Source organism: Streptomyces sp. NPDC017936 (assembly GCF_044328485.1).
Taxonomy (GTDB): Bacteria; Actinomycetota; Actinomycetes; order Streptomycetales; family Streptomycetaceae; genus Streptomyces.
In genome coordinates this window covers 56,566-109,460 of sequence record NZ_JBIRHK010000009.1, presented here as the reverse complement: position 1 = coordinate 109,460, position 52,895 = coordinate 56,566, and the positions used below count along the sequence as shown (strand labels likewise).

The 52,895-nt window shown below is 74.0% G+C and carries 51 protein-coding genes (1 of these 51 running past the window's edge); 29 read left to right on the top strand and 22 right to left on the bottom strand.

Annotation, left to right across the window (positions count from 1 at the left end; all coding sequences use genetic code 11):
- Positions 1–284 precede the first annotated feature (284 nt).
- Positions 285–1,805 (bottom strand): SDR family oxidoreductase, encoded by a 1,521-nt coding sequence (locus tag ACH4F6_RS20355; RefSeq protein WP_397961638.1) that lies wholly within the window; start codon positions 1,803–1,805, stop codon positions 285–287.
- Between the two features lie 125 nt (positions 1,806–1,930).
- On the opposite strand from ACH4F6_RS20355, the gene ACH4F6_RS20350 reads away from it, so the two are divergent.
- From ACH4F6_RS20350 to ACH4F6_RS20340, 3 genes are all read left to right on the top strand, one after another.
- Positions 1,931–2,437: a MarR family winged helix-turn-helix transcriptional regulator gene (locus tag ACH4F6_RS20350; protein WP_397961637.1), complete on the top strand. Its 507-nt coding sequence runs from the start codon at positions 1,931–1,933 to the stop codon at positions 2,435–2,437.
- 223 nt (positions 2,438–2,660) lie between these two features.
- Entirely contained in the window at positions 2,661–4,769 is a 2,109-nt protein-coding gene (locus ACH4F6_RS20345) for an MMPL family transporter (protein WP_397961636.1), read from the top strand.
- A 2-nt stretch (positions 4,770–4,771) separates the two neighbouring features.
- Entirely contained in the window at positions 4,772–5,011 is a 240-nt protein-coding gene (locus ACH4F6_RS20340) for a hypothetical protein (protein WP_397961854.1), read from the top strand.
- Positions 5,012–5,056: 45 nt separating this feature from the next.
- Here ACH4F6_RS20340 and ACH4F6_RS20335 read toward each other — a convergent pair whose 3' ends face one another.
- Positions 5,057–5,968 carry a LysR family transcriptional regulator gene (locus ACH4F6_RS20335; RefSeq protein WP_397961635.1) on the bottom strand — a complete coding sequence of 304 codons (912 nt, stop codon included), beginning with the start codon at positions 5,966–5,968 and terminating at the stop codon, positions 5,057–5,059.
- 137 nt (positions 5,969–6,105) lie between these two features.
- Here ACH4F6_RS20335 and ACH4F6_RS20330 point away from each other — a divergent pair, with 137 nt between their 5' ends.
- From ACH4F6_RS20330 to ACH4F6_RS20310, 5 genes are all read left to right on the top strand, one after another.
- Positions 6,106–6,189, top strand: a complete 84-nt coding sequence (locus tag ACH4F6_RS20330) for a putative leader peptide (RefSeq protein ID WP_350760414.1) — start codon at positions 6,106–6,108, stop codon at positions 6,187–6,189.
- 113 nt (positions 6,190–6,302) lie between these two features.
- The gene (gene sfnG / locus ACH4F6_RS20325) at positions 6,303–7,421 is read left to right on the top strand and encodes a dimethylsulfone monooxygenase SfnG (RefSeq protein ID WP_397961634.1); all 1,119 of its coding nucleotides are present in this window, start codon (positions 6,303–6,305) and stop codon (positions 7,419–7,421) included.
- 84 nt (positions 7,422–7,505) lie between these two features.
- Positions 7,506–8,060: an NADPH-dependent FMN reductase gene (gene ssuE, locus ACH4F6_RS20320; protein WP_397961633.1), complete on the top strand. Its 555-nt coding sequence runs from the start codon at positions 7,506–7,508 to the stop codon at positions 8,058–8,060.
- 3 nt (positions 8,061–8,063) lie between these two features.
- Positions 8,064–9,248 (top strand): SfnB family sulfur acquisition oxidoreductase, encoded by a 1,185-nt coding sequence (locus ACH4F6_RS20315; protein ID WP_397961632.1) that lies wholly within the window; start codon positions 8,064–8,066, stop codon positions 9,246–9,248.
- Positions 9,249–9,274: 26 nt separating this feature from the next.
- Positions 9,275–10,417, top strand: a complete 1,143-nt coding sequence (locus tag ACH4F6_RS20310) for an LLM class flavin-dependent oxidoreductase (protein WP_397961631.1) — start codon at positions 9,275–9,277, stop codon at positions 10,415–10,417.
- 45 nt (positions 10,418–10,462) lie between these two features.
- Here the strand turns inward: ACH4F6_RS20310 and ACH4F6_RS20305 are convergent, their stop codons facing one another.
- Positions 10,463–11,494 carry an acyl-CoA dehydrogenase family protein gene (locus tag ACH4F6_RS20305; RefSeq protein WP_397961630.1) on the bottom strand — a complete coding sequence of 344 codons (1,032 nt, stop codon included), beginning with the start codon at positions 11,492–11,494 and terminating at the stop codon, positions 10,463–10,465.
- 99 nt (positions 11,495–11,593) lie between these two features.
- Between ACH4F6_RS20305 and ACH4F6_RS20300 the strand changes: the two genes are divergently transcribed.
- The 3 genes from ACH4F6_RS20300 (at position 11,594) to ACH4F6_RS20290 (ending at position 14,397) form a co-directional block, all read left to right on the top strand.
- Positions 11,594–11,944, top strand: coding sequence for a YciI family protein (locus ACH4F6_RS20300; protein ID WP_397961629.1), 351 nt, complete (start codon positions 11,594–11,596; stop codon positions 11,942–11,944).
- Between the two features lie 624 nt (positions 11,945–12,568).
- A complete protein-coding gene (locus ACH4F6_RS20295) occupies positions 12,569–13,459 on the top strand; it encodes a glycoside hydrolase family 19 protein (RefSeq protein WP_397961628.1) in 891 nt (296 codons plus the stop codon).
- Between the two features lie 32 nt (positions 13,460–13,491).
- The gene (locus tag ACH4F6_RS20290) at positions 13,492–14,397 is read left to right on the top strand and encodes an aldo/keto reductase (RefSeq protein ID WP_397961627.1); all 906 of its coding nucleotides are present in this window, start codon (positions 13,492–13,494) and stop codon (positions 14,395–14,397) included.
- Positions 14,398–14,418: 21 nt separating this feature from the next.
- On the opposite strand, the gene ACH4F6_RS20285 is transcribed toward ACH4F6_RS20290, so the two are convergent.
- Positions 14,419–14,877: a pyridoxamine 5'-phosphate oxidase family protein gene (locus ACH4F6_RS20285; protein ID WP_397961626.1), complete on the bottom strand. Its 459-nt coding sequence runs from the start codon at positions 14,875–14,877 to the stop codon at positions 14,419–14,421.
- Positions 14,878–15,250: 373 nt separating this feature from the next.
- On the opposite strand from ACH4F6_RS20285, the gene ACH4F6_RS20280 reads away from it, so the two are divergent.
- Entirely contained in the window at positions 15,251–15,643 is a 393-nt protein-coding gene (locus tag ACH4F6_RS20280; RefSeq protein WP_397961625.1) for a VOC family protein, read from the top strand.
- A gap of 46 nt (positions 15,644–15,689) precedes the next feature.
- Positions 15,690–16,766, top strand: a complete 1,077-nt coding sequence (locus ACH4F6_RS20275) for an adenosine deaminase (RefSeq protein WP_397961624.1) — start codon at positions 15,690–15,692, stop codon at positions 16,764–16,766.
- Here the strand turns inward: ACH4F6_RS20275 and ACH4F6_RS20270 are convergent.
- Both ACH4F6_RS20270 and ACH4F6_RS20265 read right to left on the bottom strand, forming a co-directional pair.
- A complete protein-coding gene (locus ACH4F6_RS20270; protein WP_397961623.1) occupies positions 16,751–17,263 on the bottom strand; it encodes a DUF664 domain-containing protein in 513 nt (170 codons plus the stop codon). The genes ACH4F6_RS20275 and ACH4F6_RS20270 overlap by 16 nt on opposite strands.
- A gap of 51 nt (positions 17,264–17,314) precedes the next feature.
- Entirely contained in the window at positions 17,315–18,199 is an 885-nt protein-coding gene (locus ACH4F6_RS20265; protein ID WP_397961622.1) for a LysR family transcriptional regulator, read from the bottom strand.
- A 125-nt stretch (positions 18,200–18,324) separates the two neighbouring features.
- On the opposite strand from ACH4F6_RS20265, the gene mgrA reads away from it, so the two are divergent.
- From mgrA to ACH4F6_RS20240, 5 genes are all read left to right on the top strand, one after another.
- The gene (mgrA, locus tag ACH4F6_RS20260; protein ID WP_397961621.1) at positions 18,325–19,317 is read left to right on the top strand and encodes an L-glyceraldehyde 3-phosphate reductase; all 993 of its coding nucleotides are present in this window, start codon (positions 18,325–18,327) and stop codon (positions 19,315–19,317) included.
- Between the two features lie 468 nt (positions 19,318–19,785).
- The gene (locus ACH4F6_RS20255; protein WP_397961620.1) at positions 19,786–20,196 is read left to right on the top strand and encodes a hypothetical protein; all 411 of its coding nucleotides are present in this window, start codon (positions 19,786–19,788) and stop codon (positions 20,194–20,196) included.
- Between the two features lie 97 nt (positions 20,197–20,293).
- Positions 20,294–22,633, top strand: coding sequence for an FHA domain-containing protein (locus ACH4F6_RS20250; RefSeq protein WP_397961619.1), 2,340 nt, complete (start codon positions 20,294–20,296; stop codon positions 22,631–22,633).
- 7 nt (positions 22,634–22,640) lie between these two features.
- Positions 22,641–23,189: a hypothetical protein gene (locus tag ACH4F6_RS20245; RefSeq protein ID WP_397961618.1), complete on the top strand. Its 549-nt coding sequence runs from the start codon at positions 22,641–22,643 to the stop codon at positions 23,187–23,189.
- The gene (locus ACH4F6_RS20240; protein WP_397961617.1) at positions 23,186–24,223 is read left to right on the top strand and encodes a serine/threonine-protein kinase; all 1,038 of its coding nucleotides are present in this window, start codon (positions 23,186–23,188) and stop codon (positions 24,221–24,223) included. The genes ACH4F6_RS20245 and ACH4F6_RS20240 overlap by 4 nt, the downstream gene beginning before the upstream one ends.
- A gap of 215 nt (positions 24,224–24,438) precedes the next feature.
- Here ACH4F6_RS20240 and ACH4F6_RS20235 read toward each other — a convergent pair whose 3' ends face one another.
- The gene (locus ACH4F6_RS20235; protein WP_397961616.1) at positions 24,439–25,746 is read right to left on the bottom strand and encodes a streptophobe family protein; all 1,308 of its coding nucleotides are present in this window, start codon (positions 25,744–25,746) and stop codon (positions 24,439–24,441) included.
- 159 nt (positions 25,747–25,905) lie between these two features.
- Here ACH4F6_RS20235 and ACH4F6_RS20230 point away from each other — a divergent pair, with 159 nt between their 5' ends.
- Together ACH4F6_RS20230 and ACH4F6_RS20225 are read left to right on the top strand one after the other, a co-directional pair.
- Entirely contained in the window at positions 25,906–27,150 is a 1,245-nt protein-coding gene (locus ACH4F6_RS20230) for a DUF6777 domain-containing protein (RefSeq protein ID WP_397961615.1), read from the top strand.
- Between the two features lie 108 nt (positions 27,151–27,258).
- Positions 27,259–27,714, top strand: a complete 456-nt coding sequence (locus tag ACH4F6_RS20225) for an ATP-binding protein (protein WP_397961614.1) — start codon at positions 27,259–27,261, stop codon at positions 27,712–27,714.
- 18 nt (positions 27,715–27,732) lie between these two features.
- On the opposite strand, the gene ACH4F6_RS20220 is transcribed toward ACH4F6_RS20225, so the two are convergent.
- The gene (locus ACH4F6_RS20220) at positions 27,733–28,620 is read right to left on the bottom strand and encodes an RNA polymerase sigma factor SigF (protein WP_397961613.1); all 888 of its coding nucleotides are present in this window, start codon (positions 28,618–28,620) and stop codon (positions 27,733–27,735) included.
- Positions 28,621–28,861: 241 nt separating this feature from the next.
- Between ACH4F6_RS20220 and ACH4F6_RS20215 the strand changes: the two genes are divergently transcribed.
- Positions 28,862–29,269: a helix-turn-helix domain-containing protein gene (locus ACH4F6_RS20215; protein ID WP_397961612.1), complete on the top strand. Its 408-nt coding sequence runs from the start codon at positions 28,862–28,864 to the stop codon at positions 29,267–29,269.
- Positions 29,270–29,757: 488 nt separating this feature from the next.
- Positions 29,758–30,240, top strand: coding sequence for a VOC family protein (locus ACH4F6_RS20210; protein WP_397961611.1), 483 nt, complete (start codon positions 29,758–29,760; stop codon positions 30,238–30,240).
- Positions 30,241–30,250: 10 nt separating this feature from the next.
- Here the strand turns inward: ACH4F6_RS20210 and ACH4F6_RS20205 are convergent, their stop codons facing one another.
- The 4 genes from ACH4F6_RS20205 to ACH4F6_RS20190 form a co-directional block, all read right to left on the bottom strand.
- Positions 30,251–31,144: an aminoglycoside phosphotransferase family protein gene (locus ACH4F6_RS20205; RefSeq protein ID WP_397961610.1), complete on the bottom strand. Its 894-nt coding sequence runs from the start codon at positions 31,142–31,144 to the stop codon at positions 30,251–30,253.
- Between the two features lie 83 nt (positions 31,145–31,227).
- The gene (locus ACH4F6_RS20200; RefSeq protein WP_397961609.1) at positions 31,228–32,103 is read right to left on the bottom strand and encodes a geranyl diphosphate 2-C-methyltransferase; all 876 of its coding nucleotides are present in this window, start codon (positions 32,101–32,103) and stop codon (positions 31,228–31,230) included.
- A 50-nt stretch (positions 32,104–32,153) separates the two neighbouring features.
- Positions 32,154–33,206, bottom strand: a complete 1,053-nt coding sequence (locus ACH4F6_RS20195) for a family 2 encapsulin nanocompartment cargo protein terpene cyclase (RefSeq protein ID WP_397961608.1) — start codon at positions 33,204–33,206, stop codon at positions 32,154–32,156.
- 16 nt (positions 33,207–33,222) lie between these two features.
- Positions 33,223–34,665, bottom strand: a complete 1,443-nt coding sequence (locus ACH4F6_RS20190; RefSeq protein ID WP_397961607.1) for a family 2B encapsulin nanocompartment shell protein — start codon at positions 34,663–34,665, stop codon at positions 33,223–33,225.
- A 348-nt stretch (positions 34,666–35,013) separates the two neighbouring features.
- On the opposite strand from ACH4F6_RS20190, the gene ACH4F6_RS20185 reads away from it, so the two are divergent.
- A complete protein-coding gene (locus tag ACH4F6_RS20185; RefSeq protein ID WP_397961606.1) occupies positions 35,014–35,721 on the top strand; it encodes a ribonuclease H in 708 nt (235 codons plus the stop codon).
- Between the two features lie 15 nt (positions 35,722–35,736).
- On the opposite strand, the gene ACH4F6_RS20180 is transcribed toward ACH4F6_RS20185, so the two are convergent.
- The 3 genes from ACH4F6_RS20180 to ACH4F6_RS20170 all read right to left on the bottom strand — a co-directional run bounded on the left by ACH4F6_RS20180 (position 35,737) and on the right by ACH4F6_RS20170 (position 37,529).
- Entirely contained in the window at positions 35,737–36,189 is a 453-nt protein-coding gene (locus ACH4F6_RS20180; protein ID WP_397961605.1) for an SRPBCC family protein, read from the bottom strand.
- Positions 36,190–36,263: 74 nt separating this feature from the next.
- Positions 36,264–37,088 carry a tyrosinase family protein gene (locus tag ACH4F6_RS20175; RefSeq protein ID WP_397961604.1) on the bottom strand — a complete coding sequence of 275 codons (825 nt, stop codon included), beginning with the start codon at positions 37,086–37,088 and terminating at the stop codon, positions 36,264–36,266.
- A 33-nt stretch (positions 37,089–37,121) separates the two neighbouring features.
- Entirely contained in the window at positions 37,122–37,529 is a 408-nt protein-coding gene (locus ACH4F6_RS20170) for a tyrosinase cofactor (RefSeq protein ID WP_397961603.1), read from the bottom strand.
- 345 nt (positions 37,530–37,874) lie between these two features.
- Here ACH4F6_RS20170 and ACH4F6_RS20165 point away from each other — a divergent pair, with 345 nt between their 5' ends.
- The 3 genes from ACH4F6_RS20165 to ACH4F6_RS20155 all read left to right on the top strand — a co-directional run bounded on the left by ACH4F6_RS20165 (position 37,875) and on the right by ACH4F6_RS20155 (position 41,293).
- Complete coding sequence (locus ACH4F6_RS20165) at positions 37,875–39,086, top strand: FAD-dependent monooxygenase (RefSeq protein WP_397961602.1); 1,212 nt, start codon at positions 37,875–37,877, stop codon at positions 39,084–39,086.
- Positions 39,087–39,185: 99 nt separating this feature from the next.
- Positions 39,186–40,682: an MFS transporter gene (locus tag ACH4F6_RS20160; protein WP_397961601.1), complete on the top strand. Its 1,497-nt coding sequence runs from the start codon at positions 39,186–39,188 to the stop codon at positions 40,680–40,682.
- A complete protein-coding gene (locus ACH4F6_RS20155) occupies positions 40,679–41,293 on the top strand; it encodes a TetR family transcriptional regulator (RefSeq protein ID WP_397961600.1) in 615 nt (204 codons plus the stop codon). Before ACH4F6_RS20160 ends, ACH4F6_RS20155 begins: the two co-directional genes overlap by 4 nt.
- Positions 41,294–41,433: 140 nt before the next feature.
- Here ACH4F6_RS20155 and ACH4F6_RS20150 read toward each other — a convergent pair whose 3' ends face one another.
- Positions 41,434–43,164 carry a cholesterol oxidase substrate-binding domain-containing protein gene (locus tag ACH4F6_RS20150; protein ID WP_397961599.1) on the bottom strand — a complete coding sequence of 577 codons (1,731 nt, stop codon included), beginning with the start codon at positions 43,162–43,164 and terminating at the stop codon, positions 41,434–41,436.
- A gap of 156 nt (positions 43,165–43,320) precedes the next feature.
- Between ACH4F6_RS20150 and ACH4F6_RS20145 the strand changes: the two genes are divergently transcribed.
- Both ACH4F6_RS20145 and ACH4F6_RS20140 read left to right on the top strand, forming a co-directional pair.
- Entirely contained in the window at positions 43,321–44,304 is a 984-nt protein-coding gene (locus ACH4F6_RS20145; RefSeq protein ID WP_397961598.1) for an aldo/keto reductase, read from the top strand.
- A 162-nt stretch (positions 44,305–44,466) separates the two neighbouring features.
- Positions 44,467–44,892 carry a DUF6328 family protein gene (locus ACH4F6_RS20140; RefSeq protein ID WP_397961842.1) on the top strand — a complete coding sequence of 142 codons (426 nt, stop codon included), beginning with the start codon at positions 44,467–44,469 and terminating at the stop codon, positions 44,890–44,892.
- A 230-nt stretch (positions 44,893–45,122) separates the two neighbouring features.
- On the opposite strand, the gene ACH4F6_RS20135 is transcribed toward ACH4F6_RS20140, so the two are convergent.
- A complete protein-coding gene (locus tag ACH4F6_RS20135; protein WP_397961597.1) occupies positions 45,123–46,094 on the bottom strand; it encodes an LLM class F420-dependent oxidoreductase in 972 nt (323 codons plus the stop codon).
- Between the two features lie 97 nt (positions 46,095–46,191).
- Here ACH4F6_RS20135 and ACH4F6_RS20130 point away from each other — a divergent pair, with 97 nt between their 5' ends.
- The gene (locus tag ACH4F6_RS20130) at positions 46,192–47,637 is read left to right on the top strand and encodes a serine hydrolase domain-containing protein (protein ID WP_397961596.1); all 1,446 of its coding nucleotides are present in this window, start codon (positions 46,192–46,194) and stop codon (positions 47,635–47,637) included.
- 29 nt (positions 47,638–47,666) lie between these two features.
- Here ACH4F6_RS20130 and ACH4F6_RS20125 read toward each other — a convergent pair whose 3' ends face one another.
- From ACH4F6_RS20125 to ACH4F6_RS20105, 5 genes are all read right to left on the bottom strand, one after another.
- Positions 47,667–49,307 (bottom strand): serine/threonine protein kinase, encoded by a 1,641-nt coding sequence (locus ACH4F6_RS20125; protein ID WP_397961595.1) that lies wholly within the window; start codon positions 49,305–49,307, stop codon positions 47,667–47,669.
- A 271-nt stretch (positions 49,308–49,578) separates the two neighbouring features.
- Positions 49,579–50,538: a threonine/serine dehydratase gene (locus tag ACH4F6_RS20120; RefSeq protein ID WP_397961593.1), complete on the bottom strand. Its 960-nt coding sequence runs from the start codon at positions 50,536–50,538 to the stop codon at positions 49,579–49,581.
- A 134-nt stretch (positions 50,539–50,672) separates the two neighbouring features.
- Positions 50,673–51,935: a serine hydrolase domain-containing protein gene (locus tag ACH4F6_RS20115; RefSeq protein ID WP_397961592.1), complete on the bottom strand. Its 1,263-nt coding sequence runs from the start codon at positions 51,933–51,935 to the stop codon at positions 50,673–50,675.
- A 386-nt stretch (positions 51,936–52,321) separates the two neighbouring features.
- Positions 52,322–52,675, bottom strand: a complete 354-nt coding sequence (locus ACH4F6_RS20110; RefSeq protein WP_397961591.1) for a UBP-type zinc finger domain-containing protein — start codon at positions 52,673–52,675, stop codon at positions 52,322–52,324.
- A protein-coding gene (locus ACH4F6_RS20105; RefSeq protein ID WP_397961590.1) for an ATP-binding protein crosses the window boundary here: on the bottom strand, positions 52,672–52,895 show its 3' portion. 1,270 nt of this gene lie beyond the right edge of the window; the window shows 224 of its 1,494 coding nt (coding positions 1,271–1,494); the start codon falls outside the window, past its right edge; the stop codon is at positions 52,672–52,674. The genes ACH4F6_RS20110 and ACH4F6_RS20105 overlap by 4 nt, the downstream gene beginning before the upstream one ends.

The following is a 52,895-nucleotide window of genomic DNA, read 5'->3' as shown; positions in this document are numbered from 1 at the left end:
GACAGCTTCCGACGGACGGGCGACAGGCACCCGCCGGATGGGCGCGCAGGCGTCCGGCGCGCAGGCGTCCGCCGGACGTGCGACACGCACCTGGCGGACGTGCCGAGGGCCCGGTGGACGGTGGACCCGCACCCGTCGGACGGCCTCCGCCGGAGGCGCCGCCGGACGCGCGACGGCCCCCGGTGGGGGAGGGACCCGCACCCGTCGGACCGCGTCCGCAGGATGCGCCGGCGACGCTCGCAAGGCCCCGCGGGCCGAGGGGCGCGCACCCGGCGGACGCGCGGTCAGCCGACGGCCGCCGGTACGGCGGGCTCCGCCGCCGCGGCCCGGGCGATGTTGCGGGCCATGCCGCCGAACACGACGGCGTGGAAGGGGGAGACGCCCCACCAGTAGGCCTGGCCGAGCAGCCCGTGCGGGTGGAACAGGGCGCGCTGGCGGTAGCGGGTGCGGCCGGCCGCGTCCGTCTCCGCGTACATCTCCAGCCAGGCCAGACCCGGCAGCCGCATCTCGGCCCGCAGCCGCAGCAGGTGCCCGGGCTCGATCTCCTCCACCCGCCAGAAGTCCAGCGACTCCCCGACCCGCAGCCGCGCCGCGTCCCGCCGCCCGCGGCGCAGTCCCACCCCGCCGACCATCCGGTCCAGCAGGCCGCGGGCCGCCCAGGCGAGCGGGAAGGAGTACCAGCCGTTCTCGCCGCCGATCCCCTCGATCACCCGCCACAGGGCCGCCCGCGAGGCGTTCACGGGCAGCTCGCGGCAGTCCGTGTACAGGCTTCCGCCGGCCCAGCCCGGGTCGGTCGGCAGCGGGTCGCTGGGGGCGCCGGGGACGGAGGCGGAGGACCAGCGGGTGGTGACCCGGGCGTCCCGCACGCGCCGCAGGGCCAGCCGTACCGCCTCGTCGAAGCCGAGCGGGTGACCCGGCGGATCCGGCACGTACCGGGCGATGTCGTGCTCGTGGCAGACCACCTCGTGCCGCAGCGACTCGGTGAGCGGCCGGGCGATCGAGGCGGGCACCGGCGTGACCAGGCCCACCCAGTGACTGGACAGTCCGGGGGTGAGCACGGGGACCGGCAGGATGAGCCGGCGCGGCAGGTCCGCCGCGGCGGCGTAGCGGATCATCATGTCGCGGTACGTCAGGACGTCCGGCCCGCCGACGTCGAAGGACCGGTTCACGGTCGCGGGCATCCCGGCGCTGCCGACGAGGGCGCGCAGCACGTCCCGCACCGCGACGGGCTGGATCCGGGTGTGCACCCAGCTCGGGGTGATCATGACGGGCAGACGCTCGGTGAGGTAGCGCAGCATCTCGAACGAGGCCGAGCCGGAGCCGATGACGACCGCGGCCCGCAGCACGGTGGTGGGCACGCCGCTGTCCAGCAGGATGCGGCCCACCTCGGCACGCGACCGCAGATGCGGCGACAGTTCGTGCTCCGGCACGCCCGCCGGGGTGAGACCGCCGAGGTACACGATCCGGCGCACCCCCGCGGCGCGGGCCCGCTCCCCGAAGATCCGCGCGGCCCGCCGGTCGGTCTCCTCGAAGTCCTCGCCCGTGCCCAGCGCGTGCACCAGGTAGTAGGCGACGTCGACCCCGCGCATCGCCTCCGCGACCGACGCGGCGTCCGTCACGTCACCCCGGACCACCTCCGCCCGCCCCGCCCAGGGGTGGTCGCGCAGCCGCTCCGGCGAGCGCGCCAGACAGCGCACCCGGTGCCCCGCGGCCAGCAGTTCCGGCACCAGCCGGCCGCCGATGTAGCCCGTGGCGCCGGTCACCAGGCAGAGCGGTCCCGCGGCGCCGCGGTCGTCTTCGGTCATGAGTCCTCGGTCCTTCACCTCGACGGCCCCCGGTCATGGATTCCCCACGGGGGCGGCCCGTGGATGCGGGCACCGGGGTCCGTGCGCACGATCGGATGATCGCGGGCAGCGACTACGCTGACCGCGTGGCCACAGCGAACGACCGTGAGCGGCACGCCGGGGGAGACCTCCCGCAGGCGGCCGCGGCACCGACCGACCTGCACGCCTTCGCCGTCCGGCTGCGGCGGATGAACGGCGAGATCAACCGGCTGGTGCACGGGTTCGCCGCCGGTCACGGGCTGCACGCCACGGACGTCCAGGCACTCGCCGCGATCCTCGACGCGGAGGAGCCGATGACGCCGAAGCGCCTGCGCGAGCACCTCGGCCTCACCTCGGGCGCCGTCACCGCCTGCGTGGACCGGCTGGAGCGCGCGGGGCACATCCGCCGGGTCCGGGAGAGCGCGGACCGCCGGGTCGTCCACCTGTACTACGCGGCCGACGCGCGGTCGGCCGCCCGCACCTACTTCCGGCCGCTCGCCGAGGCCACCGAGGCCGTCCGGTCGCGCTTCACCGAGGACGAGCTGTCGGTGGTGCTGCGCTTCCTCACCGCCATGGGCGAGGAGCTGTCCGGGACGGCGCGCCCCGCCCGCTGACGGCGCCCGGGCCGGCGCGCGCCCGCCCGCTGACCGCGTCCGGGACGACACGCCCCGCCCGCCGACCGCGTCCGGAACGGCGCCGCCCGCCGACCGCGTGGCGGGGCCGCATCCGGGGACCCACCGACGGCGGAAGAACAGATGCGTTTACGATCACCCGGACAAGTAACTCGATCATTGAGATTATTTGTCATCGAGATACCTGCCCTCCGCTGGGAGAACGATGTCCGTCACCCCCCGACGCGCCCGCTGGCTCGTCCCCCTTCTGCTCGTCGCCGTATGGCTCGGAGCGGGCGGCTTCCTCGGCCCCTACGCCGGGCGCCTCGGCGAGGTCGCCACGAACGACCAGGCGGCCTTCCTGCCGCGCAGCGCCGAGTCGACCGAGGTGATCACCGCGCAGCGGGCTTTCCGCCAGGACGAGACGCTGCCCGCGGTCGTCGTCTGGACCGGTGACCGCGACACCGCGCTCCAGGACCGGCGCGCGGCCGCCGACCGGGCGCTGGCCGCCCTCGCCGGCACCCCCGGCGTGACGGGCCGGGCGTCGCCGGCCCTGCTCTCCGAGGACGGGAAGGCCCTCGAGGGCGTCGTCCCCCTGCGCCCCGACCTCGGCGACGACCTCCCCGCGACCCTCGACCGCGTCCGCGCCGCCGCCGAACGCGTCCCGGGCACCACGGTCCACCTGGCCGGGCCGGCCGCGAGCCAGGCGGACCTGTCCGACGCCTTCGCCGGCATCGACGGCCTGCTCCTCGCCGTCGCGCTGGTGGCCGTGCTGGTCATCCTGCTGCTCGTCTACCGCAGCGTGCTGCTCCCCCTGGTGATCATCCTCGGCGCGGTCTTCGCCCTCGGCCTGGCCTGCGCCGTCGTGTACGTCCTCGCCGACCACGACCTGGTGCGCGTCGACGGACAGGTCCAGGGCATCCTCTCCATCCTGGTGATCGGCGCGGCCACCGACTACGCCCTGCTGCTCACCGCCCGCTTCCGCGAGGAACTCGCCCCGGGCGCCGACCGGTTCGCGGCCGCACGGGCCGCGCTGCGGCAGTCCTGGGGCGCCATCGTGGCCAGCGCCGCGACGGTCGCCCTGGGGCTGCTCGCCCTGCTGCTCAGCGACCTGACCAACAACCGGGCGCTGGGGCCGGTCGGAGCCGTGGGCATCGCCGCCGCCGTCGTCAGCGCGCTGACGTTCCTGCCCGCCGTCCTGGTCCTGCTCGGGCGTGCCGCGTACTGGCCCGCGAAACCCCGTCCGGCCGACGGGCGCGGCGCCGGGGCCGGCGTCTGGCGCCGGGTCGCGGACGTCGTCGACCGGGCGCCCCGCACGGTGTGGGCGGTGTCGCTGGCCGGACTCCTCGCCTGCGCCGCGTTCGCGCCCACCCTCGCCTCACGGGGCGTGCCGCTCGACGAGACCTTCGTCAACGACGCCCCGTCCGTGTCCGCGCAGCGCACGCTCGCCCGGCACTTCCCCGGCGGCTCCGGCAACCCCACGGTGGTCATCGCCGACGCCGGACGCGTCGAGCGGGTGGTGACCGCGGCCGAACGGACCGAGGGAGTCGCCTCGGCGGCGCCCGTCGGCGCGTCGGGGCGGCCCGGCGGCGAGCCGCTCGTCGTCGACGGACGGGTCCGCGTCGACGTCACCCTGAGCGCGGCGGCCGACAGCGAGGCGGCCCAGGACACCGTGGCGCGGCTGCGCACCGCCCTGCACGCGGTGCCCGGCGCGGACGCCCTGGTGGGCGGCTACACCGCGCAGCGCTACGACACCCTGCGCACGGCGGAACGGGACCGCACCCTGATCGTGCCGGTCGTCCTCGCGATCATCTTCCTCGTCCTGACGGTGCTGCTGCGCTCCCTGCTCATGCCCGCCCTGCTCGTCGCCACCGTCGCCCTGAACTTCCTCGCCACCCTGGGCGTCTCGAGCCTCGTCTTCCGGCACGTGTTCGGATTCACCGCCACCGATCCGTCGGTGCCGCTGTACGGGTTCGTCTTCCTGGTGGCGCTGGGCGTCGACTACAACATCTTCCTGATGTCCCGGGTCCGCGAGGAGTCGCTGCGGCACGGCGTGCGCGAGGGCGTCCTGCGCGGCCTGGTCACCACGGGCGGCGTCATCACCTCCGCCGGCGTGGTGCTCGCCGCCACCTTCGCCGCGCTCGGCGTGATCCCGCTGGCCTTCCTCGCGCAGATCGCCTTCATCGTCGCCTTCGGCGTGCTGCTCGACACGCTCGTGGTGCGCTCCCTGCTGGTGCCCGCGCTGGTCCGGGACATCGGCGCCCGCGCCTGGTGGCCCGGACGCCTCAGCCGCGACCGGTTCCCGGACGGCCGGCGTCCGGCCGCGGAAAGCTGAACATGCTCACGCCGATCCCGGGCACGCGCAACATACGGCAACTGTTCGTACCGAACCGGGAGGTGTCTGCCGCTATGGGCGCGAAGGTGTTGGAGCGTTTTCCTGCGGGGGCTCCGCGCGGATCGTGGCCGGCGGAGGAGTACGCGGCGCGACGGCGGGCCGAGGGCGAGCCCGCGACCGTGGTCATGGACCTCAAGTCGGACGCGTTCCTCGTCGTGGTGCCGGCGGGCGACGACGACTGACACGGCGCCGGGCACGGCCGGACGGCGAGGGCCGGGGTTCCGCCCTCACCGTCCGGCCGCGCCCAGCGCCCGCGCGGTCCGCACGAACACCTCGTGCAGGTCCTGCGCGGCCTGCGGCACGGCGTCCGCCCGGCGGCGGCGCAGCATCAGCAGCACCTGGGTCGTCTCCCCCTCGATCGGCCGGTGCGTGAGGGCGCCGCACCGCTCCAGGGGGTCCCCGACCACGCTGAAGTCGGGCAGGACCGTCGCCCCGAGCCCCTCGGCCACCATCAGCTTGCCCATCTCCGCCCCGTCGGTGGTGTACGCGAACGAGGGCCCGCCGCCGTCCAGGAGCCGATGGACGTAACGGTGCATCACGTACCCCGACCGCATGCCGATCAGGGGCACCCCGAGCAGGTCGTCCACCGACACCGACGCCCGGGCCGCGAGCGGGCTGTCGGGCCGTACGCACACCACCGGCCGCCCGCGCAGCAGTTCGGTCGACTCGAACTCGGCGGGCATGTCGTCGCCCTCCAGGTGGTTCACCAGTCCCAGGTCGAAGCCGCCCTCCAGCAGGACGCGGTGGATGTCCGTCTGCTGGGCGGCCACCACCTCGACCTGCGTGACCGGATGCGCGGCGCGGAACTCCCGCACCGCCGGGACCAGCAGCGGCGCGGTCGCCGCGTTCACCGTGCCGACGCGCACCATGCGGCTGATGCGGTGCTGTTCGCCCGCCGCGGCGCGCAGCCGGTCCACCGCGTCCAGGACACCGATGATGTGGGGCAGCAGCTCCCGGCCCGAGGCGCTCATGGTGGCGCCCGACCGCTTGCGCTCCAGCAGATCCACCCCCAGTTCGCGCTCCAGGTTGCGCACGGTCTCGCTCAACGCGGGCTGCGACAGGCGCAGTTCCTCGGCGGCCCGGCGCAGCGAACCGAGCCGGGTGACCGCCGCCATGTATTCCAGCTGTTCTGTCCGCACGCCGGAAGAATGCGGGCGCATTCCCCGCCGGTTCAAGGGTTTCCCTGTCACACCTTCGTGAAATTCAATGGTCCGCGATACGAGACCGGTCGGGTTTTCCTTGACTGCCGCGACCGGCGACTGCCACGATCGTCGGCATGAAGATGCGACTGGACCTCACGCGGCGACGCCATGTCGACCTCGCCCGCGTCTCCAGCGCCTCCTGTTGCGCCGCGGCCTGATCGCCCTCCCCTCTTTCCGGATCCGTCGCGATCACCCGCACCTCCCGCCTGAATTCACCGCGCTCCTTCGTGAATTCGGCGTGCCTGAAAACCTTTCGCAACAGGAGTACCGCATGTCCGCGCCCGTGAAATTCGCCTACTGGGTCCCCAACGTCAGCGGAGGACTCGTCACCAGCAGGATCGAGCAGCGCACCGACTGGGGCTACGACTACAACCGGGAACTCGCCGTCCTCGCCGAGAACAACGGCTTCGACTACGCGCTCAGCCAGGTCCGCTACATGGCCGGTTACGGCGCCGAGTACCAGCACGAGTCGACCAGCTTCAGCCTCGCCCTGCTGCTCGCCACCCAGCGCCTGAAGGTCATCGCCGCCGTCCACCCGGGCCTGTGGCACCCCGGCGTCCTCGCCAAGCTCGGCGCCACCGCCGACCACCTCTCGAACGGCCGCTTCGCCGTGAACGTCGTGTCGGGCTGGTTCAAGGGCGAGTTCACCGCCCTCGGCGAACCCTGGCTCGAGCACGACGAGCGGTACCGCCGCTCCGAGGAGTTCATCCGCGCCCTGCGCACGATCTGGACCGAGGACCACGCCGAACTCGCCGGCGACTTCTACCGGCTGCGTGACTTCTCCCTCAAGCCCAAGCCCCTGAACACGCCCGGGCGGCCGCACCCGGAGATCTTCCAGGGCGGCAACTCCACCGCCGCCCGCGGGATGGCCGGCCGGGTCGCCGACTGGTACTTCTCCAACGGCAAGGACTTCGACGGGGTGACCGAACAGCTCGCCGACATCCGCGCCTCCGCCGCCGAAGCCGGGCGCACACCGCCGAAGTTCGGACTCAACGGGTTCCTCATCGCCCGCGACACCGAGCGCGAGGCCCGCGAGACGCTCAGGGAGATCGTCGCCCGGGCCGACACCGAGGCCGTCGAGGGCTTCGGCGCCGCCGTGCGGCAGGCGGGACGGTCCACCACCGACGGCAGGGGCATGTGGCAGGACTCCTCGTTCGAGGACCTGGTCCAGTACAACGACGGCTTCCGCACCGGACTCATCGGCACCCCCGAGCAGATCGCCGAGCGCATCGTCGCCTACAAGAGGCTCGGCGTCGACCTCCTCCTCCTCGGATTCCTCCACTACCACGAGGAGGTCGAGTACTTCGGCAAGCGCGTGCTGCCCCTCGTGCGCGAACGGGAGGCCCGGCTCCCGGACGCGGAGCCCGAGTCCCTCCCCATCCACGCCTGACGGTCCCCCCCCACCCGGCACCCCGACCGCTCCCGCCGGGCGCCCGCCACGCACGGGCCCCCGCCTCCCAGAAAACGAGGACCCATGGCCACCGTCCTGTCCGTCTCCGGCAGCCCCTCCGCCTCCTCCCGCACCGGCCGCCTGCTGCGCCACCTCGACCAGCGGCTCGCCGCCCAGGGCCACGAGGTGATCCCCCTCGACGTCCGCACGATCCCGGCCGAGGCCCTGCTCGGCGCCGACTTCCGCCACCCGGCGATCGTCGAGGCCACCGACCTGTTCGCGCGGGCCGACGGCGTCGTCGTCGGCACCCCCGTCTACAAGGCGTCCTACTCCGGGGTGCTCAAGGCGCTCCTCGACCTGCTCCCGCAGTACGCGCTCACCGGCAAGGCCGTCCTGCCGCTGGCCACCGGCGGCTCCACCGCCCACGTCCTGGCCATCGACTACGCGCTGCGGCCCGTCCTGAACTCCATGGGCGCCGCCCACATCACGCAGGGCTGGTTCACCCTCGACAAGGACATCGCCGTCCACGAGGACGGCACGATCACGGTCGCCCCGGCCGCCACCGAGGCGCTCACCCAGGTCGTCGACCAGTTCTCGGCCGCCCTCGGGCGGACCCCGTACCTGGCCGCCGCGAGCTGACCCGTGACCGCCCACGTCATCGCCGACGACGCCGAGGCCCTCGCCGTCGCCTCAGCCCTGGCCGACGAGTTCCGCGCGGGCGCCGGCGCGCGGGACGCCGAACGCCGGCTGCCGCGCGCCGAGCTGGACCGGCTGTCCGCCTCCGGACTGCTCGCGGTCACCGTCCCCGCCGACCACGGCGGCGCGGACGTGACCGCACAGACCCTCGCGGAGATCTTCCGCCTCCTCGGCGGCGCCGACGGCAGCATCGCCCAGATCCCGCAGAGCCACTTCGTCTACGTCAACGTGATCCGCCGTCAGGGGACGGACGAGCAGCGGACGTTCTTCTTCGCCGAACTGCTCGCCGGCCGTCGCTTCGGCAACGCCCAGTCCGAGGCGGGCACCCGGCACGTCCAGGACATCAGGACCCGCCTGGAGGCCCGGCCCGACGGCTCCTACGTCCTGAACGGGACCAAGCACTACTCCACCGGCGCCCTCTTCGCCGACTGGATCCCGGTGCTGGCCCGCACCGGGGACGACAAGCTCCAGGTGGCGTACGTCCCCGCCGACGCCCCCGGTCTGACGGTGATCGACGACTGGGACGGCCTCGGCCAGCGCACGACGGCCAGCGGCACCGTCCGGCTCGACTCCGTGCCGGTGCCGGCCGACCGCGTCCTGCCGCACCACCTCACCTTCGAGGGCCCCCAGCTCCACGGCGCCGTCGCGCAGCTGCTGCACGCCGCGATCGACGCGGGGATCGCCGCCGGCGCGCTCGCCGAGGCGGCGGAGTTCGTGCGGACGAAGAGCCGGCCCTGGTTCGAGAGCGAGGCCGAGACGGCCGCCGGGGATCCGCTGCTGATCCAGCGGTTCGGCGAACTCGCCCTCCAGGTGCGGGCGTCGGAGGCGCTGCTGCGGGAGGGGGCCCGCGCGGTCGACGCGGCGCGCGCCCGTCTCACCGACGACACGGCCGCCGAGGCGTCCGTCGCGGTCGCCGCCGCGAAGGTGCAGGCGGCACGGGCCGCGGTGGAGGTCTCGAGCGCGCTGTTCGAGGTGGCCGGCACCCGGTCCGCGCTCGCCTCGCTGAACCTGCACCGGCACTGGCGCGACGCCCGCACCCACACCCTGCACGATCCGACCCGCTGGAAGATCCAGCACATCGGCCGCTACGTGCTCAACGGCACCAGGCCGCCCCGCCACGGCCTCCTCTAGCGACCTTCTCGATCGGAGACCTCCGCATGTCCCTCACCTTCCACTGGTTCCTGCCCACCAACGGCGACAGCCGCCATGTCGTCGGCGGCGGCCACGGCACGCCGGCCACCGCCGCCGGACGGGACCGGCCGCCGACGGTCGCCTACCTGAGCCAGATCGCCCGCGCCGCGGAGGACCTCGGCTTCACGGGCGCGCTCACCCCGACCGGCGCCTGGTGCGAGGACGCCTGGCTGACCACCGCGATGGTCAGCCGGCACACCGAGCGGCTGAAGTTCCTGGTCGCGTTCCGGCCCGGCTTCGTCTCGCCGACGCTCGCCGCGCAGATGGCCTCCACCTTCCAGCGGCAGACCGGCGGACGGCTGCTGCTGAACGTCGTCACCGGCGGCGAGAGCCACGAACAGCGGGCCTACGGCGACTTCCTCGACAAGGACGACCGCTACCGCCGCACCGGAGAGTTCCTGGAGATCGTCCGGGGGCTGTGGGAGGGCAAGAGCGTCGACCTGCGGGGCGAGCACCTCCGGGTCGAGGACGCGAAGCTGGCCCGGGTCCCGGACCCCGTGCCCGAGGTGTACTTCGGGGGCTCCTCGCCGATCGCCGGAGAGATCGCGGCCCGGCACGTCGACGTCTACCTCACCTGGGGCGAGCCGCCCGCGCAGGTCGCCGAGAAGATCGCCTGGATCAGGGGGCTCGCGGCGCGGCACGGCCGCACCCTCCGGTTCGGCATCCGGCTCCACGTCATCACCCGGGACACCTCCGCGCAGGCGTGGGCGGAGGCGGACCGGCTGCTCGACGGGTTCGACCCGCAGACCGTGAGGTCCGTGCAGGCCGGGCTCGCGCGCAGCGAGTCCGAGGGGCAGCGGCGGATGCTCGCCCTGCACGGCGGGCGCCGGGACGAACTGGAGATCCATCCCAACCTGTGGGCCGGGATCGGGCTGGTCCGGGGCGGCGCGGGAACCGCGCTCGTGGGCAGCCACGAGGAGGTGGCCGAGCGGATCAAGGAGTACGCGGCGCTCGGCATCGAGGAGTTCGTGCTGTCCGGGTACCCGCACCTGGAGGAGGCGTACTGGTTCGGGGAGGGGGTGCTGCCCCGGCTGGCCGGGGAGGGGCTGTGGAGGCACCCGTTCCGCACGGAGGCCGCCGCTTCGGCGCAGGTGCCGTTCGCGAGCTGACCGACCGGATCCGCCCCGACGACTCCCCGGACCGGAGGCCAGGGCCTAAAGAGCGACGAGGGCGTCCAGGTGGGCCCGGCGCGACTCCGACGTCTGGCCCTGGACCATCAGGAACAGGGCCTCCCGCGCCAGTCGCTGGGCCCTGTTCGCCAGCAGCATGGAGCGGCCGCCGCCCGTCACCACCGCCGCGGTGGTCGCCGCCTGCACCAGCCCGTACGCCCGCGTCCTGAGCGCCAGGCGTTCCTCCTGGTGCTCGTCGGGCGCCGCCTCGTCGGCCAGGGCGTAGGCACGGCGGCGCACCTCGGCCAGCCGCCCGCGCAGGGCGGCCGCCGTGTCCTCGTCGAGCAGGGCCAGGGCGGCCTCCGCGACGCCGAAGACCGCCGGACTGGCGTTGAGCGTCCTGAGGCGGTCCGTCGCCGACCAGCGCTCGATCGGGGTGCGCAGGGCCACCGCCTCCTCCGGCAGCCACAGGCCGTCCAGTTCCAGGGAGACCGTGCGCGAAGCGGTGAGGGCCGCCAGAGGCATCGGCTCCGAGGCCCGCAGGCCCGGCTGCTGCCGCGCCCGTGTGAAGGCGAACAGGGCCTCGCCCTCCTCGGTCACCCCGGCGAGCAGCATCACGTCGTTCAGGCCCCACCCCGTGTACCAGGGCACCGTCCCGTCGAAGCGCCGTCCGCCCCGCTCCCGGGTGACCCGGACGGGGACGCGCGGGTACGCGCGCAGGTGGGCGTACGCCACGCCCGACAGCAGCTCACCGCGCGCCAGGCGGCCCAGCAGACGTTCGCGCACCGGACCCTCGCCGCTCGCCAGCGTCAGCACCGGGGTGTGGTGCTGTGTCTGCACGAACCAGGTCGAGCAGCACGCCCCGGCCAGGATCTCCGCCGTCTCCCGGATCACCGCGGCGGGCGCCGCGGCCCCGCCGTACTCCACCGGTGCGTTCAGCCCGAGCAGTCCCGAGCGCCTGATCTCCGTCAGGTGCCCCAGGGGCACCTCCGTCCGGTCGACCTGTGCGGCGTGCGGGGCGAGGAGGCCGTCGGCGAGGCGGCGGGCGCGTCCGACGAGGGGATGGGGAGCGGTCATGACCGGAATTCTTCCGCGTGGCGCGGCGCGGGTGTCGGTGCGGGGCGCCGCTGTTCGTGTAGGAGGTGGGGGGAGAGCGACGACATCGAGGAGGACGACATGACGTACTACCTGCTCAGCGTGGTCCAGCCGACCGGCGGTCAGCCGCCGTCCGCCGCCGGGCTGGACGAGATCGTGCGCCGTGTCGCGGCCTTCGACGACGAACTGCGCGCCGCCGGGGCCTGGGTCTTCTCGGGCGGGCTGCACGCGCCGGAGACGGCGACCGTGCTCCGTCCCGAGGGTGACGGGGTGCTCGTCACCGACGGTCCGTACGCCGAGGGCGAGGAGTACCTCGGGGGCCTGTGCCTGATCAAGGCGGCCGATCCGGAGGAGGCCCTGGAGTGGGGCCGCAAGGCCGCCCTGGCCACGACCCTCCCGGTCGAGGTGCGTCCGTTCGCGGACACGCACTGAGGCCGGAGACCCGCCGGCGGGTGACGCCGTCGGCGCGGAGGCCGTCTTCCGCGCGGAGCGCGGCCGGGCCGTCGCCGTCCTCGTCCGCTGCCCCGGCGACATCGGCCCCGCCGGGGCAGCGCTCCGGGAGGCCTTCACCCCGTCCGTGCGGCGCCGGCCGGAGACCGGGGCGCCGCCCGGCCCCGCCGGACGGATCGTCACCACCGCCCGTGACCGGGCGATCGGCCGGCCGTGCCGCGAGGCCGTCCGGGACGTCGGGACGCCGAGGGTTCCCCACGGTCCGCGCCGAGTCGCTGCGCCGCGTGCGAAGGGGGAGGACCCGCCCGGTGACGCCCCGCCGGACCCACTCGGCCGAAACGCGGACGACTTCGCCTCGCGTGCCGTCCGCACGCCTCCCCCCGGCGTGATCCGCCCGCTGACCCGACGCCAACCCGATCGCCCCGTCGCCGAGTTGACTGGTCTATACCCTTGACTGGTACAGACCAATGCGGTTGAGTGTGCCTCCACACCCCCCCACCACGGCCGCCCACCACGCCGTGCACGGTTCGTCCGCCACGCGCACCGGGCCGAGCTCCGTCCTGCCCCGTCCGGTGAACGGCCGTGCTCCACGAAGGAGTTGGTCTCGTGTCGAGGCGCCGTATTTCCGCTCTCGTGACCGCGCTCGTCATCGCCGGCGCGGCACCGGTCCTCCTGCCGGCCGCGAACGCGTCGGCCGCCACGTGTTCGAGCTACCCGAACTGGGTCGCCGGCAAGGCGTACCGCACCGGTGACATCGTCCGCTACACCGACGGCAAGGCGTACATCGCCGAGCACGACAACCCCGGCTACGACCCGACCATCAGCACCTGGTACTGGGAGCCGTACGCCTGCGACAGCGGCCCCGGCACGCCGGCCGGCCGCTTCGTGGTCACCGAGGCCCAGTTCAACCAGATGTTCCCGAGCCGGAACGGCTTCTACACCTACAGCGGCCTCACCGCCGCGCTCAGCGCCTACCCCGGCTTCGCCACCACCGGCAGCGACACCACCAAGAAGCAGGAGGCGGCGGCCTTCCTCGCCAACGTCAGCCACGAGACCGGCGGACTGGTGCACGTCGTCGAGCAGAACACCGCCAACTACTCCCACTACTGCGACTGGAGCCAGTGGTACGGCTGCCCGGCCGGCCAGGCGGCCTACTACGGACGCGGCCCGATCCAGCTCAGCTGGAACTTCAACTACAAGGCCGCGGGGGACGCGTTGGGCATCGACCTGCTGAACAACCCGTGGCTGGTGCAGAACGACGCGGCCGTGGCCTGGAAGACGGCCCTGTGGTACTGGAACACCCAGTCCGGCCCCGGCACCATGACCCCGCACAACGCCATGGTCAACGGCGCGGGCTTCGGCCAGACGATCCGCTCCATCAACGGTTCCCTGGAGTGCGACGGCAAGAACCCGGCGCAGGTGCAGAGCCGTGTCTCCAAGTACCAGCAGTTCACGCAGATCCTCGGGGTCGCCCCGGGAGGCAACCTCTCCTGCTGACCGGGCCTCCGGCGGTGTGCGACACTCCGCCGATGACCTCCGAGACGATCACCGCGGACGCCGCGGGCAGCTGGAAGATCGGTGACCTGTCCGTCAACCGCGTCGGCTTCGGCGCGATGCGGCTGACGGGCAGCGCCGCCTTCCACTTCGGGACGCCGAGGGACCGCGACCGCTCGATCGCCGTGCTGCGCGAGGCGATCGAGCTCGGCGTGAACCACATCGACACGGCAGCCTTCTACTTCTCCTCCCTCCGCTCCGCCAACGAAATCGTCAACAGCGCCCTGTCCCCGTACCCGGACGACCTCCTCATCGCCGTCAAGGTCGGTCCGTTCCGCGACTACGCGGGGGAGTGGGGCACCTCGGCCCGCCCGGAGGACCTGCGCGGCCACGTCGAGGAGAACCTGCGCCAGCTCGGCCGCGACCATCTCGACCTCGTCTACCTGCGCCGCATGCGCCAGGACTCGATCGCCGAGCACTTCGGCGCCCTCGCCGACCTGCGCGAGGCCGGTCTCGTCCGCCACCTGGGGCTTTCCGACATAGAACCCCGTCATCTGGCCGAGGCCCGGGCCATCGCCCCGGTGGTGAGCGTCCAGAACCGCTACGGCCTCGACGACCGCCCGCCCGCGACCGAGGAACTCCTGCGCGTCTGCGGAGCCCAGGGCATCGCCTTCGTGCCCTTCTACTCCATCGCGGGAGAGGCCGGGCCGCAGGGCGCGACGTCCGCCCACGGCGACGTCGTGCCGGCGGTGGCCCGCGCCCACGACGCGAGCCCCGCCCAGGTGAGGCTCGCCTGGAGCCTGGCCCGGGGCCCGCACGTCCTGGCCATCCCCGGCACGGGCGACCCCGCCCACCTCCGGGAGAACGTGGCGGCGGGCGCGCTGCGGCTCACGGAGGGAGAGCTGGCGGCCCTCGACGACGTGCCCCCGCGGGCGGATTGAGCGAGGCGCCGGGGCAGGACGTCACACGACCCACGCCCCGTCCCGCATGAGGTGGCGCCCCGGCATCTCGTGCACCTCCCGCCAGGCCTGCACCGCACGCGGCCGCACCCTGAACCAGCCGTAGGACGCGTCGTCCTCGCGGGGATCCCAGCCCGTCTTCGCGAGGAACGCGCCGGCCGCCCCCGCCGGCACCTCCCGCGCCGTGAAGGTCTCCACCTCCCCGTCGATCAGGACGACGTCCCGCGTCGACCCGAGCGCCAGCCGTGCCCGCCGGCCGTCCCGCAGGTTGCGGCCCGTGGGGTTGGTGAGCCGGGTCGACAGCCACAGGTGCTCGCCGTCCCACACGAACCAGAGGGCGACGAGACACGGCACCGCGTCCGCGTCCGCCGTCGCCACCCAGATGTCCGGTTCCTCGGCCAGCCGGCCGAGGACGTCGCGCTTGCGCTGCTCGGGCCCGCGGGGCGGCTCGGTGATCTCCATGCCGGCGACGCTAGCCGCGGTCCCGGCCACCCGCCTCGGCCCCCGGTCCCCCTTCGCCTCGGACTCCGGTCCTGGGCGGGACGCACGGGCTCATCGGCACCCCGCTGCCCCCCGGGCCACCCCGCTGTCCCACGGGGCACCCCGCTGCCCCACGGGGCGCGCCGCGCCGGACGGGCCGGCGCCCCGAGCCGGCCTTCCCGGGGCCGCCCTCGGCCGGCCTCACCGGTGAAGGCGGCCGTCGTGTGCCAAGAGGCGCCCGTCGTGCATCACGAGGCGCCCGTCGCGCACCACGAGGCGGCCGGAGGACCGGGAGACTGGCGCCGCGCAAGTTTTACGTATAACCTCTGCTGATCCGCTCTTCCGGAAGGCCCCGATGTCCCACATCGCCCTGGTCACCCTCGTCGTGGACGACTACGACGAGGCGATCCGCTTCTACACCGAGGCCGTCGGCTTCCGCCTCGTCGAGGACGCGCCGCGGCCCGACGGCTCGCGCTGGGTCGTGGTGCGCCCGGGGGACCGTCAGGACGGCACCGGACTGCTCCTCGCCCGCGCCAAGGGCGACGCCCAGCGCGGCCGGGTCGGCGACCAGACCGGCGGCCGCGTCGGCTTCTTCCTGTACACCGACGACTTCGCCGGCGACCACGCGCGGATGCTCGCCGCCGGCGTGACCTTCCTGGAGGAGCCCCGGCACGAGCCGTACGGCTCCGTGGCCGTCTTCCAGGACCTGTACGGAAATCGCTGGGACCTGCTCCAGCCCGCCGGCTGATCCCCGGCCGCACCCCCGAACCGCCCCGATCGAGGAAAGACCCGCCATGAACACTACGCGCGTAGACGCCGAAGTCCTCCGTCGTCTCCCCAAGGCCGTCCTGCACGACCACCTCGACGGCGGCCTGCGCCCCGCCACCGTCGTCGAGCTCGCGGACGCGGTCGGACACACCCTGCCCACCACCGACCCCGACGAGCTGGCCGCCTGGTACGTCGAGGCCGCCACCTCCGGCGACCTGGTCCGTTACATAGCCACCTTCGAGCACACCCTCGCCGTCATGCAGACCCGCGAGGGCCTGCTGCGCACCGCCGAGGAGTACGTGCTCGACCTGGCCGAGGACGGCGTGGTCTACGGCGAGGTCCGCTACGCCCCCGAGCTGATGCTGAACGGCGGGCTGACCCTCGCCGAGGTCGTCGAGACCGTGCAGGAGGGGCTCGCGGCCGGCATGGCGAAGGCGGCCGCGGCCGGCACGCCCGTCCGGGTGGGCACCCTGCTCTGCGGCATGCGCATGTTCGACCGCACCCGGGCCACCGCCGACCTGGCGGTCGCCTTCCGGGACGCGGGCGTGGTGGGCTTCGACATCGCCGGCGCCGAGGACGGCTTCCCGCCCGCCGACCACCTGGACGCCTTCGAGCACCTGCGCCGCGAGAACGTGCCGTTCACCATCCACGCCGGCGAGGCCCACGGCCTGCCCAGCATCCACCAGGCCCTCCAGGTCTGCGGCGCCCAGCGCATCGGCCACGGCGTGCGCATCGTCGACGACATCCCCGACCTCGCGGCCGGCAAGCTCGGCCGCCTCGCCGGGTGGGTCCGCGACCGCCGGATCGCCCTGGAGATGTGCCCCACCTCCAACCTCCAGACCGGCGCCGCGACCTCCATCGCCGGGCACCCGATCACCGCGCTGAAGGACCTCGGCTTCCGGGTCACCCTCAACACCGACAACCGGCTGGTCTCCGGGACGACGATGACCCGCGAGATGTCCCTCCTCGTCGAGGAGGCGGGCTGGACCGTCGAGGACCTGCGCACCGTCACCGTGAACGCCCTCAAGAGCGCGTTCATCCCGTTCGACGAGCGCAGGGCCCTCATCGAGGACGTCGTCCTGCCGGCTTACTCGGCGCTCTGAAGCAGCCCGCGCACGTAGGCGGCCTGTCCGGCGTGCTGGAGATCGTCGGACAGGACGCTGACCAGCCGGACGCCCAGGGTGACCGGCGGATCCCAGCGCTCGTCCACGACGCGCTCCAGGTCCGCCGGCGTCAGCCCGCGCAGCGCCCGCAGGCTCTGGGCGTGGACGGCGTCGTAGTAGCCGGTGAGCAGGCCGGCCTCGGCCACCCGCACCTCGGCGACCTCGGCCGCGTTGTGCCCGTAGCCCGTGTCGTGGCGCGGCAGGTTCAGGCCGAACCGTTTCTCCCAGTCCTGCGACAGCCACACCTGCTCCAGCCCGAAGGCGTCCGCGAAGTGGTCGTCCTGGACGCGGGTGAGGTGCCACACCAGCCAGGCGACGGAGTTGGTCTCGGCGGTGGGGCGGGCGTTGAGGTCGTCGGGGTCGAGGCCCTCGACGGCGGCGTGGACCTCTTCCCGGATGCGGCCGTAGCCGTCGATGAGGATGTCCTTGGCATGCATGGGTCCACCATGGCGCACCCTCCGCCCCGACGCCGCCTCACGGCGTGATCCTCACACGATCCCCGTCTGCAGCAGCCCCATCAGGGCCCGGGCCGCGGGGCTGGTCGCCCGCGCGGGCGGCAGCAGGGCGACGGTCTCGTACGCCACCTCGCCGACGCCCTTCAGGGGCAGCGCGGTGAGGGCCTCCCGCTTGTGCCGGAAGTGGCGCGGCACGACGGCGATGCCGAGGTTCTCGCCCACCAGGTCCAGCAGGCTGTGCACGTCGTTGACCTCCAGGGCGACCGTACGGCGGGCGCCCGCGGCGGCGAAGGCCGCGTCGGTGGCCCGGCGCGGTCCCCAGTCCGGGTGGAAGTCGACGAAGACCTCGCCGGCGACGCCGGCCGGCGTGAGCGCGGCCGGGTTCGCGGCCAGACGGTGGTCGGGGTGGCACAACACGTACATCGGCTCACTGGCCAGCGGCACGGAGCGCAGCTGGTCGCTGTCCGCCTGGGTGCGGTAGGCGAAGGCCAGGTCGAGGCGGCCGGCCCCCACCTCCTCGGCGAGCGCGCCCGAACCGGACTGCCTGAGCCGGATCTCCACGTCCGGGTGCCGCCGCCGGAACGCCGCCAGCAGTCCGGCCACGTGCACCCCCGCGATGCACTGCTCGGTGCCCACCGCGAGGGTGCCCCGCACCACGCCCTGCACGGCGGCCACCGCCTCGTGGGCCGCCCGCACCTGGGCCAGGATCCGCTCCGCCTCCGCCAGCAGCGCCCGTCCGGCCTCCGTGAGCGTCACCCGGCGGGTCGTCCGTACGAACAGCGGCGCCCGCAGCTCCCGCTCCAGGGCCCGGATCGACGCCGACAGACCCGACTGGGAGACCATCAGGCGTTCGGCGGCGCGGGTGAAATGCCGGTCCTCGGCGACCGCGACGAAGTGCTGGAGGTGGCGCAGTTCCATGATTGAGAAGACTATCCGCTGAATTCCATCGGATTCTTCTGTTGGACCACTACCCGCAGGTCGGGCCAGAGTGGGTAACGGTTCTCGTGAACCGGCCTTCCGAGTCAACCCCTCCTGGAGTCGTGTTGTACACCGCACATCCCGACCGCTACGCGACCATGCCCTACCGGCGCACCGGACGCAGCGGCCTGAAGCTTCCCGCTCTCTCGCTCGGACTGTGGCACAACTTCGGCCCGGACCGCCCGGTCGAGACCCAGCGGGCCATCCTGCGCCGCGCCTTCGACCTCGGCGTCACCCACTTCGACCTCGCGAACAACTACGGCCCGCCGCCCGGCGCCGCCGAGTCCGCGCTGGGCGCCTTCCTGAGGAAGGACTTCGCGCCGTACCGGGACGAGCTGGTCATCTCCACGAAGGCGGGCTACCTGATGTGGCCCGGCCCGTACGGCGAGTGGGGCTCCCGGAAGTACGTGCTGTCCTCGCTGGACCAGAGCCTGAAGCGGATGGGCCTGGACCACGTCGACATCTTCTACTCGCACCGCCCCGACCCGGAGACTCCCCTGGAGGAGACGATGGGCGCCCTGCACTCCGCGGTCCAGCAGGGCAAGGCGCTGTACGTCGGCGTCTCCAACTACTCGGCGGAGCAGACCCGCGAGGCCGCCCGCATCCTCGGCGAGCTGGGCACCCCGCTCCTGATCCACCAGCCGCGCTACTCGATGCTCGACCGCCGCCCCGAGAGCGAGGGCCTGCTCGACGCCCTGGACGAGCTCGAGGTCGGCTCCATCGTCTTCTCCCCGCTGGAGCAGGGCCTGCTGACCGGCCGCTACCTCGACGGCATCCCGGAGGACTCCCGCGCGGCGAGCGACAGCCCCTTCCTGAACTCGGAGGCGGTCACCGAGGAACTGGTGGGCAGGCTGCGCGCCCTGGACGGCATCGCCAAGTCCCGCGGCCAGTCCCTGGCCCAGCTCGCGCTGGCCTGGGTGCTGCGCGGCGGCCGTGTCACCTCCGCCCTGGTCGGCGCCAGCAGCGCCCGGCAGATCGAGGACAGCGTCGGCGCGCTGGGCAACCTCGACTTCGACGCGGAGGAGCTGGAGCGGATCGACGCGGTGATCAAGGGCTGAGCGATTCCCCCGGGCGAACGCGGTCCCGGCCGTGCCGTCGCCCCCTGCCGGTTTCCCCCGGGATTCCGTGACGGAGAACGGTGAATTCCGCTTCCGTATTTCCGGGCGGGCGTGATGTTCCGCCGCTCGTGGCGATCTTTCCGGCTGTCCGCGGAAGACCGTCGCGAGCGGCGGAATTCCTCGTTCACGGCACCGGTGAGCGGGAAGCGCCCCTCGGTGCTCCGGGACGAAACGCCAGGTGAACGCGTCGACGGCCCGGCAGGGCCGCGCGCTCGCGGAACGGTCGGGAACCCACCCGCCGAATTTCGGCCATGAACGCCGGTGAATATGCCAGGAGACTGGCCGGAAAGTCATGGTGACAGTGTTTCAGTAGTCAACATACTCGAACGTCAGGGGGGCGGTTCGCCCCACAGGAGCCGCACGGAAAGCGAGGCCGCACCGGCAATCGAGCGACGGGGTGAGAAGAGCGTGCACGACGAATTCCTCTGCCATGTCACCGCGTACGGCGTCTGCGGCGGCCGGCGCATCGGCGTACCGCTGGGCACCTACCGTGCGCCGACCCTGGCACTCGCCCTGTGGTGGCTGCGGGACCGGGCCTCCTGGATCGCCGAGCGGCTCGACCCGCGACCCGACGGCGGTCACTTCCCGCCGAGCGCCCTCGTGCCGGTCGCCGACGGCGTGCCCGACGTGCCGGGCGTGCTGCGGGCCTGGTGCGCCGACGTGGAGCAGCAGGAACTGGTCGCCGACGAGCTGGCCGGCGGGCGTCTGGTGCGGGTCGCCGCCAGCGACGACACGACCGAGTACGAACTGCTCGCCGAGTCCGTCGACGCCCTGCGGATGCAGCGGACCGTCCCGGCGCTCGTCCTCCCCGTCGGCTGACGCCCGGCGGACCCCGACCCGCGCGCCCCGGTCCGGCGCCCCCCGACGGGACGCGCTCGACGGGGCACGCGAAGGGGCGAATCGATAGAATTCCGGCATGGCGGAGCGACCTGTCGCCTCGACCGCGCCCGAACTCGTGCTGGAGACCGAGACGGGCTTCACGGTGATGACCCCGAGCCAGGCGTACCGCGTCGGCCGGGACCCGCTCAGCGACGTCTTCCTCGACGACTCCCGCGTCTCCTGGCACCACGCGGTCCTGCGGCCCGACGGCGACCACTGGACGCTGGAGGACGAGGACAGCACCAACGGCACCTACGCCGACGGCCACCGCGTCCGCACGCGCGGCGTGGGCCCCGGCAGCGTGATCCGCTTCGGCAGCCCGGACGACGGCCCGCGCGTCGTCCTGACCGGACGTCCGGCGCCGTCGCCCGAGCGCCCGTCCGCGGTGTCGAACCCGGCGGCCACGGGAGCGTTCCGCCGGCCCACCAGCGTCCGTCCGCTGCCCCACCGCACCGTCCGCATCGGCCGCGCCGCCGACAACGACCTGGTCGTCGACGACCTGCTCACCTCCCGCCGGCACGCCGAGCTGCGGGCCCTGCCCGACGGGAGTTACGAGATCGCCGACCTCGACAGCCACAACGGCACCTACCTCAACGGCCTGCCCGTCACCGCCGCCCCGATCCGTCCCGGCGACATCGTCGGCATCGGGCACTCCGTGTTCTGCCTGGTCGGCGACACGCTCCAGGAGTACGTCGACACCGGCGATGTCTCCCTCGACGTGCAGGACCTCACCGTCGCCGTCGACCAGGGCCGCAAGGTCCTCCTCGACCACGTGTCGTTCCCGGTGGGGGAGAAGTGCCTGCTCGCGGTCGTCGGTCCCAGCGGCGCGGGCAAGTCCACCCTGCTCAACGCCCTCACCGGACAGCGCCCCGCCGACCACGGCACGGTCGTCTACGACGGCCGCGACCTCTACCACGACTACGCCGAGCTGCGGCAGCGCATCGGCCTCGTCCCGCAGGACGACATCCTGCACGCCCAGCTGACCGTGCGCAGCGCCCTCACCTACGCCGCCGAACTGCGCTTCCCGCAGGACACCGCCAAGGCCGAGCGCCGCGAGCGGGTCGAGGAGGTCATCCGCGAACTGGGCCTGCAGGAGCGCGCGGACCAGACCGTGCACAGCCTCTCCGGCGGCCAGCGCAAACGGGTCAGCGTGGCCCTGGAACTGCTGACCAAACCGTCATTGCTGTTCCTCGACGAGCCGACCTCGGGCCTGGACCCCGGTATGGACCGCTCGGTGATGCACATGCTGCGCGGCCTCGCCGACGACGGCCGCACCGTCATCGTCGTCACCCACAGCGTGCTCAGCCTCGACGTCTGCGACCGGCTCCTCGTGCTCGCCCCCGGCGGCAGGATCGCCTACTACGGTCCGCCCCGGGACGCCCTCGACTTCTTCGGGTTCGCGCAGTGGCCCGAGGCCTTCGAGGCCTTCGAGCGCGACCGGGACCGCGACTGGGCGGGACAGTACGCCGAGTCGTCGTTCCACCGGCAGTACGTCGTCAACTCCACCGCCCAGCCCCTGCTGCCCCGCGACGGCCCGGTCGTCCTGCCGCCGCCGCCCCGGCCGCGCAGCCGCCGCGCCCAGCTCGGCACCCTCGTCCGCCGCTACACCGCCGCGCTCGGCGCCGACCGCACCTTCCTGGTCATCATGATCGCCCTGCCGTTCGTGATGGGGGCCATGGCCCGCGCCCTCGCCGGCAGCGAGCTCACCCGGGAGACCGCGATGAACGCGCTGCTGATCCTGTGCGTCGGCGGCGTCCTCACCGGAGCGGCCAACGCCGTGCGCGAACTCGTCAAGGAACGCGTGATCTACCGGCGCGAGCGGGCCGTCGGCCTGTCCAGATCGGCGTACCTGATGTCCAAGGTCGTCGTCCTGGGCACGGTGACCGTGGTGCAGGCGGTCGTGCTGACGCTCGTCGCGCTGCTCGGGGTGGACCTCGGCGCGCCCGGAGGGCGCGGTGTGCTGATGTCGCCCCTGGCCGAGATCACCGTCGCCGTCGCCCTGCTGGCCTTCACCGCGATGATGCTGGGCCTGCTGGTCTCCGCGCTCGTGCGCAAGGAGGAGGTGACGATGCCGCTGCTGGTGCTGCTCGCCATCGTCCAGGTGGTGTTCTGCGGCGCGCTGCTGTCGCTGGACGGAGTGCCCGGTCTGGAGCAGCTGGCGTGGCTCGTGCCCTCCCGCTGGGCGCTCGGCGCGATGGCCGGCACCCTCGACCTGGCCCGGATCGTGCCCGGCGACCTCACCCGGGATCCCCTGTTCGAGCACGCGGCGGACGTGTGGCTGCTGAACGTGGGGATGCTCGTAGTGCTGTCCGTCGCCTTCGGGTTCGTCGTCTCGCGGCTGCTGCGCCGGCACGAGCCCGCCGTGATGCGGAAGTAGGCGCGTCATGACGACCCCCGGCTTCCGGCCCACCCACGTCGTGCCCCAGCACGGCATGCCCGCCTGGGAGGACCCCGACCCGGCCCGCCCCACCGTCCCGCTCGACCCCCTGCTGCCCGTCCGGCTCGTCGAACGGCGCGGCGACTGGGGGCGCGTGCTGTGCTCCAACGGCTGGTCGGCCTGGGTGGACGGCCGGTGCCTGGTCGCCGTGCCCCAGGACCCGCCCCTGGCGGAGGGCCCCGACACGGCGGTCGCCGACCCCCGCCCCCTCCTCGGCAGCGCCGAACAGGCCCTCGCGCGCTACCGGGCCGCGGTCGAGGAACTGGCCGGCGGCGGTCTCGACGGCGAGTCCTTCCACCACCGCACCGAGGGGCTGCGCGTCGGCGTCGTCGTCGACGGGGAGTCCGTGTGGCTGTACGACCCGGCCCGGGGACGCTGGACCTACGGCGACGGCAGCCGCCTGAGCACCTACGCGGCCGACGAGCCGCCCACCGCGGCCCAGGACGCCGACCGCGCCTCCGCCCCGGCCACCGCCTCCGAGGGCGAGCCCCGATGACCGACGTGACGGGCCCGGCCTTCGGACGCCCCTCCGAACTGATCGGCCGGCAGATCGCGGGCTACCGCATCGAGCACGAGATCGGGCGCGGCGGCATGGCCGTCGTCTACCGCGCCCGCGACCTGCGCCTGGACCGCACCGTCGCCCTCAAGCTGCTCGCCCCGGAACTGGCCCGCAACGACACCTTCCGCCGTCGCTTCACCCATGAGTCCCGGGTGGCCGCCGCGATCGACCACCCGCACATCGTGCCCGTCTTCGAGGCGGGCGAGACCGACGGCGTCCTCTACATCGCCATGCGGTACGTCCCCGGCAGCGACCTGCGCCACCTCCTGGACGGCCGGGGCCCGCTCCCGCTGCCCACCGCGGTCCGGATCGCCGCGCAGGTGGCGTCCGCGCTCGACGCCGCCCACGAGCACGGTCTGGTCCACCGGGACGTCAAACCCGGCAACGTCCTGGTCGCCCGCGGCACCGACACCGACCATCCCGAGCACGTCTACCTCACCGACTTCGGCCTGACGAAGAAGTCGCTGTCGCTGACCGGTTTCACGCGGGTCGGACAGTTCGTCGGCACCCTCGACTACGTCGCGCCCGAGCAGATCTCCGGCCGCCCCGTCGACGGCCGCTGCGACGTCTACGGCCTGGCCTGCGTCGTCTACGAGAGCCTCGCGGGCCACCCGCCCTTCCGCCGCGACGACGACCTCGCCCTGCTGTGGGCCCACCAGTACGCCGAACCGCCCCCGATCACCGAGGCCCGCCCCGACCTGCCCCCGGGCGTCGACGAGGCGTTCGCCCGGGCCCTGGCCAAGACCCCCGACGCCCGTCATCCCACCTGCCTCGCCTTCGTCGGCGACCTGAGGGCGGCCGGCTCGGGCGTCCCGCGCGAGGGCCATCCGCCGACGGTCGAGGTCGTGGGACGGGGTCGCCCCCGGCCGCCGCCGGCGTGGGCGGCACCGGTCTTCGGGCGACGCGACGAGGACCGGTCCCGGGACACCGGGGCCCCGACGGCACCGGGGCACCGGAGGACGGGCCCCTGAGGCCCTGCCGCCGCGGTCCCGCCCGCCCGGCGACGGCCCGGCCCCGGCACGCACTCCTTCGGCATCAGTGAGGGGCGCGCCCCCGGCCGCGACGCCGGAGCGCCCACGGGGCGGGGCGTGGGCGCTCCGGCGTGCGGCGACCGCACGCACCGGACGCCGCCGGGCCCGCCCTCCGGGCGGACGACGGACGCGCGACGGCAGGACCCAGGAGGGCCTCACCGCGCCCGGCGGCCGGCCCCGCCCCACCCTTGTGACGTGTCGTCGACCCTGCCGTGTCCCGCCGTCCCGCGGGCCAGCAACCCGCCCAGGAAGCCGGTGGCCAGCCCCCACAGCGCCGCCAGGCCCAGCGCCGTCCCCACCGCGGGGCGCAGGAACAGAACCCCGGACAGACCGGCCCCGCCGAGATCGCCGATGCCGAACAGGGACAGGCCGTAGTGCGCGGAGACCCGGCCGACCAGGCAGATCGTCAGCACCGTGAGCACCAGGGCGACCGCCATGCGCACCGCGTGCCGCCAGGCGGGCGTCCCGGCGGGCGAACGCGCTGCCATCACGAAGGCCGCCGCCAGCAGCAGCACCGCGTCCACGGCGACGAGCCACCACACGCGGCCGTCGTGCTCGGCGAGCGTGCCCAGGTTCAGCGTGGCGGTCCGCGAGCCGCGCAGCACCTCGTCCAGCGCGTGCGGCACCGGCAGCGCGAACGGCCCCTCGACCCGGCCCTCCCAGGTGGCGCCCAGACCGAGGGTGAACGCGAGCCACACCAGGTTGGGCAGACCCAGCAGCACCACCGCCAGGGTCTGCGCGGCACGCCCGCGCACCACCGCGGTCCCGAGGGCGACGAGCACGCCCAGGGCGACGCACGCCAGGAGCAGCACCACCATGGCGTACGCGGCCGGCCGCACCGACTCCTGGAAGCGCAGCAGCCGGGCCGGCAGCGGCGCCCCGCGCGAAACCAGCAGCGCCAGTACCAGCACCCCGGCCAGCCACAGCAGCCCGGACACCAGGGTGAGCGGCACGTCCGCGGTGAAGCCGGCCTCCGGGGCGACGCCGAACACCTCGCCCAGGTCGTCCAGGGTGTCGTCGCCCAGGGAGAGCGCGAAGGTCCGGCGGGCGGCGAGGGACAGGACGAGCAGTCCCGCCAGCCACACCACGGCGATCCGGCCCGCCCAGCCGGCCAGTTCGGCCGCCCCGGCGACCGCCCGGTGCCGCAGGGGCCGCAGGAAACCGGCCGCCGTCACCAGGGCGCCGGCGAGCGTGACGGACAACGGCATCAGGGTCAGCCCGGCCCGGGTGCCGCCCAGCCCCCCGACGTCCACGAAGAGACCGACCGTACCGCCGACGGCCGTGACGACGGTCGCCGCGACCACCCGCCCGAACGCGCCGTCGGGCAGGTCCGCGGCCCCGGCCGCCCACAGCCCCGCCGCGGCCACCACCGTCATGACGGCCAGACCGGCCAGGGCCGCGGCGATCGCCTGCGGCCAGCCGTGCCGGATGACGGCCCGGTCGGAGCGGGTGTGCGGGCTCACGCTGCCCACGCTAGGCAGCGCCCGCCCCGCCCGCCTGCCGGGAGGGCCGTCCGCGTCCGTGCGCGGGCGGCGCACGACCGGAGCAGACGAGGGCGACGTTTGCGGAGATAGCGGCGATCATGGCAGCAGAAGCAGTGAAAGACCCCGCCGGGAGTGCTCGTGAGCGTCGAACCGCCGTCGTCCGGCCGTCCCTCAGGACCGCCTTCCGGCCCGCTGGCGGGCGGCCCCCCGCCCCCGTCCGGCCCGCCCGCGCCGCCGCCCGGCGGCACCCCGCCCGGGGGCGGGCCCGAACCGCACCGGCCCTGGTGGAAGTCGGCGCCCCGCGTCGCCCTGCTCACCACCGGCGTCGTGGTCGTGGTGGCCCTCGTCCTCGTCCTGACCCGCACGGGCGACGGCGGTCACGGCGGCACCGTCCGCGCCGGCGAGGTGTTCCTGCTGCCCGCGGGCAGGACCGGCCCGGACCCCTTCACCGAGAACACCGCCACCGCCACGGCGCCCGCGCCCGCGTCCGCCGCCCCGCCCACGTCCGCCGCGGAGTCCGCGAACGTCGTCCGGGGCGTCGACGGCGGCGCCGGCGGACTGTACGGCGGCACGCGCGACGTCTCCGCCTGCGACGTCGAGAAGCAGATCAGGTACCTCCAGGCGGATGCCGCGAAGAACCGGGCCTTCGCCTCCGTCGTCGGCGTCACCACCGCCCAGGTCCCCGCCTACCTGCGCTCCCTGACCCCCGTCGAGCTGCGCATGGACACCCGCGTCACCAACCACGGCTACCGCGACGGCGCGGCCGTCCCCTACCAGGCCGTCCTCCAGGCCGGTACCGCCGTGCTCGTCGACGCGCACGGCGAACCCCGGGTCCGCTGCGCCTGCGGCAACCCGCTCACCCGCCCGATCGCGCAGAAGACCACACCGAGGATCACGGGCGAGTCCTGGCCGTCGTACCGGCCCTCGAACGTCGTCGTGGTCCTGCCCTCGGCGACCGTGATCAAGGCCTTCGTGCTCTACGACGCCGAGCACCAGCGCTGGTTCGCACGGCAGCGGGGCGACACGGGCGGCAAGGACCGGCCCGTCAAGGCCCCGGCGCACCCGCCGGCGCCCTCCGCGAGTTTCAGCCTGCCGTCCTCGCCGTCGTACCCGGCGCACCCTTCCGGCTCGTCGCGCCCGACCACGGCCCCCGAACCGCCGACGTCGGCCGCCCCTCCGCCACCCCCGAGCGAGCGGCCGGCCTCCCCGCCCCCCGGTTCGGAGCCGGCCTCCCCGCCGCCCCCGGCCTCGCCGCCCCCGCCGAGCGAGCCGGACACCGGGGGATCCCCGCCGCCGGCGTCCCCGCCCCCGGCCGGAACGCCGCCCCCGTCGCAGCCCGCCCCGTACTCCCCGGCACCCGGGTACGGACCGCCCGCGGTGTGAGGCAGCCCATGGTCGCGACGGCGAAAGAGGGGGACTGCACGCCCCGGCTCGGGGTACGAGGACGGGTGCAGCAGCGTCCGGCCAGTCCGGCATCCTAGAGAGAAACGCATGACCGAACACCTGGACGGGGCAGTGATACCGACTGGTTTCGACGTACCCGTGGAACCGCTCCGGCGGGCGGCGCACTACACCGGGGCATCCGGTTCCATCGCCGAGGCGCGCGCCTTCGCCGCGCACTTCGTCGACCAGTTGAGGATCGAGTGGTGCGCCGCCGTCGACGAGCGCGCCTGCGGAGAGGTCCTCCTGGTCGTCAGCGAACTGGTCACCAACGCCGACCGGCACAGCAACGGCCCGTACATCCTGGAGCTGGAGGGCACGGACGCCTCGGTGACGGTGTCCGTCTACGACAGCAGCGACGCGCTGCCCCTGCGCTTCCCCAAGGATCCCCAGCGCATCGGCCGGCACGGTCTGGAGATCGTGCACGCGGTGGCGGCGGAGGTCACCGCCGAGCGGGTACCGGTCGGCAAGCGCGTCCGCGCCGTCGTCGCGCTCGCGCGGCGGTGAGCCGTGGGGCCGCCGGCCTCAGGCGCAGCCCAGCTCCCCCAGCATCCCCTGCCGCAGCCGGGCGATGATCCGCTTGATGAGGCGGGAGACGTGCATCTGCGAGCAGCCGAGCCGCTCGCCGATCTCCGCCTGGGTCGCCTCCTCCACGAACCGCAGGTGGATGATCTGCCGGTCGCGCTCACTGAGCTCGGCCATCAGCGGGGCCAGCGAGTGGAAGTCCTCGACGAGCCGCAGCCCCTCCTCCTCCACCCCGATGAAGTCGGCCAGGACCGCCTCGCCGTTCTCCGGGCCGTCGCCGGTGAGCGCGGCGTCCAGCGAGGCGGAGTTGTAGCCGTTGGAGGCGATCTGCGCCTCGACGACCTCCCTCTCGGAGAGGTTCATCAAGGTGGCCAGCTCGGCGACGGTCGGCTCCCGGTCCAGCCGGCTGGCGAGCTCGTCGCGGGCCTTGGCCAGCTCGACGCGCAGCTCCTGCAGCCGGCGCGGCACGTGCACCGCCCACGTCGTGTCCCGGAAGAAACGCTTGATCTCGCCGACGATGTAGGGCAGGGCGAACGAGGTGAACTCCACCTCGCGGGAGATCTCGAACCGGTCGATGGCCTTGATCAGGCCGATCATCCCGGTCTGGACGATGTCCTCCATGTCGTCGCCGCGGCCCCGGAACCGCCCGGCCGCGAACCGCACCAGCGACATGTTCATCTCGATCAGGGTGTTGCGCGCGTACTGGTACGCGTGCGTCCCCTCCTCGAGCTCCGTCAGCCGCTGGAAGAACTGGCGGGACAGCGCCCGCGCGTCGCGGGGGGCCACGCTCCTCGCGTCCGCGACTCCCGGCAGCGGAGCGGCACCCGTGCCGGTGCCGGCGGTGTCCTCGACGACCTGTGCCTGCGACCCGATCACGGCGGTGTGCATTGCCTCTCCCACGAAAGTCACGGTTCGACGTCTCCTGCTTCCGGTCCGTGAGCGGACCGAGTGCTCACGAGCCCGCTCACGGGGCGCATACCCCGAGTCCGCCGACCCATGCCCAGCGTAAAGGGGGTGACCGGAATCCGACGCCCCGCCCGGACCCGCAGGCGGAATACCTCGGTCCGGTTCCCCTCACAGCGCAACGCCGCACCCTTCCCGTGCGGAACCGCCCTCCTAGGCTGGGGGAGTGAGCAACCACGTGCCGAACCAAGCCCGCGTGATCCCGCTGCGCCCCTCGGCCGAGCGCCCGGGAACCGCCCGCCCCGCCGACGACCGGCCGCCCGCCCCGAGGGAACCCCTGTGGCGCGATCTGGTCGGCGACGTCCTGCGCCGTGAGCGCCTGGCCCAGGAACGCACGCTGCGGGACGTCGCCGACGCCGCGCGCATCTCCATGCCGTACCTGTCCGAGGTGGAGCGCGGCCGCAAGGAGGCCTCCTCGGAGGTGCTCGCGGCCGCCGCCCTCGCCCTCGGCCTGAGCCTCGGCGACCTGCTGGCGCGCGCCCACGGCGAACTCGTCCGGGTGACCGGCCGGCACACCGCCGCGCACCGCGGGACGACGGCGTCCTCGTACAACGGGCTCTGCCTGGCCGCCTGACGGGCCGTGGCCGCGGGTCCCCACCGGGCCGTGGCCACGGGGAGCCGTCTCGGACCCGTACGGGGCGCCGGTTCGGCAGGTCGTCGGCCGGGCCGTACGCCACGGGCTCCGGCGCCGTGAACACCTTGTCCCGGTCCATGCCCGCGCGCGGCGTCGCCACGTCGTGGCGGGGGTGCCGGGCCGGCGCCCCCTCGACCCGGGCGCCCGGCGACACGATCCGCCGGGCCCAGGGGCCGGGCGGCGGGCGGCCCCTCGGGCCGACGGGTCCGGTCCGGGCGCGCGCGGGCCGCCGAGGCCGCTCCGGGGCGCGTCGAGGCGGAAGGGACGGAGGCCGCCGTCGGCGGGTGAGGGCGTCATGGGCCGGACACCGGTCCGGCCCGGGGCGCCGCCGTCCGGATGAACGCACGGCCGGGCGATGAGTTCCGGGGCGCGCGCCGGTCGACACTCGTGACCGCGTTCCGCGTTCCGTTCCCGACCGGGAGGACCCCATGACCACCGACGGATTCACCACCTGCCTCTGGTTCGACGGCCAGGCCGAGGAAGCCGCCCGCTTCTACGTGTCGGTCTTCGAGGACTCCGCCGTCGGGAACGTCGCCCGCTACACCGACGCCGGACCGGGCCCCGCCGGCACCGTGGTCACCGTCGAGTTCACGGCGAACGGCCAGAAGTTCGTCGCGCTCAACGGCGGACCGCAGTTCCGGTTCAACGAGGCGATCTCCTTCCAGATCGACTGCGCCGACCAGGAGGAGGTCGACCACTACTGGGACCGGCTCACCGAGGACGGCGGCGAGCCCGGACCCTGCGGCTGGCTCAAGGACAGGTACGGCGTGTCCTGGCAGGTCGTCCCGCGCGCGCTCATGGAGATGGTCACCGGCCCCGACCAGGAGAAGGCCGCCCGGGCCACCAAGGCCATGCTCTCCATGGGCAAGCTCGACGTCGCCGCCCTGCGCAAGGCCTACGACGGGGAGTAGCCCCACCTCCTCACCGGCCGGGCTCGGCCAGGATCTCCTCGATCACATGCCGGGAGTTCTCCGCCAGCAGCGGGTTGGTCTCCCAGTAGAACGGCAGCGCGATCAACGCGATCGACAGCGCCCAGCCCCGGCCGCGTGCCCACTCGGCGTCGTCCGCGCCCACCGTCTCCCGGAAGACGGCGCGGGCCGACGCCGGAAGCAGGTTCCAGGCCGCGATGAGGTCGACGGCCGGATCGCCGACCCCCACGCTGCCGAAGTCGATCACCCCCGTGAGCCGGCCGTCCTCGACCAGGACGTTCATGGGCGACAGGTCGCCGTGCGCCCACACCGGCGGCGCGGTGCGGTCCGGCACCCGGAGCGCCTCCTCCCACAGGGCGGTGACGGCCCCGGTGTCGATCCGCCCCTCCAGCCGGGCGACGGCGGACCGGGTGGGCTCGTCCCGTTCCCGCAGGGGCACGCCCCGGTGGCACCGGGGCCCGTCCTGCGCGTCGATCCCGCGCAGTTCGGCGACGAACGCCCCGAGGTCCGCCGCCAGCGCCGCGGGCCCCTCCAGGGCGCCCGCGACCGGGTTGCGGCCCTCCAGCCAGCCGTAGACGGACCACGGCCAGGGGAACCCCTCGCCCGGCTCGCCGTGCTCCAGCGGCACCGGCGTGGCGACGGACAGCCGGGGGCCCAGGCGGGCCAGCCAGTGCTGTTCGTGCGCCACGTCGTCCACGGCGCCGGGGTGGCGGGGCAGCCGTACCACCTTGTCGTCCCCGAGCCGGAACATCGCGTTCTCCGTTCCGGCGGACACCAGCCGCTCCACCGGCAGGGACGCCCACCGCGGGAACCGCGCGGCGACCATCCGCCGCACCAGCGGAACGTCGACGTCGATCTCGTCCGGACGCATCCTCACCACACTCATGCGGTCATCGAAGGGGCCGACGCGCCGGGCTGTCCAGCGGTTTTGCCGGCGGGGGAGGGCCTGCCGGGGGGTGGAGCGGGAGGTCAGACGCGGTCGGCCGCGATCAGCAGGTACTGGAAACTGCCGTTGCGGTAGGCGGAGATGAACGTCTCCTCGATGCCGGTGACCAGGTGGTCGGCCCGGCTGCGCAACTCCCAGTAGGGCAGGGCCACTTCGGTGAGGTCCTCCACGTGCACCGGGACGAGCCGGTTGCGGGCCAGCGCCCGGAAGTAGGCGGAGCGCGGGTGGATGTCGCAGATGTAGTGGGCGTTGATGAGCGACACCTCGCGCGAGGCCCGGCCGTAGGTGTCGTTGTAGCAGCCGGTGATCACCACGTACCGGCCGCCGCGGCGCAGCAGCCGGGCGTGCTCGGCGAACAGCAGGTCCAACTCGACGTACATGGTGGACTCGTTGTTCCACGACGCCGCGAACGCGCCGGTCGGCAGGCCGGTGTCCAGCATGTTGCGGTGGTGGTAGCGCACCTTGTCGTCGATGCCCCGCTTGCGGGCCTGCTCGTTGGCGAACTCGGCCTGCTTGGCGGAGATCGTCACGCCGTCCGCCTCGCAGCCGTACCGCAGGTGCGCCACGACGCTGCCGCCGCCCCGCCCGCAGCCGGCGTCGAAGACGCGGTCGGCGGTGGACAGGGGGCCGAGCCGGGCGGTGAGGAGTTCGGCCTGGGCGTGTTCCAGCCGGTGCAGCTCCGCGGTGATCCGGTCGCGGCGCAGCCCGGGATCGGGCTCGTCGAGCACCGACCAGTCGGCTTCGCCGACGCCGTAGTGGTGGTGGTAGAGGCCGTCGATCCGGCCGAGTTCGAGGTTGACCGGGTTCGCCTCGGTGTTCCAGTAGTCCGCGACGCGGTTCTGGTAGACGGACTGGGCCGGCAGCCGCACGGCCGCGGCGGCGTCGGGGGTGGTGGTCAACGAAGGCTCCTCATGGTGCTGTGCGGGACGGCGGTTCGAGAGCACGCGGCTCACCAGTAGTCGGGCAGGTGGTAGCGGTGGGTGTTGGTGGCGTGCCACTCGTGGTTGCCGGCCACCCAGTCGGACAGGCCCTTCAGATAGCGCGCGACGAGCGGGGAGAGCGCGGCGAGCGGCGCGGACTCCTCCTCGAAGGCGTCCATGATCTGGTTGTGGATCCCGACCGACCTGAGATAGGCGGCCTTGAGACCGCACCGGTCCTCGGCGGCCACGACCTGCGGCAGGTTGAGGTGGGTGGGGTCGGAGGCCAGTTCCTTGGTGAAGGAGTACAGGTCGTTGACGATCGTGGTGGCGTTGCAGGCGAGCGCGGTGACGCGCTGGATCTCGGGGCGGGCGTAGAGCTGCTCGGGCAGTTCGTAGCCGTCGACCGCGTCGACGATCGACAGACAGGGACGGAAGTTGTTGAACTGCCGCATCACCAGGTACTCCCAGGTCCGCGGCACGTACCGGGTCTCCGCCCAGGCCGCCTCGCCGAGGTAGCCCAGGTGCAGCCGCGCGACGTCGTGCACGAACCGGCCGGTCTGGCTGGGGGTGGCCAGCGCGGAGAAGTCCTTCAGCGCCCAGTGGTACGAGCGCAGCGGGCCGTCCGCCTGCATGCCCAGCGCCCACTCCTCCTGGTGGCCCGGCGGGCCGTGGAAGGGGTCGAGCGCGGACTGCGCGAGGACCAGCCGCCCGCCGAGGCCGCTGCGGGACGCGCCCCGGCCCTCGTCCTCCTCGCAGTAGCAGCTGTCGACCACGTTCTCCGCCAGCAGCAGCTTGCCGGCGACCGTGAGGCGCTCCAGGTCGGCCGCGCCCGGGTGCTGGAGCACCACGGCCCGGCCGAACTGGAACCCCGCGAAGTCCCCCTTCCAGGCTGCCGGGAACAGGTCCAGCGAGCGGGCCCAGCCCTCCAGCCGCCGGTCGACCTCGGCGGCCTTCTCCGGGTCGGCGGGGGCGACCCGCCGGTGTCGCAGTCCGGGGATCGCCCCGCTGCGCCGGGACCGCAGGCTCGCCGCCAGGTCCGGCGGGCCGGGCAGTGCGTTCGTGGTGCTCGGGGAGGTGCTCATCGACGACGTCCCGCCCTCACTCGGCCGTCCGGCCGATCTGGACGTTCTCCAGGACCCCGGCCGCGTCGGGCACCAGCAGCGCCATCGAGTAGTAGGCCGTGACGAGGTAGCGGACGATCGAGTTGGCGTCGATCCCCATGAACCGCACGTTCAGGCCCGGCTGGAACTCGTCGGGGATGCCCGTCTGGTACAGGCCGACGGCCCCTTGGTCGGCCTCGCCGGTGCGCAGCGCGATGATGCTGCTGGTGTGCTGCCCGGTGACCGGGATCTTGTTGCACGGGAAGATCGGCACCCCTCGCCAGGCCGGGATCCCGTGCCCCTCGACGGTGGCCGTGCCCGGCACCAGACCACGTCGGTTGCACTGCCGGAAGAAGGCCGCGATCGCCTTCGGGTGGGCGAGGAACAGCTTGGTCCCGCGCCGCATCGACAGCAGTTCGTCCATGTCGTCCGGGGTGGGCGGTCCGGTGAAGGTGCTCACCCGCTGCCCGTGGTCGATGGTGTGCAGCAGCCCGAACTCCCGGTTGTTGACCAGCTCCCACTCCTGGCGCTCGCGGATCTCCTCGACGGTGAGCCGGAGTTGCTGCCGGGTCTGGTCCATGGGGTGGTTGTAGAGGTCCGCGACCCGGGTGTGGACCTTCAGCACGGTCTGGGTGAGCGACAGCTCGTACTCGCGCGGCGAGAGTTCGTAGTCGACGAAGCCGGCCCCGATGGTCGGCTCGCCCGCATGGCCCGCCTGCACCGGGAGCGCGGCCTCGCCCTTGCGGTTCACCGGCCGCCGCTGCCGCTCGGCGAACGCCGCCAGATGGGCGGCGAGGGAGGGTACCCGGGCGACCAGCTCCCGCAGCTCGTCCCGGGGCAGCACCAGCAGGACGCCCGAGGTCTCCGCGCGCACCGAGGTCAGCCACAGCGGGTCGTCCTGCCCGACCGCCTCGTCACCGAGCTGGTCGCCGTCGCAGACCACCCCGACGATCTCCTCCTCGCCGTACCTGCCGGCCGTGTACCGGGTGAACCGGCCGTGCACCACCAGACAGGCCTCCGTCACCGGCTGCCCGGCCTCGAAGACCACCTGGCCGGGCCGGACCTCCCGCGGCCGGAACCGCGAGGAGAGCTCCCGCAGCGTCCCGTCGTCGGAGTAGCCGCGCAGCGCCGGCAGTTCGGTGAGGGTCTCCGGGACGACCCGGACGCCGTCCCCGCCGTCGTGGTCGAACCGGACCCGCCCGCGGCCGGCCCTGAGCTGGAGACGCCGGTTGACGCGGTAGGTTCCGCCCCTGACGTCCACCCACGGCAGCATCCGCAGCAGCCAGCGCGAGCTGACGGCCTGCATCTGGGGTTCGGTCTTGGTGGTGGTGGCGAGGCGGCGTGCCGCCCGGGTGCCGAGGCTGGTGAGCGGTCTGCCGGCGGACGGCTCGGGGACGGGTTCGTCGAGGACGGGACCGCTGGCGCTGTCCGGTGTGGACACATTCCCTCCAGGAAGGTGCGGAGGACCGAGCGGACGGGTCGTGGTGACCGGTCCGAAGATCCGGGATCACCAGCCAAGCACTCTCCGTGACGGAGGGGTACGGCGTGAAGGGGGCGGTTTCGCGCCCCGGTGGTGCAGTCCTTCCGGAAGGTGCGCACGTCGCACCCCGTATGCGTCCCGGCCCCCCGTGTGCTTCCGTACGCCCGTGATCCGGACGGGCGGAAGGGGAAGCGGTCACGTCCGGTCACGCTCGCAGGTGGGGTGAGGACCGTCCGGCGCCCGCCACCGCTCCCGGACGGCGCCGCCGGAGCCTTCCGGGACGTCGCGGGGCACCCCCGGGCCCATGGCATGATCGTGTGCATGCGTGAACGTGTGGTGGCCGCGTGCGACGGGGCTTCGAAAGGGAACCCGGGACCGGCCGGCTGGGCATGGGTGATCTCCGACGACCGTGAGGCCCCGGCCCGCTGGGAGGCCGGGCCGCTCGGCAGGGCCACCAACAACGTCGCCGAACTCACCGCGCTGGAACGGCTGCTGGCCGCTGTCGACCCGGACGTCCCGCTCGAGATCCGGATGGACTCGCAGTACGCGATGAAGGCCGTCACCACCTGGCTGCCCGGCTGGAAGCGCAACGGCTGGAAGACGTCCGCCGGCAAGCCGGTGGCCAACCAGGACCTGGTCGTGCGCATCGACGCGCTGCTCGACGGCCGCACGGTCGACTTCCGCTACGTGCCCGCCCACCAGGTCGACGGGGACCGGCTCAACGACTTCGCCGACCGGGCCGCCAGCCAGGCGGCGAGCGCCCAGCAGCCGGCGGGCAGCGCCCTCGGCTCGCCCGAGCCGCCGCCCTCGCCGGACACCCCGCCGGCCGCGGGCGCACGCCGCCGGACCGCCGGGGGCAAGGCTCCCCGGCGGTCCGGCGGTTCCCCGGCCCGCACGATCAAGGCGAAGTTCCCCGGCCGCTGCGTGTGCGGACGTCCGTACGCGGCAGGGGAGCAGATCGCCAAGAACGACCAGGGTTGGGGTCATCCGGAGTGCCGTACGGCCGACGCCGGGTGACCCGGGAGGCGTCGGTCAGGTGACGACGCCGCGCCAGCCGCCCGTCTCGCTGCCGCGTTCCTCCATGAACTCCTTGAAGCGCTTGAGGTCGCCCTTCGTCTGCCGCTTCACGAAGCCCAGCATGTCGCCGACGGTCTCCGTCATGCCCTCCGGTTCGAAGTCCATCTGGAGCATGACCTTGGTGTGTTCGTCGTCGAGGCGGTGGAAGGTCACCACGCCGGACTGCCGCGACTCGCCCGAGACCGTCGTCCAGGCGACCCGCTCGTCCGGGATCTGCTCGGTGATCTCCGCGTCGAACTCCCGGTGCACGCCGTTCACGTCCGTGACCCAGTGCGTGAGCGTGTCGGTGCGCTGTTCGATGCGCTCCACCCCACTCATGAACTCGGGGAACGTTTCGAACTGTGTCCACTGGTTGTAGGCGGTGTGCACGGGGACACCGACCTCGATGGATTCCTCGACCTGCGTCACGGCCGTCTCCTCCTTCACTCTCTTCCGGTACGCGGCCCGGGTACCCACGGCCCGCGCGGTGAACCCCGCGCCGCTCAGTCGGTGTCGAAGGAGTAGTGCGGGGTGTGGTCGAGCAGGTCGGCCGGGGCGGTGTCGTTCCAGGGCTTCATCGTCTCGCCGAGGTCGACGACGTCGGGCGTCCCCGCGGCCGGGACGTACCCGGAACCGGGGTGCCTGCGCCGCCACTCGGTCCACAGCTTGTCGACGTAGGCGTGGTGCAGCCAGAACACCGGATCGTTGGGGGAGACCCCGGTCGCCATCTGCCCGCCGACCCAGACGTGGACCCGGTTGTGCAGGTTCACGCCCCGCCACCCCTCCAGGTGGTTGCGGAAGCCGTCCGAGGCGCTGTTCCAGGGCGCCGTGTCGTACGTCGCCATCGCCAGCACCGACTCCACCTCGGCCCGCGTCGGCAGTTCGCGCACGTTCGTGCCCAGCGACCGCCGCAGGTACGTCCGCCCGTCGACCCGCACCCGGATCGGCCAGTTCCCGGTGGACGCGGCGAACGGCCCGTCCATGACCCGGCCGTCCAGGCTGCGCCCGGTGCCGCCCAGGAAGTCCGGCGCCCACAGCGACGACCGCGTCGTCCGGTCCGCGGACCAGTCCCAGTACGGCAGCGCCACCGAGGCGTCCACCGACTGCAGCGCCCGCTCGAACTCCAGCAGGAATCTGCGGTGCCAGGGCAGGAAGGACGGCGAGCGGTGGCCGGTGCGCTCGCCGTCGTCGGTGTCGCCGACGATGAAGGCGTTGTGCGTGGTGACGAAGGCGTCGTAGCGGCCGCTGCGCTTCAGTTCGAGGACGGCGGCGACGAAGCGGCGCTTCTCGTCGGCGGTCAGGGACGCCTGGTTCTTGCGGACGGTCATCTGCGGTGTGCTCCAAGTGGGCTTGCGGCGCGATCAGTCGGTGGTGGGGAAGGGCAGCAGCCGGGCTCCCCGGAGTTCGTCGACCGCGGCGCGGGCGGCGGCCCGCGGGGTGGGGACCGGGTCGTAGTGGCTGACCACGCTGATCCAGCTGCCGTCGGCGTTGCGCATGACGTGCAGCTCCACGCCGTCGACGAACACGGCGTATCCGCCGCCGTGGTGACCGCCCCCATGGTGACCGCCGCCGGACGACGGCCGGCCCTGTATCCGGCGGCCCCGGTAGACCTCGTCGAAGGAGTCGGGGGAGCCGGGCGCGGCCGGGGAGCCGGGGGCGCGGCGGCGGTCGTCCGCCGTGGCGGCGGGGGTGGTGACGGCCTGGGCGCCGGCGGCCGCGGCCACGGCGGCAGCGGCGGTGAGCGCACGACGGCGGCTGAGTTCCGGCATGCGGGACCTCCTGGGGGTTCGTTCGGTTGACGACCCCGCATGCCTATCGGCCGGTGCGAGAACGGGAGAAATCCCGCGCGACGGGTTGGCTGTGATCAGGACGATCACGCACGTGTCGTGCAGTGTTGAACGAAGATGATCTTGCTGCCGGTGGCCCGGCGGATCACCCGGAACGGGCAATTCCTTTCCCCGTGAACCGCCCTTCCGGTGGCTTTTCGCGCACCGCCGCCCCGGTCGTGGTGTGGCTCACGTGCGGAAAGTGGCGGAATCGGGCACAAGGGACCCGCTCCCGGCTGCTACCCTGCGTCGTCATCCGACCACCAACCGTCATACTGAGGGGTGTGTGTGAAGGTCGCCTGTGTCGGCGGCGGGCCCGCCGGCCTGTATCTCTCGATCCTGCTCAAGCGGCAGGACCCGTCCCACGACGTCACCGTCTACGAGCGCAACCCGGAGGGCTCGACCTACGGCTGGGGCGTCACCTACTGGCGCGGACTCCTCGACCAGCTCCACGCCCGCGACCCCGAGTCGGCGCGCGCCGTCGAGGAGAGCTCCGTCCGCTGGAACCGGGGCGTCGCCCACGTGCGGGACCGGTCGACCTGCCGGCCCGGCGACGAGGGGCACGGCATCGGCCGGCACCGGCTGCTCGAGATCCTCGCCGACCGCGCCCGCGGTCTCGGCGTACGCCTGGAGTTCGAGCACGGCGTCACGGCCGAGGACCCGCCGGAGGCCGACCTGCTGGTGGCGGCCGACGGCGTCCACAGCGCCCTGCGCACGCGCCACGCCGGGCACTTCGGGACCACCCTCACGGCGGGCCGCAACCCCTACGTCTGGCTCGGCACCACCCGGGTCTTCGACTCCTTCACCTTCGCCTTCGTGGAGACCGGCCACGGATGGATCTGGTGCTACGGCTACCCCTTCAGCGCCGAGCGGAGCACCTGCGTCGTCGAGTGCGCCCCCGAGACCTGGACCGGCCTCGGCCTGGACCGGGCGAGCGAGGCCGACGGACTCGCCCGGCTGGAGGAACTCTTCGCCCACGTCCTCGACGGCCACGCCCTGATCGGCCGCGCCTCCGCCGACGGCAGCGCCCAGTGGCTGACCTTCCGCACCCTCACCAACGACACCTGGTACCGCGACCGCCTGGTCCTGCTCGGCGACGCCGCCCACACCACCCACTACTCCATCGGCGCCGGCACCACCCTCGCCCTGGAGGACGCCTTCGCCCTGGCCGACGCCCTGCGGGAGTGCGCCGGCCTGCCGCAGGCCCTCGCGCGCTACGAACGGGAGCGCAAGGCGGCCCTGCTCTCCCCGCAGAGCGCCGCCCGCCACAGCGCCCAGTGGTACGAGAACCTGACCCGCTACATCGACCTCCCGCCGGAGCGGATGTTCGCCCTGCTCGGGCAGCGCCACTCGCCCCTGCTGCCGTACGTCCCGCCCCAGCTCTACTACCGGCTCGACCGGGCCGCGGGGCAGTTGGAGGCGCTGCGCCGGTTCAAGCGCTGGGCCGGCCCGAAGCTGGCGCGGACCGCCCACGCGCGGGTGCTGACGTCACGCAGGTGACCCGTTCGGACCCCGTCCGGTGGGGTGAATGGGAATTCATCGCTACGGTGAATTCCCATTCACCCCTTTTTCCCTTGTCGTGCGCCCACAGGAGTGCCCATGGCGTCGCCCGCCCCCATATCCGCTCCCGCTCCCGCGCCGACCGGGGGCTCCGACGGTCCGCGGGCCCGCCTCGCCGTCCCGGTGCTGGCCTACTGCGGCACCCTGATGGCCGTCATGCAGACCGTCGTCGTGCCGTTGCTGCCCGACCTGCCCCGCCTGACCGGCGCCTCGCCCGGCGCGGTCTCCTGGATGGTGACGGCGCCCCTGCTGTCCGGCGCCGTCCTCACACCGGTCCTCGGCCGCGCGGGCGACATGTACGGCAAGCGGCGGGTGCTGCTCCTGTCGTTCGCCCTGATGGCCCTCGGTTCGGCGGTCTGCGCCCTCACCTCGGAGGTCGGCCTCCTGATCGCGGCCCGCACCCTCCAGGGCGCCGCGTTCTCCGTCGTCCCGCTGTCGATCAGCATCCTGCGCGACGAACTCCCGCCGGAGCGCCGGGGGTCCGCGATCGCGCTGATGAGCTCCACCGTCGGCGTCGGCGCCTCGCTGGGGCTGCCGGCCGCGGCGATGGTCGTGCAGTACGCCAACTGGCACGTGATGTTCTGGGTGACCGCCGTCCTCGGCGCGTCCGGCGTCGCGCTGATCCGGTGGGCGGTGCCCGAGTCGCCGGTGCGCCGGCCCGGCCGGTTCGACCTGACGGGCGCGCTGGGGCTGTCGGCCGGCCTGATCTGCCTTCTGCTGGCCGTGTCCCAGGGGGGCCAGTGGGGCTGGGGGAGCGCCCTGGTGCTGTGCCTGTTCCTCGGCGCCGTCGTCGCACTGGGCCTGTGGTGGCGGCAGCAACTGCGCACGCCCGAACCGCTGGTGGACCTGCGGCTGGTGTCACGCCCCCGCGTCGGCCTCGCGCACGTGGCCGCGCTCCTCACCGGCTTCGCGTTCTACGCCAACTCGCTGGTCACGGCCCAACTGGTCCAGGCGCCCGAGGCCAGCGGCTACGGACTCGGACTCTCCATCGTCCAGACGGGCCTGTGCCTGCTGCCCGGCGGCATCTGCATGCTGATCTTCTCCCCGCTGTCCGCCCGCATCTCGGCGGCCCGCGGCCCCCGCGTCACCCTCGCCCTCGGCACCGTCGTCATCGCCGCCGGGTACGCCGTACGCATCGCCGACAGCCGCGCGCTCTGGATGATCGTCGTGGGGGCCGCGGTGGTGGCGATCGGGACCACCCTCGCCTACTCGGCGCTGCCCGCGCTGATCCTGTGCGCGGTCCCGGCCCACCAGACCGCCTCCGCCAACGGTGTCAACGTCCTCATGCGCACGATCGGGCAGGCCGCGTCCAGCGCCGTCGTCGCCGCGGTCCTCGTGCACCACACCGGCCTCGTCGGCGGCGCACCGGTGCCGACGCTCCACGGCTACCTGCTGGCGTTCGGCACCGCGGGCGTGGTCGCCCTCCTGGCGAGCGCGGTGGCGCTGACCATCCCCGGCGGCTCCGAACCGGAGACCGCGCGGCCGGCCGACGGCGGGACCCGGGCCGTGGGGGACGGGGTGATGGAGGGGGCATGAGCGCCGTGCACACGCGCCCCGGCCCCTTCTCGTCCCCGGCCGGCGGGCCCGGCGCCGGCCCGCCCGGGCGCCGCGACGCCGCGTCCACCAGGGCGGCCATACTGGGCGCCGCCCGCGACCTCCTGGCCCGCCGCGCGCCCGCCGACATCACCCTCAGGGCCGTCGCGGAACGCGCCGGGGTGAGCGCGCCGCTGATCCTGAAGTACTTCGGGAACAAGGACGCCCTCTTCGCGCGCGTGATGTCCTTCGAGGAGGACGCCGACGCCCTGCTGGACGCCCCGCTGGAGGAACTGGGCCGGCACATGGTCCGGCACGTGCTGCTGAGCCAGTGCGACCGCGGCGCCGACCCCCTGCTGCGCATCGCGTTCGCCCCGCTGCACGGCGAGCACGGCGACGTCCTGCGCGCCGACTTCCGCACCCGGGTCACCGAACGCCTCGCCACCCGCCTCACCGGCCCCGGCGCGGGCCTGCGCGCCGAACTCGCCGTCGCCGCCCTGCTCGGCCTCGGCGTGATGTTCGGCATCGCCCGCGGTCCCGAACTGCGGGCGGCCGCCGTCGAGGAGATCGCCGACCGCTACGGGCCGGCGGTGCAGGCCCAGCTCGCCCCCTAGCCCCTGTCGTCACCTTCCTTCCGGCCTGCCTGTTCCTGCCCGCCGGGCGGCGCCTGGTGCGCGCGATCGCACGGCGCGCCCTTCGGGCGGACGACGGGAAGGCGACGACAGGGCCCGGGAGACCGGGGGGAGGTCACCGCTCAGGGGAACAGCCTTCCGTGCAGCGGGGCGCGGAACACCCGGGGCGGGTCCAGCCGCTCCAGTGTGTCCGCCGCCTCGGCCCAGGCCTCGCCGAAGGAGGACGGCACGACCGTCCCCAGCACCTCGTCGTCGCTCCAGGCGGACTCCTCGGTGTACCCCCAGCCCTTGGACCACTCGACCCGGACGCGGGCGGTCGTGCCGTCGTAGGCCGTGAGCAGGAACCGCTCCAGTTCGCGGTAGAAGGCCTCGGCGTGCGGTGTGCCCGGCAGCGTCAGGACGTCCAGCCAGACCGCCGTGTCCCACTCCGGGTGGTCCGCGTCCTCGCGCAGCGCGGACAGCAACGGCGCGCGGGCGCCCGGCAGCCGGGTCTCCGCCGGATCGTCGAGACCGGTCACCCGGATCTCCACCGCGCCGTTGACGGGGAAGCGCCCCGTGGCGGCGTACGCGTCCAGCCGCTCCCGGTAGAAGGCGGCGAACTCGGCCACGACCTGCTGCACCCGGTCGCGGCCGGTGAGCACCGCGTATCCGTTGGCGTGCACCCGCAGCGTGGTCGGCCTCAGGTACAGCAGCGTGTTCTTCGACGGCCCCCAGACGTCCGCCGACAGCGTCGCCACCAGCCCCAGCGCGGCCGCGTCGTACTGCGCGTCGCCCAGCACCGGCGCCAGGTACCAGGCCCCGTCCGACACCATCCGCCCGACCAGGTCGGCCACCGGCTGCGGCACGCTGTCGGAGAAGGGGTAGGGATACGGCGCCGTCAGGCGCCGCGAGGTGAGCGGCTTCGTCGGCGCGACCGACCACACCTTGAGCCACGGGAACTCGGTGAACGCGAACCAGATCGCCTCCGCCCGCCCGTCCGACTCCAGGAAGCTCGCCAGCGTCCGCCCGCCCGATCCGGGCGCCGCGAACAACTCGCTCGCCGGGATGTCGGTACGGCTCACACACCGCAGGTGGGTGTTGGGCCCCACCCGCAGCGTCACCTCCGTGACCAGTGAGCGCCCGAGATGCGTCAGGAGGGCCGCGCAGTCGGCCTCGTCGCGCGTGAACGTCCGCAGCGCGTAGGCGCCGCTGTCCGCGTCCCACACCACGGCGGTGAGGGAGAGGACGAGATTGCTCAGCGAGCCGTAGGTGTGCCCGGGCAGCCGCTCCTCGCCGCGCGCCGGGACGGCGGTGCCGTGCGCGTCGACGGCCAGGGCGCCGCCCAGCGTGAGGTCGCCGGGCGCGGGGGCGGCGGTGACTCCGAGGCCGTGCTCCTCGAGGAACGTCAGGAGCGCCTCCATGGTCACCCCCGTGCCGGCCCGGACCACGTCGGCGGCCTCCAGGGCCAGACCCGTCAGGTGCGGGGCGGTGTCGACGAGCAGGACGCGCGCGGTCGACGGCGTCCCCGCCGGGACCGTCAGGGGCGCCCAGCCGTGCGCGGCGCCCCGGGGACGCACCGTCCAGCCGTTGCGCCGGGCCCAGTTGACGACGGCGACCACCTGGCCGGGGCCGGCGGGGGCACAGGCGTACAGCCCGGTCACGGTGATCTCGCCGTCCCAGTTGCGGTACGCCGTCCGGGAGAGGGCCACGTCCGCCGGGAAGCCCGGCAGGTCCTCCGCCGCGGCGGCCGGGTCCGCCGCGACCAGAGCCGGCACGGACGCCAGGCCGGCCGCGGTGCGCAGGAAGCCGCGGCGGGACCACCGGGACCACGTGGTGTCCTCCGACTGATGGTTGCTCAATGAACGATCGGTCACGGGCTCACGCTAGGCGCCCTTCGGCGAGGGAGGGCCCGGCCTCGAACGGCGTCACTCTTACGGGTGAAGGATGCGCGCGGGGTCGCGCCCGCCCGCGGACGGTGGTGCGGAGCGGCCGGTTCCGCACCCGGCCTGGGCGGATGACAGACTGACGCCATGGAAGAACGCGCATTCGACAGGTATGGTCAGCACGCATCCGTCGTCGGTCTCGGCACCTGGCAGCTGGGCGCCGACTGGGGCGACGTCGACGACAAGGAGGCCCTGGCGGTTCTGGAGACGGCGGCCGAGTCGGGGGTGACCTTCTTCGACACCGCCGACGTCTACGGCGACGGGCGCAGCGAGCAGACGATCGCCGCCTTCCTGAGCGGCCGGCCCGACCTGCACGTGCTGGTCGCCACGAAGATGGGCCGCCGGGTCGAACAGATCCCCGAGAACTACGTCCTGGACAACTTCCGCGCCTGGAACGACCGCTCCCGCCGCAACCTCGGCGTCGACCGCATCGACCTCGTGCAGCTGCACTGCCCGCCCACCCCCGTCTACTCCCGCGACGAGGTCTACGACGCCCTGGACACCCTGGTGGAGGAGGGGCGCGTCGCCCACTACGGCGTCAGCGTGGAGACCTGCGCCGAGGCGCTCACCGCGATCGCCCGGCCGGGCGTGGCGAGCGTGCAGATCATCCTCAACCCGTTCCGCATGAAGCCCCTGGCCGAGGTGCTCCCCGCCGCCCGCGAGGCCGGCGTCGGCATCATCGCCCGGGTCCCGCTCGCCTCCGGCCTGCTGTCCGGCAAGTACACCAAGGACACCGTCTTCGCCGAGAACGACCACCGCGCCTACAACCGGCACGGCGAGGCCTTCGACCAGGGCGAGACCTTCTCCGGTGTCGACTACGCCACCGGCGTCGAGGCCGCCGCCGAGTTCGCCGCCCTCGCCCCCGAGGGGTACACCCCGGCCCAGCTGGCGCTGCGCTGGATCATCCAGCAGCCCGGCGTCACCACCGTGATCCCCGGCGCCCGCTCGCCCGAGCAGGCCCGCGCCAACGCGGCCGCCGCCAGGCTGCCGGAGCTGTCCGAGGGGACCCTGGCGGCGGTGCGGGACCTGTACGAGCGGCGCATCAAGGAGCAGGTCGAGGGCCGCTGGTAGCCGACCCCGGGCGGCGCAGGAAGAAATCGCCGATCAGGGGGTACTCGCCGGGACGGAAGACCGAACAGTCACGCGAACCGGGGAGGACAGGTGGCAGGCACCGCAGCAGCGGCTGAGCGACGCAGAGGACGCGACGAGACCGAGGAGGAGCGGGCCGACCGCATGTGGGGGGAACTCATCCAGGAGGTCCGCGTCGCCCAGACCGGCGTCCAGATCCTCTTCGGCTTCCTCCTCACCGTCGTGTTCACCCCCCGCTACGCCGAGCTGGACGGGACCGACAAGGGCATCTACATCATGACGGTCGTCCTGGGCGCCTGCGCGACCGGCGCCCTGATCGGTCCCGTCTCCCTGCACCGGCTGGTCTCCGGACGACTGGTGAAGCCGCAGGCGGTGAGGTGGGCCTCCCGGATGACCTTGATCGGACTGGTGCTGCTGCTCGCCACGATGACCTCGGCGCTCCTGCTCATCCTGCGGGTGGCCACCCACGACGCCTACGTCCCGTACCTCGTCGCCGCGGTGGTCGCGTGGTACCTGCTGTTCTGGTTCGGGGTGCCGCTGTGGACCCGTCACCGCTACACGGCGCGCTGACGCGGTGGGGGGGGCGCGCGCCCCCCCCGGCCCCCCCCCCCCCCCCGCGGCGCCCCCCCCCCCCCCCCCCCCCCCGGGCGCCCGCCCCCCCCCCCCCCCCCGGGGGGGGGGGGGGGGGGGGCCCCGCGGGGGGGGGGGGGCCCCGCGCGGGGGCGGGCCCCCCCCCCCCGCCGACCGCCGGCCGGAGTTCCTCCGGCCGGCGAACCCGTGTCCTCGCCCGGCGGCCGCCGTCAGCCGAAGGCGTCCCGCAGCGCGGGCAGCAGCGTCTTCTCCGACCAGTCCAGATACGCCGGCTGCGAGTCGCCGCCGATCTGCACCAGGGCGATCTCCGTGAACCCGGCCTCCACGTAGGGCCGTACGGCCTCGACGAAGTCGTCCGGGTCGTCGCCGCACGGGATCGAGGAGGCGACGTCGTCGGGCGTCACGAACTGCGTCGCCGACTCGAAGGAGTCGGGGTGGGGCAGTTCGGAGTTCACCTTCCAGCCGCTGCCGAACCAGCGGAACTGCGCGTGCGCCCGCTTCACCGCGGTCTCCCGGTCGGGGTCGTGGCAGACCGGCAGCTGGCCCACGCGCGGCTTGCCCGTCCCGCCGTGCCGGTCGAACGCCTCCAGCAGACCGGACTTGGGCTCGGTGGCGATCACCAGATCGGCCAGCCGGCCCGCGAGCTTGCAGGACTGCTCGCCGGAGACGGCGACACCGATGGGCGGCGCCTCGTCGGGCAGGTCCCACAACCGCGCCGACTCCACGTCGAAGTGCGTTCCGTGGTGGGTGACGTGCTCGCCCTCGAAGAGCGCGCGGATGATCTCCACGGCCTCCTCGAGCATCTCGTGCCGGACGTCCACGGCGGGCCAACCGCCGCCCACCACGTGCTCGTTCAGGTTCTCCCCGGAGCCCAGCCCCAGGCGGAACCGGCCGCCGGAGAGCAGCTGCATCGTGGCCGCCTTCTGGGCGACGACCGCCGGGTGGTACCGCATGGTGGGACACGTCACGTACGTCATCAGCGGAATGCGGGACGTCGCCTGCGCGGCGGCGCCCAGCACGCTCCACGCGTACGGCGCGTGGCCCTGCGCGCGCAGCCACGGGAAGTAGTGGTCCGACGTCACCGAGAAGTCGAAGCCCACCTCCTCGGCCCGTACCAGGTGGTCGACCAGGTCGCGAGGGCCGGCCTGCTCGGTCATCATCGTGTATCCGATTCGCACCATGCGTTCCGGGTCCCCGGGCGGGCCGGGGAGGAAACCGGCCACCGGGGCGCGGCGAAACCGCTCGGTGACCGCTCGGCCCGCGGGGCAGGATGCGGGCATGAGCGACCGTCCGCTGCCTTCGAGCACCCCGTCCGCCCGAGGCGTCGACGCCCGGGGCGTCCTCGCCTTCCTCGACGCCGTCGACGCGGCCGAGCACGTCGAGCCGCACAGCCTGATGATCCTGCGGCACGACCGGCTCGTCGCCGCCGGCTGGTGGGCGCCGTACGCCCCCGACCGCCCCCACCTGCTGTACTCGCTCAGCAAGAGCTTCACGGCGACGGCCGCCGCCTTCGCCGTGGCCGAGGGGCTGATCGCGCTCGACGACCCGGTGATCTCGTACTTCCCGGAGTTCGCGGCCGACGTCACCGACCCGCGCAGCCGGGCCATGAGGGTGCGGCACGTGGCGTCGATGGCGAGCGGGCACCAGGCCGAGACGCTGGACCGGGCCGCCGCCCTCGACCCCGACGAACTGGTCCGCGGCTTCCTGCTGCTGCCGCCGGACCGCGACCCGGGCACGGTGTTCGCCTACAACCAGCCGGCCACCTACACCCTCGCCGCGATCGTCCAGCGCGTCACCGGCCGGCCGCTCACCGACTGGCTGCGGCCGCGGCTGCTGGACCCGCTCGGCATCGGCGAGGTCGCCTGGCTGGACGACCGGCACGGCCGCGAGCTGGGCTACAGCGGTCTGCACGCCACCACCGACGCGATCGCCCGCCTCGGCCGGCTGTATCTGCGGGAGGGGGTCTGGGAGGGGAAGCGGCTGCTGTCGCGGGAGTGGGTCGCCGAGGCGACCCGCGCGCACATCGCGACGGCGGGCGCCCTCGGGGACACCGGCCGTCCGGACTGGGACGAGGGGTACGGCTTCCAGTTCTGGCGCTCCCGGCACGGTTACCGCGGCGACGGGGCCTACGGTCAGTTCTGCCTCGTCCTGCCCGCACAGGACGCCGTCATCGCCCTGACCGCCGCCACCGTCGCCATGCAGGACCTGCTGGACCTCGTCTGGCGGCACCTGCTGCCGGCGTTCCGGCCGCGGCCGCTGACCGGCCGCGAGGACGCCGACGCGGCCCTCGCCGGCCGGCTGGCGGATCTCTCCCTGCCCCTGGCCCCCGGCGCGCCGGCGCCACCGGAACGGGCGGAGCAGTGGTCGGGCGCGCGGTTCGCCCCGTACGGCGGTGTGTGCGCCGGCCAGCCGAGCCTGACCGGCGCCGCCGTCACGGCCGGCCCGCACGGCTGGACGCTGACCCTCGTCGAGGGGGACCACCGGCTCGGGCTGCGCCTGGACCCCGGCGGCCGGCACGTGGCCGAGGAGCCGGTGCCCACCGCGGTGAGCGGCGGCTGGACCGACGCCGACACCCTGGTCGTCGACGTGACGTTCCTGGAGACCCCGCACCGGCTGCGGGTGACGTGCTCGCTCGGCGGGCGGACGTTCACCGCGCACTGGGCCACCCAGCCGCTGCACGGCGGGCCGCTCCGCGCGCAGCGCGCCCCGCGCCGGCCCCGCTGAGCCGGCCGGTCCGGACGTCCGGGCCCGGTCTAGGCGGAGCCGGGCCGGAAGGTCTTCAGGACGGTCTCCAGGGCCTTCCTGTTCCCGGCCTTCTCCCAGTCCGCGGCGGGCGTCGTCCAGCGCAGGGAGAAGCCGCGGTGCCCGCCGAGGAGGAACCCGCGGCCGAACGTGCGCACACGGGTGCCCTCGGCGTCCACCAGCCACTGCATGTCGGCCGCCTCGTACCCCCGGTACGTCGTCGCCTCGATCGCGCCGATGCGCCGGAAGCCGTCCGTCTGCCGCAGGCCGGGTTCGACCGTGTCGCGCCAGACGGCCACCGGGTCGGGTCCGACGCGTTCGCTGTAGGTCACGGCGAGGGTGCGCGGGTCGTCGGCCGCCCCGAAGGTGACGCGGTAGGCGAGGTCGGCGGAGCGCGAGGTGTCCAGCCGTTCCCAGCCCTCGGGCAGCGCGACGGCGAAGCCCTCGGGCGCCCGGTAGAGGCGGAAGCCGGCCGGTACGGCGCCGGTGGGGGCCGTGGGGGAGGGGGGTGGCGAGGCGGACGCGGGGGACGAGGAGGGAGCGGAGACGGTCGGGTCCGCCGCTGTCGGGGCGGGCGTGCCGGAGGCTCTGTCACCGGCGTCCTCGCCGGTCGGGCCCGGTGGCGCGGAGGGACGGGCCTGGGCGCCGCCGGACGCGGTCCCGTCGGTGCCCGGCAACTGGCCCGTCGTGGCGAGGACGGCGACCGCCACCGTGACGACGGCCAGCGCGGTCCCGGCCGCCATGGCCCGGCCGCTCCGCCGCGGACCGGCGGTCCGGGTGAAGGGGTACGTCCGGGGCAGCCGGGGCGCGGGCGCCGTGTGCGGATCCTCGTCGAGGACGCGGGTGAGGGCCTGGCGCACCACCGGCCGGGTCAGCCGCTCCCGCGAGTCCTTGCGCAGCAGCCCCTGCACGGTCGGAGCGAGGGGGCCGGCCCGCAGCGGCGTCCGCAGCGGCAGCCGGTCCACGCCCTTCAGCGTCGTCCCGGGCCGGTCCCGGTCCCGGTACGGCGGCCGTCCCTCGACCATCGTGTAGAGGATCGCGCCCAGCGCCCACAGGTCGGCCGCGGGGCCGATCCGCTCGTCCCGTGCCTGTTCGGGGGAGGCGTACGAGGGCGCCGCGAGGCGCGGGGCGAGCGTCGCGCCCGCCAGCCCGAACCCGGTCACGACGACCGGTCCGCGCGCTCGCACGAACACCTGGCCGGGACTCAGTTCGCCGTGGGTGATGCCCTCGCCGTGGGCGGCCTCCAGCACCTCGAGCAGTTCCAGCCCGACCGCGGCCGCCCGGGAGGGCCGGAACGCGCCCTTCTGCTCCATGAGCCGGCCCAGCGGCAGTCCGTCGATCCACTCGGTGACCGTCCACAGGGAGCCCTCCTCCGCCACGGCGTCGAGGACGGCGGCGACCCGGCCGGGGCACACCTGGGCCATCGTCTCCGACATGCGCAGCACGCGGTCCGCGGCCCGCGCCGCGTCCTCGGGGCCCAGAGCGGCGGGCAGCCCGGTCCGGGTGACCAGGCAGGGCCGGGGGGCCACCCCTTCCCCGGCGCACTCCCCGTACCAGCTGACGCGGTTCGTCTCCCGGTGGACCACGTCGAGGAGCCGGTACCGTCCGGCGACCCACTCGTGCCTGGAGACGTGCGCCTTGACCATGGCCATCCCTCGCTGAACCCCCGGAGTTGCCCTTTCCCAGTGGTACGGCGGGCGGGAGGGGATCCGTTCAAGCGGATCCCGACTCGACCGTGATTCCTGTCTTTCATTCAAAAACGCCATGGGAATGTACGACGAAAAGAAATTACGTCGAACCGTCCGGCGGCGTCACCCGTGGTGAACGGGCCCGCGCGGCCGCCGGACGGCCCTTCCGCGCCGCCGGAACCGCCGCAAGGGCTTTCCCCGGACCCGCGCGGTCCCCGGCGCTCCTCGGCGCCTTTCAGCCGAGCCCGAAACGCCCGGCCCAGGACGACATGTCCGTCGTCGTCGCGTTGCCGCCGCAGACCACCAGACCCAGCCGGGCGTCCGGCCCGACCCGTTCCACGACCCGCCGGGCCGCCGGGAGCAGGCATCCGGCGGCCGGCTCGGTCCAGACCTTGGCGTGCTCGGCGAACTCGAGACAGCCCCGCACGGCCTCCCCGTCCGGCACCACGAGGACCTCGGTCACCAGCGCCGAGACGTGGTCGTACGTCAGCGGTGCGACGGTGGGCGCGCTGAGGGTGGAGACGAGGGACGACAGCTCCACCGGGACCGGCCCGCCCGCCGCGAGCGCGGCCGACATGGCCTCGGCGCCCTCGGTCTCCACGCCCCAGATCCGCACGTCCGGCCGACGGGCCCGCACGGCCGCCGCCACACCGGCGATCAATCCGCCGCCCCCGACGCTCACCAGCACGTCGGTCAGCTCGTCCGCGTCCTCGGCGAACTCCAGCCCGACCGTGCCCTGTCCGGCCACCACCACCGGATCGTCGAACGGGTGGACGAGGGTCAGTCCCTCGTCCCGCAGCCGGGCCACGAGCGCGAACGCGCTGTCCATGCCGTCCGTCAGCCGCACCGACGCGCCCGCCGCCCCGGCGATCTCGACGGCCCGGGCGGGCGCCGAACGCGGCATGACCACCGTGGCCTTGACGTCGAGGGCGGCGGCCATGACCGCGACGGCGATCCCGTGGTTGCCGCCGCTGACCGCCACCACCCCGGCCGCGCGCTCGGCCTCGTCCAGCGACAGCAGTTTCGCCGTCGCCCCGCGCGCCTTGAAGGAGCCGGTGCGCTGCAACAGCTCCAGCTTGACGGTGACCGGGACGCCGAGCAGGGCGGACAGCCCGGGGCTGGGCAGGGTCGGGGTGCGGACCACGTGGGCGGCGATCCGCTCCGCCACGGCCTCGATGTCCGGGATGCCGATCAAGACGACCACCTTTCCGCCGCGCCGGTCCCGGCGCACCTGGTCGCACCCTGTCGTGGGAGGCACGGCGAGGTCAACCGGGGCGGGCGGCCTCCCGACCGTCGTCGGCGCCGTCCGTCCGCTCCTCGGGCGGCCGGTCAGTTCCGTGCGGCCGCGGCGGAGCGCTCCGCGCTCGCGGCGGCGATGTCCTCCGCCCGTTCGTAGGGCAGCACGGCGTCCCGGTGCGCGCCCGTCCCCGTCTGCTTCCCGGTCCCGGTCCCGGTCGCCGTCCCGCAGAAGGCCGACTCCAGGGTGCGCAGCATCGTGTTGTGCACGCGCGCGTTGTTGGACGTGTTGGCGAGCGCGGTCAGGCTGCGCCGCCCGTCCGCCGAGGCGAACGCGTACGTGTAGTAGCCCTGGACGGCGCCGGTGTGCCCGTACACCGACACCCCGCACGACAGGTCGCGGCGCCGCAGCCCCAGCCCGTACGCCTGCCCGGTGCCCGCCGGCACCCATCGCCGCATCTGCGCCAGCCCCTCGGCCGAGGTGAGCCGGCCGCCGAGCAGCGCCGAGAGGAAGGCGTTGACGTCCGCGGTGCCGGAGATCAGCGCGCCCGCGCTCTGCGCCCAGGACACCGTCTGCCCGGTCGCGTCGACCAGGGCCGTGGCGGGGGCGTCCGGGGTGAGGTAACCACGGGCGTGCCGGCCCGGGATCGCGGTGTCGGGGTGGACGTAGAACGTGTCGCGCAGCTCCAGCGGCTCGATGATCCGCTTCTGGTACTCCGTGGCCACCGGGCGTCCCGTGAGCTTCTCGATGAGCATCCCGGCGACGACGAAGTTGGTGTTGGAGTAGGAGTAGGCGCCGCCGGGGGCCGTCGTCCGCGGGCGGCGCAGCGAGCGGTCGAGCAGCTGGCGGTAGGTGAAGACCTTGGTGCGGACCGCCTCGAAGCCGGCGACGCTGTCGGCGAACATGTCGTTGGTGTAGTCGTACAGGCCGCTGCGGTGGCTCAGCAGGTGCCGGACCGTGATCCGGCTGTCGCGCAGGAGATCCGGCAGGTAGCGGTCGACCGGCGCGTCCAGGGCGAGCCTGCCCTCGTCGACGAGCTGGAGCAGCACGACGGCGGAGAAGACCTTGGTGACGCTGCCGATGCGGAAGCGGTCGGTGTCGGCGAGCGCCCGGCCCGTGCCCCGGTCGGCGACCCCCACGCCGAGCCGGTGGACCGTGCCGTGGTCGTCGAGACGCGCGACGGCTCCGGGCGCCCCCTGCTGGGTCGCCGTGCGCAGGACGCCGCGCAGGCCGGCGAGGTCCGGGGGGCGCGGCGCGACGGCGCCCGCCCCGGGACGGGACTCCGCGGACGCGGCGTGCGCCGGAACCGCCAGGAGGGAGAGCAGCGCCGTCCCCAGCACCGTCCCGCTCCGCACGGCCCGCAGGCCCTTCCCCCTCCGCCTTCGTCGGTCCCTCGCTGCTGCCGGACCGGTCGCGTTCACTCGGCGCAACTTCTTCCGTCCCGTCACATCTCCGCGGTCTGCGCACAGTCGGTCATCGGCTGATCACTGTGCGATGGGTCGGCCACAGTATGGCCGCCGGCGCGCGCAAAAGCGACGATGTCGGCTTTACATGGACATGCGTCATTCGAGGGGCGGATCGGAGGAGACGGAGATCCGACGGGGGAAGAGACGGGAGAAGAGGGGAGGGGACGGAGGAGGGGGTGGGAGGAGGGACCGGTCACCGGCGACGCGCGACGACGAGGAGGAGACGCCGGCTCCGGCGTCTCCTCCGTTGCGGACCGCGACGGCGGCCGTCGCGCTCAGCGGTGCAGCGACCGCGTCCAGTCCGCCGGCACCCGCCCCGCCGGTCCCGGCGCCGGCTGGTCCGCCGGGTGGCTGACCGGGGGCGCCAGCTCCGGCCCGGACTCGTACAGCTCGTCCTCGTCGTAGTCCCAGAACCACTCCTCGCCCGGCTCGAAGCTCCGTACGAGGGGATGCCCCGTGGCCTTCCAGTGGGCGGTGGCGTGCTGGGCGGGGGAGGAGTCGCAGCAGCCGATGTGGCCGCAGGCCGCGCAGCGCCGCAGATGGAACCACCAGCCGCCCGCCGCGTCGCAGTCGACGCAGCCGGCACCGCTGGGCGGGACGCTCGGGTCGATCCGGTCGGCGGTGGTCATGCGGGCTCCTCGGCGGTCGCGGGTCGGCTCACGGGTTCGGACGCGGGAGCCGTGTCGGGGTCGGGGGCGGTCAGCGGCAGCAGGACCTGGAAGCGGGTGTCGCCCGGCGCCGACTCGACCTGGAGGCTGCCGTGGTGCTTGTTGACGACGATCCGCCAGGAGATGTCCAGGCCCAGCCCGGTGCCCTCGCCGACCGGCTTGGTCGTGAAGAACGGGTCGA

What these genes read in the sequence shown, in the direction of transcription:
- ACH4F6_RS20355 (WP_397961638.1), bottom strand. Translation starts at nt 1,805, where the DNA reads ATGACCGAAGACGACCGCGGCGCCGCGGGACCGCTCTGCCTGGTGACC.
- ACH4F6_RS20345 (WP_397961636.1), top strand. Translation starts at nt 2,661, where the DNA reads ATGTCCGTCACCCCCCGACGCGCCCGCTGGCTCGTCCCCCTTCTGCTC.
- ACH4F6_RS20340 (WP_397961854.1), top strand. Translation starts at nt 4,772, where the DNA reads ATGCTCACGCCGATCCCGGGCACGCGCAACATACGGCAACTGTTCGTA.
- ACH4F6_RS20330 (WP_350760414.1), top strand. Translation starts at nt 6,106, where the DNA reads ATGAAGATGCGACTGGACCTCACGCGGCGACGCCATGTCGACCTCGCC.
- sfnG (WP_397961634.1), top strand. Translation starts at nt 6,303, where the DNA reads ATGTCCGCGCCCGTGAAATTCGCCTACTGGGTCCCCAACGTCAGCGGA.
- ssuE (WP_397961633.1), top strand. Translation starts at nt 7,506, where the DNA reads ATGGCCACCGTCCTGTCCGTCTCCGGCAGCCCCTCCGCCTCCTCCCGC.
- ACH4F6_RS20310 (WP_397961631.1), top strand. Translation starts at nt 9,275, where the DNA reads ATGTCCCTCACCTTCCACTGGTTCCTGCCCACCAACGGCGACAGCCGC.
- ACH4F6_RS20305 (WP_397961630.1), bottom strand. Translation starts at nt 11,494, where the DNA reads ATGACCGCTCCCCATCCCCTCGTCGGACGCGCCCGCCGCCTCGCCGAC.
- ACH4F6_RS20300 (WP_397961629.1), top strand. Translation starts at nt 11,594, where the DNA reads ATGACGTACTACCTGCTCAGCGTGGTCCAGCCGACCGGCGGTCAGCCG.
- ACH4F6_RS20290 (WP_397961627.1), top strand. Translation starts at nt 13,492, where the DNA reads ATGACCTCCGAGACGATCACCGCGGACGCCGCGGGCAGCTGGAAGATC.
- ACH4F6_RS20285 (WP_397961626.1), bottom strand. Translation starts at nt 14,877, where the DNA reads ATGGAGATCACCGAGCCGCCCCGCGGGCCCGAGCAGCGCAAGCGCGAC.
- ACH4F6_RS20280 (WP_397961625.1), top strand. Translation starts at nt 15,251, where the DNA reads ATGTCCCACATCGCCCTGGTCACCCTCGTCGTGGACGACTACGACGAG.
- ACH4F6_RS20275 (WP_397961624.1), top strand. Translation starts at nt 15,690, where the DNA reads ATGAACACTACGCGCGTAGACGCCGAAGTCCTCCGTCGTCTCCCCAAG.
- ACH4F6_RS20270 (WP_397961623.1), bottom strand. Translation starts at nt 17,263, where the DNA reads ATGCATGCCAAGGACATCCTCATCGACGGCTACGGCCGCATCCGGGAA.
- ACH4F6_RS20265 (WP_397961622.1), bottom strand. Translation starts at nt 18,199, where the DNA reads ATGGAACTGCGCCACCTCCAGCACTTCGTCGCGGTCGCCGAGGACCGG.
- ACH4F6_RS20250 (WP_397961619.1), top strand. Translation starts at nt 20,294, where the DNA reads ATGGCGGAGCGACCTGTCGCCTCGACCGCGCCCGAACTCGTGCTGGAG.
- ACH4F6_RS20245 (WP_397961618.1), top strand. Translation starts at nt 22,641, where the DNA reads ATGACGACCCCCGGCTTCCGGCCCACCCACGTCGTGCCCCAGCACGGC.
- ACH4F6_RS20240 (WP_397961617.1), top strand. Translation starts at nt 23,186, where the DNA reads ATGACCGACGTGACGGGCCCGGCCTTCGGACGCCCCTCCGAACTGATC.
- ACH4F6_RS20225 (WP_397961614.1), top strand. Translation starts at nt 27,259, where the DNA reads ATGACCGAACACCTGGACGGGGCAGTGATACCGACTGGTTTCGACGTA.
- ACH4F6_RS20220 (WP_397961613.1), bottom strand. Translation starts at nt 28,620, where the DNA reads ATGCACACCGCCGTGATCGGGTCGCAGGCACAGGTCGTCGAGGACACC.
- ACH4F6_RS20210 (WP_397961611.1), top strand. Translation starts at nt 29,758, where the DNA reads ATGACCACCGACGGATTCACCACCTGCCTCTGGTTCGACGGCCAGGCC.
- ACH4F6_RS20205 (WP_397961610.1), bottom strand. Translation starts at nt 31,144, where the DNA reads ATGAGTGTGGTGAGGATGCGTCCGGACGAGATCGACGTCGACGTTCCG.
- ACH4F6_RS20195 (WP_397961608.1), bottom strand. Translation starts at nt 33,206, where the DNA reads ATGAGCACCTCCCCGAGCACCACGAACGCACTGCCCGGCCCGCCGGAC.
- ACH4F6_RS20185 (WP_397961606.1), top strand. Translation starts at nt 35,014, where the DNA reads ATGATCGTGTGCATGCGTGAACGTGTGGTGGCCGCGTGCGACGGGGCT.
- ACH4F6_RS20175 (WP_397961604.1), bottom strand. Translation starts at nt 37,088, where the DNA reads ATGACCGTCCGCAAGAACCAGGCGTCCCTGACCGCCGACGAGAAGCGC.
- ACH4F6_RS20170 (WP_397961603.1), bottom strand. Translation starts at nt 37,529, where the DNA reads ATGCCGGAACTCAGCCGCCGTCGTGCGCTCACCGCCGCTGCCGCCGTG.
- ACH4F6_RS20160 (WP_397961601.1), top strand. Translation starts at nt 39,186, where the DNA reads ATGGCGTCGCCCGCCCCCATATCCGCTCCCGCTCCCGCGCCGACCGGG.
- ACH4F6_RS20155 (WP_397961600.1), top strand. Translation starts at nt 40,679, where the DNA reads ATGAGCGCCGTGCACACGCGCCCCGGCCCCTTCTCGTCCCCGGCCGGC.
- ACH4F6_RS20145 (WP_397961598.1), top strand. Translation starts at nt 43,321, where the DNA reads ATGGAAGAACGCGCATTCGACAGGTATGGTCAGCACGCATCCGTCGTC.
- ACH4F6_RS20140 (WP_397961842.1), top strand. Translation starts at nt 44,467, where the DNA reads ATGTGGGGGGAACTCATCCAGGAGGTCCGCGTCGCCCAGACCGGCGTC.
- ACH4F6_RS20135 (WP_397961597.1), bottom strand. Translation starts at nt 46,094, where the DNA reads ATGGTGCGAATCGGATACACGATGATGACCGAGCAGGCCGGCCCTCGC.
- ACH4F6_RS20130 (WP_397961596.1), top strand. Translation starts at nt 46,192, where the DNA reads ATGAGCGACCGTCCGCTGCCTTCGAGCACCCCGTCCGCCCGAGGCGTC.
- ACH4F6_RS20125 (WP_397961595.1), bottom strand. Translation starts at nt 49,307, where the DNA reads ATGGCCATGGTCAAGGCGCACGTCTCCAGGCACGAGTGGGTCGCCGGA.
- ACH4F6_RS20110 (WP_397961591.1), bottom strand. Translation starts at nt 52,675, where the DNA reads ATGACCACCGCCGACCGGATCGACCCGAGCGTCCCGCCCAGCGGTGCC.